We start from the raw sequence: 57,671 nt of genomic DNA on the forward strand, positions 1-57,671 counted from the left end.
AGAATAACCGAGGAAGGAATATAAAATGGTTGGCACGGTAATAAAGTCTGGTGAGCCGATAACGAAAGCGATAGCAAACTCTTCAATACTTTTTACTAAACAGAAAATAATTGACGCTAAAAAACTTGGTTTTAACATCGGCATATACACGTCTTTGAAAACGGTAAATTTAGATGCACCTAAGTCACGGCTGGCATCAATAAGATCTTGCGGAACAGAAGAAAAGCCCGCGGATAAAATCCGAATAGCATAAGGTAACGTGAGTACAACATGCCCAATAACAATGCCGATGAATGGATTGTTAATATTTAAATCCAATAACATACGGCTAAAGAATAGGGCAATAATCATGCCTGGAATAACCAATGGAATCAGTGTTAATAATTCTGCTAATTTTTTACCTCTAAACTCCATACGTCCAAATGCATAAGCTGTTGGGAGAGAGAGTAAAATAGTGATCAGAGAAACCGTAGGCGCAATGGTATAGCTATTAAACATTGCTTCAGGTAAAGAGGTGGTTTCCCATACAATTTTCCAACGCTCAAAAGATAATGATTGAGGAAAAATATCTGGATAACTCCACGGTTTAGCGGGATCTACCAATGACCATAAACCTGCCATTAAAAAGGGTAAGAACAACCAAATAAAATTAGCAAGAATAAAGAAAATTAAGGAAATACGTGCGATTAATCGACCATTTTTCGTTGTGATTTGTGCGGAACTACTCATTTAACCTCTCCACGTTTAACAGCTAATGGTTTAATCAATAATGATACTAGAATGGTGAAGAAGGCAGAGGTCAACATAATAGTTAATGCCATGACCGCACTTTGATTCCATTCTTCAAATTCATAGGCAGACATTTGCATTAAACGTGCCAAAGAATAGGTACTACGAGGGCCTGCAATACTATAAAAGGCGAAATCACCGAGTGCGCCGATAAATATTAAAATAAAGGAAACTTGTACCGCACCTAAGGTTAGTGGGAAGATAACATAACGAAAACGTTGCCAAGGACTCGAACCTAAATTAGCTGCCGCATCTAATAAATCAGTTTTCAGTGAATTGACCGCGCCACCAATAAGAATTAAAGCAAAAGGAATGTTTTTCCACATTTGTAAAATCACTACCCCCCAACCAAATTCATCATTTTGTAGGGTTTTTGGTTCGTCCCAAATGCCTAAATAAACAAATACTTCGTTAAGAATGCCGTGGTAAGAAATCATATTGACGAACAAAAAGGCGGCAACCAATCCCGGTACCAACATAGGTGCCCGCAAGATAGTGATGATCGTTACCTTGGCAGGCAATTTTTTACGCAACCACATAGCAATGGGATAAGCCACGATGATGGATAAAATCGCCCCTAATAAAGACACTTTTACGGAATAAATATACGAATTTTGAAATACAGGACTATTTAATACGGCTTGCCAATATTCCAAACTAAATTGGCTTTCTTCCCCGCCCATCCTGTATAAACCAAGGCTTTGAGAGACTACAATGTAGAACGTGGACCCCATTAAAAATAGGATCGTACCTAAACCACTGCATAGTAATAACCATGCTTTTACATCATTTTTGAGACTTTTCATTTTACGGACTCCAAGAATTTAATCGCATGGCGGGGAACCGTAAAGGAGAGTTTATCGCTCAAATTCGGGCATTTTGTTAGTTGCAGACGTAATTTTTTCTCTTCATCATTACGTTTAATGACTCCTTGCACTTCCGTGATATTGCCCATAAAAGCGGTGTTGATGATATCTACTGTAATTTGGTTTTCCGCTTCCGTTTGTGCATTTGGTAACAATTCAATGTCTTCCGGTCGAAAGCAAATATAAATTAGTTCTGATTCCGGTTTTTTTTCAGAAAATACGGTGAAATTGCCAAAAATAGAACTAACTACATAAAGATTGTCACCGATGTTTTTCACATTGGCTTCCGTGATATTGGCAATACCAATAAAATCTGCCACAAAGCGGTTTTTAGGATGATGATAAATATCTTGAGGAGACCCAATTTGCTCAATAGAACCTTTATTTAACACGATGATTTTATCTGACATGGTTAGAGCTTCAGCCTGATCGTGAGTCACATAAATACTAGTTAAATTATATTGTTTTGAGAGTTGTTTTATTTCAAAACGTACACTTTCGCGTAATTTGGCATCTAAGTTAGAAAGAGGTTCATCAAATAAAATAACATCTGGACGAGTTACCATAGCTCTAGCTAATGCGACACGTTGTTGTTGACCTCCAGAAAGCTCATTGGGTAATTTCAATTTATGAAATTCTAAATCCATTTGTTTCAATGCGAGATTTAAACGCTGTTTTTGTTCTTCAATATCAATTTTACGTTGCTTTAAACCATAGCAAATATTGTGAGATACGTTGAGGTGAGGGAAAAGGGCATAAGATTGGAAACACATGGCTGTATTGCGTTTTTCTGGAGGAACATTGTTAACATTTTTTCCTCCGATAAGGATTTCACCTTCATCAGCCACATGAAATCCAGCGATTAATTTTAATAAGGAGGTTTTACCACAGCCGCTTGGTCCTAATAAGGTGACAAACTCGCCTTCTTCAGCGGTAAAGGTAATATTATTGGCTGCGTAAAAGTCACCAAATTTTTTTGTAATATTTTTTATTTCTAACTTTGCCATTTTTACATCCTCATCAAACTTACATAGACAAGAATAAACATAAAAATAGTTAGCTGTTTTTTCAATGAACTTACAATATTTCTTATAAAAATGTGAGTTACATCACAATTCATTATTCTAGAAAAACAAAAAAACAGGGGTTTCCCCCTGCTTTTTATAGACATCCTTGTCAATTCACAATCCTTGTAACCTATTTGTCCTCCTTAGACTTCTTTTTCTTACAGCGACGAAATCCATTTTCTGCAAGACATTCATTAAATTTATCTAATTTTTTCTGGCGCTCTTCATCTGAATACGAAAGAAAATGTCTATTCTCCAAAGCACCAACCAATTTCCAATAAAAATCCTCTGTAGCATCAATGCCTGCTTTCTTTAGCATAATCATTGCTTGAATTGCACCATGCTCACGCAAAGTTTCTACATCATTAATACCTACTTTCTTCAAGGCTCTCTCATGTTTAATCGTTAAATTGGGTAAATCCTTTAATCGATTAGCTTTAGCCAATTCCTTATCAATCCGGTTGTTTTTTACTTGAATGATTGAAAGGTAAATTAAGTTTCTTAATGCTTTATTATCAGCTAAAATCCTTTCTGTCAACTGATAATAGTCTAACAAGATAAAGCGTTTATTGAAATCTATTGAAGTAAATTGAGTACATCCTAGATCTTCTAGTTTTTGCACTAACTCGTCTTCAGCCCGTAGATATAGCTTACCGTTTAGCCAAATCGCAAACATATCTATTTTCTTATAGAATATCCCATATCCGGTAAATAGATTTTTTGCTGAAACATCGCCTATTAGCTGATTTAGATGATTACATAGAACATCAATACTTGAAGAATCCTTAGTAGTCACACTACCCTCCTTGGTTATTTTTTATGATTATCACAGCCTTCAATGGCTTAGATGCGATTTATATCATAAAAAATTTCCATGTAACAAAATGAAAAATTCAGAATTGTGACAATGATCGTAAAAATCACTTAGTAGTTTAGTAAGAAAAAGAATCCTTACTTAAAGAAAGTACAAGATAGAGAGTAACTTCGAAATTTATGAAAAATTATTTTCAACATCAACATACAGCTCATTGTGAAAGTGGCGTTATATCCACCATGTTAAAGGCCTGCGGCATTCAATTCAATGAAGCCATGGTTTTTGGATTAGCTTCAGCTCTTACATTTGTTTATATTCCTCTTATAAAGATTAATGGAATGCCATTAATATCTTATAGAATGCCACCTAGAGCAATAATAAAAAACATATCAAAAATACTGGGAATAAAACTTAATTTACAAAAATTTAATTCTAAACAACAGGGAAAACAAGCCTTAGATAAAGCATTAACTGAAAATAAGCTAGTGGGATTGCAAACCTCTGTCTTTTGGTTACCTTATTTTCCACCTGAAATGAGATTTCACTTTAATGCACATAACTTAATAGTATATGGAAAAGAAAATGATGTATATCTAATTAGCGATCCTGTATTTGAAAATGTACAAAGATGTAATAGTGAAGATTTGCAACGAGCTAGATTTGCAAAAGGAGCGTTGGCAGCAAAGGGGTTAATGTACTATTTTGAAAACAAACCTAATATAGATAGTCTTAATCTATGCAATATAATAAAAAAATCGATTAAAAAAAATGCAAAACATATGTTATCCCCTATGTTTTTTATTGGTGTTAAAGGAATTCGTACAGTAGCAAAAACTATCGAAAAGATGGCTACCAGTAAAAAACCTGAAAAATATAATAGACTCTATCTTGGCCATATTGTACGCATGCAGGAAGAAATAGGTACAGGAGGAGCAGGATTCCGGTATATATATGCATATTTTCTTGAACAAAGTGCAATAATATGTAATGAACCTAAATTACAAAAAGCAAGCTTACAAATGACTGCTATTGGTGATATGTGGAGAGATTTTGCTTTACTCTGTGTAAAACAATGTAAAAAAAATGAAATACAAAAATATAAAGAAATTGCAACATATTTAATGTCAATTGCAGATAAAGAACAACAACTTTGGCAACAGCTACGTAATTTATGATTGAAATAAACCAATTATCCCATCAGTATTCTAATGCAATAAAACCTGCATTAACAAACATAAACTTTACTATTCAAAATTCATCTATCCTAGGACTTCTTGGACCTAATGGTGCTGGAAAAACAACATTAATGTCTCTGTTATCTGGATTGCAAAAAATTCAAAAAGGAGATATTTATATTGATGGTATTTCTTTTAAAAAACTAAGTAATAAAGAACTGCATAAAATATCACTTGTACCACAAGATTTTGCTTTCTATCCATTACTTACTGTATGGGAAAATTTAATATTTTTCTCATCTCTATATAATATAAAAGATAAAAAACAAATAATAAACATACTAAATAAAGTTAATTTAGAAGAACATAAAAATAAACTAGCAAAAAATTTATCAGGAGGATTAAAAAGAAGACTAAATTTTGCTATAGGATTAATAAACAATCCAAAAATAATATTCTTAGATGAAATTACAGTAGGAATAGATCCTGAATCAAGACAATTTATTTTAAAAACCGTATTAGAATTAAAAAATAATGGTGTAACAGTAATTTATACATCTCACTATTTACAAGAAATAGAACTATTATGTGATAAATTAGTAATTATAAACGAAGGTAATTTAGTTTATAAAGGTAATAAAGACGATATTTTAAAAGAAAATAAAACAATAGAAAGTTTTTACTTAGACTTATTAGATAAGGTATAAAAAGTGCTAATTTCATCTACAATAAAAGAATTCAGACTACTAAAACGTGATCTACATGGTGTTGCTGTTTTATTTATTATGCCAATATTATTTATGCTTATCATGTCAGCAGCATTAAGTAGTAATAATGAGCTTAATAATAAATCAGAAATAATATTACTTGGAGAAAACAATAATCTTAATAAAAATTTATTAGATCTATTAAATAAAGAAAAAATTAAAATAAAATTTGTTTTATTAGAGGAATTAAATAATTATCGTGAAAAATTACAACATGGTAAATTTGATTTACTTATAATTAATGAAAACACTGATAACACTACATTAAATGAAGATAAAAATTTACAATTATGGTTAAACCCAAGTATAGATAGAGCATGGTTGCTTGGTGTGAAAGGAATTTTACAAAAACATTATTCGCAATTGCGTATAAATACATACCTAAACAAAAATCATATTATTTTAGAAGGAAATAAACGTAAACAAATAAAAGAAATACAAAATAAAGTAAATAAACAATTAGATGAAAAATTCAATCAAATAAATTTATATTTAAAAAATGAAACATTACAGGAATTTTATATAAATCGCCAAGGAAGTGAAGTTAATAAACCAAACTCAGTACAACACAGTGTACCTGCTTGGCTAATTTTCGGCATGTTTTTCATAATGATTCCTCTTTCCAATGTTATGGCAATGGAACGACAAACCAACACCATAACACGCCTACGAATAGCTAGAGCATCTTCTTTTAGCCTGATTATGGCTAAATTAATACCTTATTTTTTTATAAATCAATTACAGTTCATCGGGATGATCGCATTAGGCTATTTCGTGCTACCCGCTCTTGATATGCCTACATTTTCACTCACCGGAAGCTATTATGCTTATGCTGTTTTATCCTGTACGATCAGTTTAGCAGCCTTGGGCTATGGGTTGTTAATTAGTGTAATAGCAAAAACAACCGAACAAGCTGTAGTACTTGGTGGTGGTGGGATTATTATCATGGCAGCAATAGGCGGTATTATGGTTCCAACTTATGTAATGCCTGAAATAATGCAAACTATTGCACAATTCTCACCGATGGGTTGGGCGTTAACCGGATTCCAAAATTTGTTATTAAATCAATATGATTTATCACAAATTCAACAACCACTTTATTTATTAAGTGGCTTCGGTATCATAACCCTCTCACTGGCAATGCTAATTTATCGCCGACAACTTCATACACAAACGAGATTTTAATGAGCTATATTTTTACTCTTGAACCACAAATACTTGAACAACAATTAAAAAAACTGATCATACAGGAAACTGAAAAAGACCAATTTTCGGCAGACGAAATAGACGATCATGAACCACTCTTTGGCCAAAATAGCCGAATTCAACTAGATTCATTAGACGCTCTACAAATAGTAGTAGCATTACAGGCTCATTTTAAAGTACGTCTACAGGGTGATCGGATGGTGCGTAAACATATGATGAATATTGCTGATTTAGCCAATTTTATACGCCACGAACATACAAAATAAATGAGTATCTATATTAACAGCACTATTGCTTTATTTGCTAAAGAGCAAAGCAAACGTTTAACGGAAATGTTGGGGGAAAGTAAAACTTTCCCTTATTTTGATGCATTTTCACAACCGCTATTATCGCTTTCATCACTTTATCAAAAATTAGATGCCTATTTATCTGCGTTGTTACAAAAAATGTCCTGGAATGCAGACGAGCTGTCAGAAATTCCTATTTTGTTAGGCTCAACGGGATATGTTATCAGCGATTGTGAATATCGTCTGCAACACAATCAACCATTGCCTAAACAATATGATCTCAGTGTGATAGCTCAAGAATTACAACAACGCTATCAATGTCCTGTCTTTAGTTTTGCTACATCCTGTACATCCTCAGCTCAAGCTATTATTTATGCCCATAAACTAATCAAAAATGGGCTCTATAAAAAAGCGATAGTCATAGGCTTTGAAAGTTTCAATCGATTAACCATGGAACATTTTCAAGCAATGAGTTTACTGCAAGTCAGTGGCCAATATATTCCTCTACAACAATCAAATGGCATTGTTTTAGGTGAAGGAATAGGCATTATTGCTTTAAGCAATCAACCTGATGATAGCAGCTACGAAATATTCGGAGCGGTAACCCATACCGATTATCATAATTTAACTAATAGTAATGAAAATGCCGTACAAACATTGCTTGATAAATGCCTTACTACAGCACACTTAAAAGCCAATCAGGTAACCGCAGTTAAAGTTCATGGTGTTGGCGGTCAATCTGATGCAATGGAACTCGATATCCTACAAAAATACTTTCCAGAGGCTCGAAAATTCATTATTAAATCACAAACCGGCCATACTCTCGGTGCAGCTGGCGCATTAGAAACAGCTTTACTATTAAATCAACCTTTGCCAGATGGTTATATCTTGAATTATTTTCTAGGTTTTGGTGGTGCTAATGTTGCTTGGATTATGCAAAAATCAAAATCTAATGATCTCTAACCAATTGCTCTAAACGGCCCCTTCATTTTCAGAGTTTTTCAAAAAACAACATGTAACTTATTGATTTTATTATAGTTAACATGAAAAATAGATTTTTTACTTTAATCCAGCAATCTAAGCTAAGATAAAGTAACATTCGAAAAATATACTGTGGATAAAACGTTAAAAAACACTGATAAAGCTTTGTATATCCACTAATAAAATCCATAAAAAATATTAACTGTGGATAAAACATAAAGTTATCCACAGCTTAAACAAGCTCAAAAAGTTATTTTCAGACAGTCAAAAAAATGACTTAAGATCTTGATAAAAAAGCTAAAAAGGATCTTTTCCACAATGGATCAAAAGCTAATAATAACAATAATAAGATCTTTATATATAAAAAGATCTTATTCTTACTAGCGAGGATCCTTCCGCATCCACTTATCGCCAATTGTTCTTTTAAGCAAAAGACTTTTTCAGGTAGAATGTGCGCCGTTTTTTTATGTCAGAATTAAACAGAGACAATAATGTTTTATACAGAAAATTATGATGTGATCGTCATTGGTGGCGGTCATGCCGGTACAGAAGCCGCATTGGCACCGGCCCGCATGGGATTAAAAACCCTTTTATTGACGCATAATGTCGATACCCTTGGACAAATGTCATGTAACCCAGCCATTGGCGGCATTGGTAAAGGCCATTTAGTGAGAGAAATTGATGCGATGGGCGGTCTTATGGCTCACGCAGCGGATAAAGCCGGTATTCAATTTCGTACTTTAAACAGCAGTAAAGGGCCTGCTGTACGTGCAACTCGTGCTCAAGCTGACCGTGTGTTATATCGTCAAGCGGTACGCATCGCACTTGAAAACCAACCAAATTTAGATATTTTCCAACAAGAAGTAACCGATATTTTAATTGAGCAAGATCGCGTTTGTGGTGTGGAAACCAAAATGGGACTTAAATTCCGTGCTAAATCGGTCATTTTAACTGCCGGTACTTTTTTAGCGGGTAAGATCCATATTGGTTTAGAACATTATGAAGGTGGTCGAGCAGGTGATCCGGCATCTATTACACTTTCTCATCGTTTAAGAGATCTCGGTTTGCGTGTAGATCGCTTAAAAACCGGTACGCCACCACGTATTGATGCGCGCACGATCAATTTCGATATATTGGCTAAACAACATGGTGATGCCGTATTACCTGTATTTTCTTTTATGGGATCAGTGGATGATCACCCTCAACAAATTCCTTGTTATATCACCCACACCAATGAACAAACTCATGAAGTGATCCGTAATAACTTGGATCGCAGTCCAATGTATACCGGTGTGATTGAAGGGATAGGTCCACGTTATTGTCCATCCATTGAAGATAAAGTGATGCGTTTTGCGGATCGTAATTCACATCAAATTTATTTAGAACCGGAAGGCTTAACCAGTAATGAAGTGTATCCAAACGGGATCTCTACCAGTTTACCATTTGACGTACAAATGGGCATTGTGAATTCCATGAAAGGTTTGGAAAAAGCTCGCATTATTAAACCTGGTTATGCGATTGAATATGATTATTTTGATCCACGTGACTTAAAACCAACGTTAGAAACTAAATCTATTTCGGGTTTATTCTTTGCGGGTCAAATTAATGGTACAACCGGTTATGAAGAAGCGGCAGCACAAGGTTTATTGGCAGGGATTAACGCTGGCCTTTACGTACAAGAGAAAGAGGCATGGTATCCACGCCGCGATCAATCCTATACCGGTGTATTGGTTGATGATCTCTGTACGCTTGGTACTAAAGAACCGTATCGCGTATTCACTTCTCGTGCGGAATACCGTTTGTTATTACGTGAAGATAATGCGGACATTCGTTTAACGCCAATTGCCCATAAATTAGGTTTGATTGATGAGGCTCGCTGGGCGCGCTTTAATCAAAAAATGGAAAATATTGAACAGGAACGTCAACGCTTACGCAGCATTTGGTTACATCCGCGTTCTGAATATTTAGAAGAAGCTAATAAAGTGCTTGGTAGCCCACTTGTGCGTGAAGCCAGCGGTGAAGATTTATTGCGCCGTCCAGAAATGACCTACGATATTTTAACTTCTTTAACGCCATACAAACCGGCAATGGAAGACCGAGAAGCCGTAGAACAAGTAGAAATTGCTATTAAGTATCAAGGTTATATCGATCATCAACAAGAAGAAATTGAAAAACAAAAACGCCACGAAAATACGGCAATCCCGGCTAACTTTGATTACAGCAAAGTTTCCGGTTTATCTAACGAAGTTCGTGCGAAGTTGGAACAACATCGCCCGGTTTCAATTGGCCAAGCGAGCCGGATTTCAGGTGTTACCCCTGCGGCAATTTCAATTATTCTGGTAAATTTGAAAAAACAAGGCATGCTAAAACGCGGCGAATAATGTTTAGAAATGAAAAGTGCAGTTAAAATAAACTGCACTTTTTTATTTTTATAACATATATAATAAAATCAAATAGTTACATGTTGTTTTTGCAAAAACTTAGAAAAAGGAAGGGACGTTATGCTGATATTGCAGGTGCTTTTTCCTGAAGTAACTTTTGGTAAATAGCTAGATCAATCTCCTTAAATACATTAAAGATCACGCTCATTTCAGGTTTTTTAGCCAAGAAATCTTGTACGGTTTGAACAGCTATTTCTGCTGCTTGTTGATTTGGAAAACGAAATTCACCAGTGCTGATGCAGCAAAAAGCGACCGATTTTAAACCGCTTGTTTTAGCAAGTTTTAAACATGAACGATAACAATCAGCCAGTAAAGTGCGGTCATTTTCACTGACGTTTTTATTAATAATTGGCCCAACTGTGTGTAGTACAAATTTAGACGGTAAATTAAACGCCGGCGTGATTTTTGCTTTGCCTGTAGCTTCTAATTCGTCTTGTGTATTTATTAATTCAAAACATGATCTACACCCCAAAAGTTAGACTAAACAACCAACTACCTAAGGTGCAGATTTTTTATGACTAAATACAATTTTCTTTTCAAACAACAAGTCATCGAATTTTATCTTCAAAATGGTAAAAATCGTTCACTTACCCGCAGGCATTTTCAACTTGCCGAAACAACATCAGAATGTTGGGTTAACCAATTTAATTATAATAGAATCAATAGGTTAGCATCGCTGGGTAAGAAGTGAAATTACTCACCTGAATTTAAACTTAACGTGATACAAGCTGTAACAAGGCTTGAAGGCACAAAACCAATTTTGCATTCTAACCAAGGATGGCAGTATCAAATGGTCGGTTATCAGGCGATTTTACGAGAGAATGGCATTCAACAGAGTATGTCAAGGAAGGTAAATTGTTTAGATAATAGTGCGATGGAAAGCTTCTTTGGACGATTAAAAACGGAATGTTATTACGGTAAATGATTTGAGACGTTCTAACAACTGGAAAAAACGATTCATGAGTACATTCGTTATTGCAACCATGAGCGCATTCAGGGGAAACTAAAAGGGCTGAGCTCTGTGAATTACAGAACTCAGTCCTTGAACTAAATCAGTCTAACTTTTGGGGGCAGATTATTTTACGGAGCTTTTTTATTTTTTATTGTGCGCTTTAAGCCATTTTTGCATTTGTTCAATTTCCGCTTGTTGTGCGTTAATAATATTCTCAGCAAGCTTACGCATCTCAGGATCTTTTCCGTATTTTAATTCAACTTCCGCCATTTTTACTGCGCCAATATGGTGTGGCAACATACCTGCTGCAAAAGCAACATCAGGATCTTTATATTGCGCAGCTGCCATCATGTCTTGATGCATTTGACTCATACCTTGCATTAATTCTTGTTGCATTGCAGAATCTGTCGACATTGGCATATTCATGTGTGCTTGATGCGGTTGTTCATTAGCTTGGGCATAAATTGAAACTGCAGCAGCGCTAAGTGTGATAAAAGTCATAAGTTTTTTCATGTTTTTCTCCTATGTGATAACTGAATGAGCACGAATCATAAACCTTGACCTAAGGTTAAAGTCAATATTTATTCCGAAAATTTTTGGTGAGGTGCTAAAATAAGACAATGTTTGATATGAGGGATATAATCATAAAGCAAAAGGACGATTAAAAACGGAATATTATTACGGTAAACTATTTGAGACGTTCAAATAACCGGAAAAACAATTCTCGAGTACATTCATTATTACAACCATGAGCGTATTCAGGGGAAACTAGAAGGACTCAGTCCTTGAACTAAATCAGTCTAACTTTTTGGGGGCAGATCATTCTCCTTATTTTTATTACTTCCCGAATAAACAAATGCCATTTAAAAATGGTGCGATAATAACCGCACCTTGTTTTAGTTAAATGTTATTAGTGGGATAAAGCTTGTTTCACTGCTACATCCAATCCTGCTGTTGGACGGTCAAGCAATTTTTCAAGGGTTTTGTCTTCTGAGAATAATGCACCGTTTGACGCATCCACATCCCATTGTGCAATTAAGCCTGCAAAGCCTTCATCTAATCCCGCTTGCACAAGTGCTGCAGCATAATCTGCTGCAGGAATATCCACGTAAGGGATATCTTTACCTGTTTGTTTGCTGATTTCTGCGGCAAGATCGGCTAATGTCCAGCTGGTTGATCCGGCAAGCTCGTAAGTTTGGTTTTCATGCCCTTCACTTAATGCAACGTTTACCGCTGCTTCAGCAAGTTCTGCACGAAGTACAGACGAAATTTTGCCGTTTTTTGCTGAACCGTAGAAAGCATTGTTTGCTAATGCCGCCGGAATTGAAGCCGTGTAGTTTTCGGTGTACCAACCATTGCGTAAAATAGTGTAAGTAATGTCTGAGGTTTTTAGTGCAGCTTCAGTTTCAACGTGCTCACCGGCAAGAGATTTCACTGTGTTGCCGTTGGTTGCACCGAGTAAGCTGGTATAGATAATATGTTTCACGCCGGCTTTTTTCGCTGATTTAATTACGTTGTTGTGTTGTACAAAACGCTGACCTATTTCATTACTTGATACTAAAATTAATGTATCTACACCTTGTAACGCTTCTACTTGTCCTTCTGTTTTTGAATAATCAAATTTGCGGGCTTCTACACCTGAAATTTTTTCTGGAGAGCGTACAAGCGCGATGACGTTTGCTTGTTTTGCTTTTAATAAGTCTAATGCGATTGCGCCAAATTGACCTGTTGCACCAGTAATTGCGATAGTTTTAGTTGTCATGATGTTTTCCTTCTCGTTAAGTTGAAATGATGTTTGAACATTTGATTGTTCGCTTGATGTGACGTATTATATTTCAATACTTACTTTTGAGAAGTACTTACATAAACGTAAGTTTTTGAGGTTTTTTTAAAATAATTTTTAACTTGTTGATTTTTAAGGAATTAAAAATGGAAAAAATTTTTGAGCGTGGCAATGTATTAGCTTCAGACTGTCCTTCTCGGCAAATTTTGAATCATTTAACCAGTCGTTGGGGGGGATTAGTATTAGTGAGTTTACATTCTGGCACAAAACGCTTTAGTGAACTTCGCCGAGCTATTGATGGTGTAAGCGAGCGAATGTTAACGAAAACTCTGCAAGAATTGGAAGCAGACGGGATGTTAATTCGTAAATCCTATAATACCGTGCCACCGCAAGTGGATTACACATTAACAGAATTTGGGGCTGAAGCTTCCAATAAGATGTTCGAATTGGTAGATTGGTTGGAAACGAATTTAGGGAATATTTTGGCAAGCCAGAATAAATAATCTTTCAAGGTAGGCATTTTCAAGTAGAATGGCGACAACAGACAAGATAGATAGAAAAATGAAAGCAAAACTCGAAAATTTACTGACTCAAGCAGAAATCCAATTAACAGATCTACAAAAAGATCAACTGATCCAGTTGGTACAATTACTCAATAAATGGAATAAAGCCTATAACTTAACCTCTGTACGTGATCCACAGGAAATGTTAGTGAAACATATCTTGGATAGTATTGTTGTTAGTCCTTATTTACAAGGGGAACGTTTTATTGATGTGGGAACCGGTCCAGGCTTGCCTGGCCTGCCTTTAGCCATTATTAACCCCACCAAGCAATTTGTCTTGTTAGATAGTTTAGGTAAGCGTATTAGCTTTATTCGAAATGCAGTACGTGAGTTAGGACTAACAAATGTAGAACCTATTCTTAGCCGTGTTGAAGAATACCAACCTGAACAAAAATTCGACGGTGTATTAAGTCGTGCATTCGCTTCGTTAAAAGATATGACGGATTGGTGTCATCATTTGCCAAAAGAAAATGGGTATTTTTATGCTTTGAAAGGCATTTATCACGAAGATGAAGTTCAAGAATTAGACAAAAAATTTGAAATTAAGGATGTAATAACTTTGAGCGTACCTGAACTTGTGGGGGAGCGGCATTTAATAGTGATCAAATAATCATCTAAAAATGTGATTTAGTTAACATTTTTTCGTTTTCGAATTTGAATCTACTCTTTAGCGGAGTATAATCGAGAAGTTTTTTTCTATATATATATATTATAGTATGTCTCAGGTTTTATACCAAGCCAAAAATAATTACATAAAAGCCTTGGCTATTGAAACCATTCTATTGATAGTTTTATTTTTAGGTTTAAGCGTTTGGCAATGGAAGGGTGCGATAGCGTTTTCTCTTGGTTTTTTGAGTATTTTATTGCCTTTTATTGCTTTTTTTTGCATTGTTTTCTGTTGGCAAAAACAGCTATCAACGAAGCTAACCTCATTTTATCTTGCTGAAGCGGTTAAGTTTCTATTCACTATTTTGTTGGTTATAGCCTTCTTTAAATGGTTTGAAATTACTAATTTTTTACTGTTTTTTAGCGGTTTTATGGTGGCATTAATATTGAATAATTTGCTTCCTTTTTTGTTTAGATAAAACAGCATCCATTTTATTATTTTTTATACAGGGTATTTATTATGTCAGGACAAACCTCGATTGAGTATATCCAGCACCATTTGACTTACCTAACCACAGGGGAAGGATTTTGGACCTTTAATTTAGATACATTTTTCTTTTCTATCGTTTGCGGTTTAGTTTTTATTGGTATTTTTTATAAAGTAGCTAAAAAAACGACAACTGGTGTTCCAGGAAAATTGCAGTGTGCTGTTGAAATGGCTGTAGAATGGATAGATGGTGTCGTTCGTGAAAACTATCATGGAAAACGAGGGGTTATTGCGCCGTTAGCATTAACTATCTTCGTTTGGGTGTTTATAATGAATGCAATTGACCTTGTACCTGTTGATTACATCCCTCAACTTTTTGCTTTAATTAGCGGAGATCATCATATTCCTGTACGTGCCGTGCCTACTACAGATATGAACATGACCTTCGCAATGTCTATTTCTGTATTTATTCTAATTCTATTTTATACCGTGAAATCTAAAGGTGTTACAGGATTGGTTAAAGAATATACGTTACATCCTTTTAATCATTGGGCTTTTATTCCCGTAAACTTACTATTAGAGTCTGTTACTTTAATTTCAAAACCAGTCTCTCTTGCTTTACGTTTGTTCGGTAATATGTATGCTGGTGAGTTGATTTTCATTCTTATCGCAGTGATGTATTCAGCTAATGCTTTCGTTGCTGCTATGGGAGTGCCATTGCATTTAGTTTGGGCTATATTCCATATTTTGGTTATAACGTTGCAAGCCTTTGTTTTCATGATGTTAACTGTTGTTTATCTCAGTATCGCTTATAACAAAGCCGAACATTAATTAACTTTTTTATTCACAAACCGGGCGAAAGCCTTAACTCAACTTGGAGAAATCTTATGGAAACTGTAATTAGTGCAACAATTATTGCATCTGCAATTATGCTTGCTTTTGCTGCTTTAGGTACTGCAATTGGCTTCGGTCTTTTAGGTGGTAAATACCTAGAATCTGCAGCTCGCCAACCTGAATTAGCTAACTCACTACTTACAAAAATGTTTATCGTTGCAGGTCTATTGGATGCGATTGCTATGATTGCAGTTGGTATCGGCTTGTACTTTGCATTTGCAAACCCATTTGCCTCATTATTAGGTTAATAAACAACAAACAGCCTATTAAAGAAGGGGGTATGTTGTGAATATTAATGCAACATTAATTGGCCAAACTATAGCATTTATCATCTTTGTATGGTTTTGCGTTAAATATGTATGGCCACCAATTATTAAAGCAATTGAGGAACGTCAGGGCCAAATTGCAAATGCCTTGGCATCAGCTGAAGCAGCAAGAAAAGAGCAAGCCGATAATAAGGTTCTTGCTGAACAGGAAATTTCTAAAGCAAAAGTTCAAGCTCAAGAAATTTTAGATGCTGCCAATAAACGTCGTAATGAAGTTTTGGATGAAGTTAAAGCTGAGGCTGAAGAACTGAAAGCAAAAATTATTGCTCAAGGTTATGCCGAAGTAGAAGCTGAACGTAAACGTGTTCAAGAAGAATTACGTCTTAAAGTGGCTTCATTGGCCGTGGCTGGTGCTGAGAAAATTGTGGGTCGTTCTATTGATGAAGCGGCAAACAATGACATTATTGATAAATTAGTTGCAGAGTTATAAGAGGCTTAGCTTATGTCAGAATTAACTACAATAGCTCGCCCTTATGCAAAAGCTGCATTCGACTTTGCCATAGAACAAAGTGCGATCGAAAAGTGGACTGAAATGTTAGGTTTTGCTGCAGCCGTAGCTGAAAATGAAACTGTAAAAGCTTACTTAAGTAGTTCTCTTTCTGCACAGAAATTAGCTGACACAGTAATTTCTATTTGTGGCGAACAATTGGATCAATATGGGCAAAATCTTATTCGGTTAATGGCTGAAAATAAGCGTTTGAGTGCTATTCCTGCTGTGTTTGAAGAATTTAAGCATTATGCAGAAGAACACCAAGCTATTGCAGAAGTTGAAGTAACTTCTGCACAACCATTGAGTGCAAAACAAATCGAAAAAATTGCAGTGGCAATGGAAAAAAGATTAGCTCGCAAAGTGAAATTAAATTGCAATGTAGATAGCGCATTGATTGCTGGTGTCGTTATTCGTACAGAAGATTTTGTGATTGACGGAAGTAGTCGTGGGCAGCTTACTCGTCTCGCAAATGAGTTGCAATTATAAGAGGAATACAAGATGCAACTAAATTCGACTGAAATTAGTGAATTGATTAAAAAACGCATAGCTCAATTCGATGTGGTGAGCGAAGCCCGTAATACCGGAACAATCGTTTCTGTTAGTGATGGGATTATCCGTATCCACGGCTTAAGTGATGTAATGCAAGGTGAAATGATCTCCTTACCAGGCAATCGTTATGCGATGGCTCTTAACCTTGAACGTGACTCTGTGGGTGCGGTAGTAATGGGCCCTTATGCAGATTTAGCTGAAGGTATGGAAGTACAATGTACAGGTCGTATCCTTGAAGTGCCAGTTGGTCGTGGTTTATTAGGCCGAGTAGTCAACACCCTTGGCCAGCCAATTGATGGTAAAGGTGAAATTGAAAACGATGGGTTTTCTCCTGTTGAAGTTATTGCTCCTGGGGTTATTGATCGTAAATCTGTTGATCAGCCAGTACAAACTGGTTATAAAGCGGTCGACTCCATGGTCCCAATTGGTCGTGGGCAACGCGAATTAATTATCGGTGACCGTCAAACAGGTAAAACAGCATTAGCAATTGATGCAATCATTAACCAACGTGATTCAGGTATAAAATGTATCTATGTAGCGATTGGCCAAAAGGCTTCAACTATCGCAAACGTAGTACGTAAGTTGGAAGAACATGGAGCTCTCGCAAACACTATCATAGTGGCTGCATCAGCATCTGAATCTGCTGCATTACAATATTTAGCGCCTTATGCTGGTTGTGCAATGGGTGAATATTTCCGTGATCGCGGTGAAGATGCGTTAATCGTTTACGATGACTTGTCAAAACAAGCCGTTGCTTATCGTCAAATTTCATTATTATTACGTCGTCCACCAGGTCGTGAAGCATATCCAGGTGACGTATTCTATTTACACTCACGTTTACTTGAACGTGCTGCACGTGTAAATGAAGAATACGTAGAAAGATTTACTCAAGGTGCAGTAAAAGGAAAAACTGGTTCTTTAACCGCTCTTCCAATTATTGAAACTCAAGCGGGTGACGTTTCTGCATTCGTTCCAACCAACGTAATTTCTATTACTGATGGTCAGATCTTCTTAGAATCCAACTTGTTTAACTCAGGTATTCGTCCGGCGGTAAACCCAGGTATTTCGGTATCTCGTGTAGGTGGTGCGGCGCAAACTAAAGTAGTTAAAAAATTAGCTGGTGGTATTCGTACCGCATTAGCGCAATATCGTGAATTAGCAGCGTTTGCCCAATTTGCATCTGATCTTGATGATGCAACCCGTAAACAGCTTTCTCACGGTGAAAAAGTAACTGAATTATTGAAGCAAAAACAATATGCACCGTTAAGTGTCGGTGAGCAAGCAGTCTTACTTTTCGCTGTTGAATTTGGTTATCTTGAAGATGTGGAATTGCAAAAAATTGCAAGTTTTGAGTCTGCGCTTTTAGATTATGTTCATCGTAATCATGGTGAATTTATAGCTGACTTAACCAAAACCGGTAATTACAATGATGAAATCAAAAACACATTGAAAACCATTTTGGATAATTTCAAAGCTAATAGCGCGTGGTAATAAGCTCAACGGAGAAATAAGATGGCAGGTGCAAAAGAGATAAAAACCAAAATTGCCAGTGTCCAGAGTACACAAAAAATTACGAAGGCAATGGAAATGGTGGCGACCTCGAAAATGCGTAAAACGCAGGATCGTATGGCGGCGTCTCGTCCGTATTCTGAAACAATACGTAATGTTATCAGCCACGTAGCGAAAGCAAGTATCGGTTATAAACATCCATTTTTAATCGAACGTGAAGTAAAAAAAGTGGGTATTTTAGTTGTTTCTACTGACCGTGGAATGTGTGGCGGTTTGAATATTAACTTGTTCAAAACCGTCATGACGGAAATTAAACAATGGAAAAATAAAGGCGTAAATGTTGAATTGGGTCTAATTGGTTCAAAAGGCATTAACTTTTTTCGTTCATTGGGATTATCCGTACGTGGACAACATTCTGGTTTAGGTGATAATCCAACATTGGAAGAATTGATTGGTGTAGCAACAGGAATGTTTGATGCTTATAAAAATGGTGAAGTAGATGCTATTTATATTGCATACAACAAATTTGTAAATACCATGTCGCAAACACCAAACTTCCAACAATTGGTTCCGTTACCTGCACTAGAAACCGATAACTTAAATGAAAGACAAAGTGCTTGGGATTACCTTTATGAGCCAGATCCAAAAGTTTTATTGGATAGTTTATTGACTCGTTATTTGGAATCTCAGGTATATCAATCCGTGGTGGATAATCTTGCTTCTGAACAGGCTGCGCGTATGGTTGCGATGAAAGCTGCAACCGATAATGCGGGTAACTTAATTAATGACTTGCAATTAGTTTATAACAAAGCTCGTCAAGCAAGTATTACAAATGAATTAAATGAAATTGTAGCCGGTGCGGCAGCAATTTAAGGAAAAGAGGAACGGTAATGGCAACAGGTAAAATAGTTCAAATCATCGGTGCGGTGATTGACGTTGAATTTCCACAAGATGCAGTACCAAAAGTTTATGATGCATTAAAAGTTGAATCAGGCTTAACCCTTGAAGTTCAACAACAATTAGGCGGTGGTGTGGTTCGTTGTATCGCACTCGGTACGTCTGACGGTTTAAAACGTGGCTTAAAAGTTGAAAATACTGGTAATCCTATTCAAGTACCGGTAGGAACTAAAACCTTAGGCCGTATTATGAACGTACTAGGTGAACCAATTGATGAGCGTGGAGAAATTGGCGCAGAAGAAAATTGGTCTATTCATCGTGCAGCACCAAGCTATGAAGAGCAATCAAATAGTACCGAGTTATTAGAAACAGGTATTAAGGTTATCGATTTAATCTGTCCATTTGCTAAGGGTGGTAAAGTTGGTTTATTCGGTGGTGCAGGTGTAGGTAAAACCGTAAATATGATGGAATTGATCCGTAATATTGCGATTGAGCACTCTGGTTACTCTGTATTTGCTGGTGTAGGTGAACGTACTCGTGAAGGTAACGACTTCTACCATGAAATGACAGAATCTAACGTGTTAGATAAAGTATCCTTAGTTTACGGTCAGATGAATGAGCCACCAGGTAACCGTCTTCGTGTTGCATTAACTGGTTTAACCATGGCTGAAAAATTCCGTGACGAAGGTCGTGATGTATTATTCTTCGTGGATAATATTTATCGTTATACCCTTGCTGGTACAGAAGTATCTGCGTTATTAGGTCGTATGCCATCAGCGGTAGGTTACCAACCAACATTAGCTGAAGAAATGGGGGTATTGCAAGAACGTATCACATCAACCAAAACCGGTTCTATTACCTCCGTTCAAGCGGTATACGTACCAGCGGATGACTTAACTGACCCATCTCCGGCAACAACCTTTGCTCACTTAGACTCAACTGTTGTATTAAGCCGCCAAATTGCGTCTTTAGGTATTTATCCTGCAGTTGACCCATTGGATTCTACTTCACGTCAATTAGATCCATTAGTAGTTGGTCAAGAGCACTATGATGTTGCTCGTGGCGTACAAGGTATCCTACAACGCTATAAAGAGCTCAAAGATATCATTGCTATTCTTGGTATGGATGAATTGTCTGAAGATGACAAACTTGTGGTGGCTCGTGCACGTAAAATTGAACGTTTCTTATCACAGCCATTCTTCGTTGCCGAAGTGTTTACCGGTTCTCCTGGTAAATATGTGTCATTAAAAGACACTATTCGCGGTTTCAAAGGTATCTTAGACGGTGAATACGACCATATTCCAGAACAAGCGTTCTACATGGTAGGTTCAATCGAAGAAGTGCTAGAAAAAGCCAAAAATATGTAATCACTTCAAGTCATTGAAGGAGAACAAAAATGGCAACATTAAAACTCGTTATAGTGAGTGCGGAGCAGAAAATCTTCTCGGGTGAGGTTAAACAACTTCAAGCTACAGGTGTAGAAGGTGAGCTTGGAATTTTACCAGGTCATACGCCGTTATTAACGGCAATTAAACCTGGTATTGTGAAACTGACTTTGGAAGATGGTACGGAAGAAGTTATTTATGTTTCCGGTGGTTTCTTAGAAGTACAACCAACAGTTGTTACTGTACTTGCCGATGTGGCAATCCGCGGTACGGAACTTGATTCTAATCGAATTTTAGAAGCAAAACGCCGAGCTGAAGAAAATATTGTGGCTCACGTTGCTGATGCGGATCATGAACTTCTTGTGGCTAAACTGTCCAAGGAACTGGCAAAACTTCGTGCTTACGAACTTACTGAAAAATTAGTTAAAAACAAACGCTAATTAGCTTTTGTTAAATAGCGGTTAATTTTCGCGGCTAATCTCCCAAAGATTAGCCGCTTTTTATATACATCAAAATAGATTGTTGTTTTCAAGGATAAAATAATAGATTCGGTAAATTAGCATTTTTTACTAATGAAGAGATAATGTGACATATTTGTTTTTAATATTGATACCAATGGGAATAATTTTACTAATTATTGGTATTAGAAACACCATTCGTTTAGCCAATACAGAATTGTTATATGAAATGTCTTGTACAAATGAGGATGGAGCTTTTTTCTTGAGTAAGGAAAAATATGGGCTATATAGCAATAAAAAAGACCGCGTTTCGGCGGCCTAAGATTTAAATATTTAAATTGATGGCATCATCAATAAAGTATTGATTCATTTCAAAGGCCGGTTTGGCACCTTTATCTTTACTAATAATCTTAGCGGGCACACCGGCTGCGGTGGCATATTCAGGAACTGGTTGCAAAACTACAGAATTTGCACCGATTTTGGCATATTTTCCCACTTCAATATTACCAAGAATTTTTGCTCCAGCACCAATCATCACTCCTTCTCGTACTTTCGGATGGCGATCGCCAGATTCCTTACCGGTACCACCCAAGGTAACACCCTGTAAAATAGATACATCATTTCCTATTACTGAAGTTTCGCCTACAACAATACCCGTGGCATGGTCAAACATAATGCCATGGCCGATCTGAGCCGCTGGATGAATATCGACATCAAAAGCTACAGAAATCTGGTTTTGTAAATAAAGCGCTAAAGAGCGACGGTTTTGTTTCCATAGGAAATGCGTAATTCGATAACTTTGCAATGCATGAAAACCTTTTAAATAGAGCAATGGTGTTGACCATAAATCAACGGCCGGATCACGTTGACGTACTGCTCGAATATCACAAGCGGCACATTCAATGATACTTGGTTGTGCCTGGTAAGCCTCTTCAATAATTTCCCGTAAGGCAATTGCCGGCATAATGGCATTAGCTAACTTATTAGCCAAAATATAGCTGAGCGCACTACCTAAATTTTGGTGTTTTAAAATAGTGGAATGAAAAAAACTAGCCAACATAGGCTCGTTGCTTGCTAATTGTTGTGCTTCATGACGAATATCTTTCCAAACTTCCAAAGCCATGCTCATTCTCCTTTTTGTTCCCTTCCGAGTAAGGTTAAAACAACCTCTTGTGCACTTTTTCCACAAAATAGCATTTGATAAATTTGCTCGCTAATTGGCATTTCGACACCTTGTCGTTGAGCTAATAAATAGGCTTCTTTAGTGTTATAAAATCCTTCCACAATTTGCCCTATTTCATCCATTGCCGCCTGTGCGGAAACACCCTGTCCTAGCATTAAACCGAAACGGCGGTTACGTGATTGGTTATCTGTACAAGTTAATACTAAATCACCCAATCCGGACATGCCCATAAAGGTTGTTGGATTTGCGCCCATAACAACTCCTAGTCGACTGATTTCGGCGATACCTCGTGTAATCAATGCCGTACGTGCGTTTGCTCCGAATCCCATTCCGTCGGAAATACCGGCACCAATAGCGATCACATTTTTAATAGCCCCACCCAATTGCACTCCAACCATATCATGATTGAGATAAACCCTGAAATTTTTACTGCAATGGATGCGTTGCTGTAACTGTTGGGCAAATTGCTGATCCGCAGAAGCTAGAGTAATTGCTGTCGGCAAGCCTTGTGCCAATTCTTTGGCAAAGGTTGGACCGGATAATACGGCGAGTGGGTAGGTTGTACCTAAGATCTCTTCGACTACATTTTGTAGTAAGCGTCCGCTATTGCGTTCCAAACCTTTGGTTGCCCAAACTAATCTGTGATGAGGTTGTAAATATGGCTTAATGGCCAATAAGGTTTCATTAAAAGCATGACTTGGAACAACAATTAAAATATCTTGGGAGGCCTGAATAGTTTTAGCTAAATCGGATTCTAAATGTAATTTCTCAGGAAAATCGATACCGGCCAAAAAACGACGATTTTGACGTTCCTGCTGCATTTGCTCTATATGGGCCGCATTATGACTCCATAGATGCACTGGTGAACCATTACGACTAAAAGAAATTGCCAAAGCAGTACCATAAGAACCGCTACCGAGAATGCTGATTGGATTCATAGTTTTCAGATAAATAAAAGGCAGACGCGATGTCTGCCTGTTGTTGGATTAGTGTTTTACTTCCTCTTCCTGCGGTGCATTTTCGGCTGCAGCTTGCTGTTGATTCATATATTCAATAAACAAGGCATCGAAATTAACCGGAGAAAGATTCAGTGCTGGGAAGGTACCACGGTTGACTAGGCTTGAAATCAATTCACGCGCATAAGGGAAAAGCATGCCTGGACATTGAGAAGTGAGGCAGTGAGCCATTTGCACTTCTTCCAAACCACTAATAGTGAATACGCCGCATTGTTTCACTTCACAAATGAAAGCAACATCACCGGAGTCTTCCATAGTGGTTTCAACAGAAATATTCAATGTCACTTCATAAAGATCATCACCCACCTGTACGGATTCGGTGCTTAGATCAAAGCCGAGTTTTGGTTTCCATTCTTGATGGAAAATATGTGGTAAATTCGGCGCTTCAAAAGACACATCTTTCACGTAAATACGTTGAATTTGTAAAACAGCTTGTTGTTCTTCGGTTGTAGCTTGATTTTGTTCGCTCATCGTAAATTCCTATTTATGTTTTTTTACTAAAGGTAAGTTAGCTCCGGCCCAGGCGGCAAGTCCGTCTTTTAATACGTAAACCTGAGTAAAGCCCTGTTTAGCCAATGATTCGGCACTATTGTTGGAAAGTGTACCGTTAACATCCACCACAATCAGCGGTTTTTCTTTGTGATGTTCGATTTTTCCGACATTTTGGCTTTTGATATCGGCCGGAATTAAATTGATACTGCCGATAATATGGCCGCGTTGAAATTCATCTAAAGAGCGTAAATCAACGACTAACGCTTCTTTATCATTCATTAGCGTGATAGCTTCGGCGTTTGAAATGGTTTTATATTTTTGAGTGGCGCCTTTTACTAAGCTGAGAATCGTCATTACGAAAACGGCAATCCAAGCCACGGTTAATAAAGTGTGTTTTTGGGCAAATTCAATTGCCTCAGGCATAAATTCTTGCATTTGACTCTCTGTCTTTTAGGTAAAACGTTAACAAAATGAAGGCCTAAGTATACCTGTAGTTAGGCTATCTTTCAAAAAGATTCTGGCTATTTGATTGTCTTATCAGCAAATTTTCCCAAGAAAATCGATTTTTAAATCATTTGTAATAAAATCAAATAGTTACATCATGTTTTTGCAAAAACTTTATTAATGGATAGGGCGTTTGCTTGGGCGGTAGGTATGCCAAATTAAAAAAATGCCGCACCAAATAACTCGGTGCGGCAGGTGTGATTAGGATAAGCGGCCGTTTTCGATGTTGATCACTTGGTCGCAAATGGCCAGAGTGGAACGGCGATGGCTTACTAAAATAATGAGTTTTTCGCTTTTTACCTGTTGCAAAGATTGCAAGATCATTGCTTCGTTTAAGCTATCCAGATTACTGGTTGGCTCATCTAACAAAATAATCGGTGCATTGTGCAAAAATGCACGGGCAATACCGATACGCTGTTTTTCACCATCGGATAAATTATCCCCCAACTCGCTCATTTTAGTTTGATAACCTTGCGGCAGACTGGCGATAAATTGATGAATTGATGCTAATTTTGCCGCCTCAACGATTTCTTCAAAGCTGGCATCACGTTTGGCTAAACGGATATTTTCTTCGATGCTTTCGTTGAAAATATAGCTTTGTTGGGTAATGTAAGCTGTATGTTGGCGTAAACTCACAGTATTAATCTGTTCAAGTGGTATACCATTAATACTGATTTGCCCTTGTTGTGGCGAATAAAAGCGCATTAATAATTTCAATAATGTACTTTTTCCACTACCGCTACGGCCATGAATCCCTAAAATTTGACCTTTTTGAAGAGATAAATTAATTCCGCTTAAAATTTGTTCAGAACCATAAGCAAAACTTAAATTACTTACTTCAAGACGATTAACATCGTTTAAATTAACGCCGTTTTGTACATCCGTTAATAGCGGTTTTTCCGCTAATAAATCAAGTACCCGTTCACCGCTTGCTAGAGTTTGTAACAAGTTGCTTGAGAGGTTACTTAAAGCAATCACCGGCCCATAGCTGGACATCAGCAAAATTTGCGCAGCCAACAGTACGGCGAAGTCGATTTGACCCTGCCAATATAGCGTAAGACCGCAGATCAGCATGAAAATGTTAAATAAGGATACGGCAATTTCTGTGTAAACCCTAACCTTGGCTTCTTGGCCTTTAATGCGTTCAAAGGCGGCATCAATTTGTTGACTACGTTCAAGAATTTCCGTTTGGCGAGGTTGTTCATAACCGAATAATTGAATTTCCTTCATCCCGCGGATACTGTCTAAGAAAAAGTCATTCATTTCCCCTACCAATTGACGGTAAAGACGGCCGTCTTCACGCGCCATGCGCGTGGTAATCATCGGTAAGAACAGGCCAATACAAAGATAAGCAGCAGCTGCAATTAAGGCAAAATAAACAGAAAAGTGGCCGAATACTACCAATAGAATCAGACTGGTTAAAAAGGCAATCAAGATTGGTGCAATGGTATGGGCATAGAAGACTTCCAACAATTCAATATCATTGGTAATCAATGACACCAGCTCCCCGGCCTGTTTATTTTGCAATTTATCAAATGCCAAGCGGCGTAAGGCACTAAACACTTTATCGCGTAGTAATGCCAATAATTTAAAGGCAATATAGTGCCCCGACATTTGTTCTAAATAACGTAAAACACCACGTGCAACCGCTAATACGACTAAGGCTGTGAGAATTTGTGAAAGCCCTAAATGGGTTGGAAAATCGAGTAAATTCGCTAATCCGGAAGCACCCAATGCCATAATAAAAATTGCGGCTAAGAAACCCAAGGTGCCCATAATCACAGTAAAGGCCATTATATGCGCTAGTGGTGCAACTAACTTAAGCAATTGCGCCATCACCAAAAATCCGTTTTTACGCATGGTTCACCTCTCTGATTTGTTCTAGGGATTTTTGTTGGTTAAACATTTGGGCATATTGTCCCTCTGCTGCTAACAGTTGGGCGTGATCCCCCTGTTCTAGCAAACGGCCTTTATCCAATAAATAAATTTGTTCAGCATGCACTGCATTGGCTAATCGATGGGAGATGAGCACGATCGTTTTATTAGCTTTCAGTTGTTGAATCATCTTCAAAATAATTTCTTCGCTTTCTATATCGATATTGCTGGTGGCTTCATCAAAAATATACATCTGGGCATCATGCAAGAGTGCTCGGGCAAGAGCCAATCGTTGGATTTGTCCACCAGATAGATTGCTACCGCGGCTTTGTAATAACATATCTAAACCACCATTTTGGCGTACGAAATCAGCCAAATTAACCTGTTCTAATACTTGATAGATTTGTTGTTCATCCGCTTGCGGATTGGCCATTAGCATATTTTCTCGCAGACTACCTTTAAAAACGTAGGATGAGTGACTTACTAGTGACACTTTGCGATAGAAATCATGGCGTTCCAATTGGTCGATAGATTGACCGTTAAACAGAATTTTGCCCTGCTGTGGTCGATAAAATCCCATTAAAAGTGCTGCCAAGGTTGATTTTCCGCAACCGCTTTTACCCACAAAAACCGTTAATTGGTTTGGCTTAATGGTGAGTGAGAGATTATCAATTGCTTTTTTCTCTTCGTTATAGGCGAATTGCAGCTGACGAACTTCCACTTCCATATGATAATTTTGCAGTAAATCCATGGTGTTTTTGGGATTATCAATAGGGGTATCAAGCAAGGTGAAGATTTTATCGGAAGCCGCTTTACCGTTCATTGCAACGTGGAAGAATGAACCTAAAAGTCGTAACGGAATAAAGAATTCTGAAGACAACAAGATAAATAGAATTACTGCAAAGACACCAATTTGTCCCGCCTGGAATTGCAATAGTGCGGTTAAAATACCGATTGCTGCACCACCGTATGCTAATAAATCCATAATAGAAACGGAATTGAGTTGCATGGTGAGTACTTTCATGGTGATTTTGCGGAATTGTTCAGCTTCAATATCCATTTGTTTTGCTTTATAGGCGTCATCTCGATAAATTTTTAAGGTCACCAAACCCTGTAAATTATCTAAAAAGCTACTCCCCAAACCAACATAAATTGACCAATATTTAGCCAATAATTTTTTTGCAATCTTATTCACTGCGATAATTGAAAAAGGAATTAAAGGTACACAGATGAGCAAAATTAACGAAGTTTTTAGGCTAAAGAAGACCAAGAAGGCAAACAGAGTCAATGGCGCCAATAGACTATAAAATAATTGTGGTAAATAGCGGCCAAAATAAATTTCTAATTGCTCCACCCCTTCAGAGGCAACCTGAATAATGGAAGCCGTAGGTTGTTGCTGTACTTGTGCTAAGGGCATTGCTGCCAATTTTTGATAAATCAAAGAACGCAATTGATGTTTGACATTAGTGGCAGCAAAATAAGATGTACGTACTGCTTTTTTCCCTGCAAAAACGCGCAAGCCGAGCGCAAGGAGCAGTAACACAATCCACGCAGCCGTGGCAAAACCGCCAAGTTCTTTTTGGTAAGCTGCCTGTAACAGGTAAGCAAACCCTACTGCACTAACGATAGCGCCGAGCAAAGCCAGCCAATTCCATAATACGGTACGCATAATCCATCGTTTACTGTCAGGAACGATGTTGATTAAACGCTTATCAATCATCATAAATTCATTCTCCTAGGTTATTTTTTAAATCCTGTTGATTATAAAAAATAATTTCCTATAATCCCAGGAAATTGAGAATTGTTTTTGTTAATATTCTCATTATGGAAATAGAAGTTTTCTATATGTGTGATTTTTATTTTAAAAATCAATTAATTAAATCTACTTATTTTACAGTTAACCGGAGCTTTTAATGCGGGATTTTAAATTTAATTTATTATCTGCTTCTTTACTTTTAACCTTTAGTTCATTGGCTGTTGCCGATGATAGTCAATTGGAACAAATCAATGTTTCTGCCGAGGTGCAATCCGCAGAGAATAGTACACCGCCGAAATTGGCCGAAACAGTGAAAAGCGCTAAAACCTTAGAAAAACAACAAGTGCAGGATACGAAGGATTTGGTTCGTTATGATCCTGGGGTAACTGTCGTTGAGGCTGGCCGTTTTGGTTCCAGCGGATTTGCCATTCGTGGGGTGGAAGAAAATCGAGTTGCGATTCAAATTGATGGCCTAGCCCAGGCTGAAACAATTTCTTCCCAAGGGTTTAAGGAGCTTTTTGAAGGTTATGGTAATTTTAATAATACCCGTAATAGCGCTGAAATTGAGACCTTAAAACAGGTCACCTTGCGTAAGGGGGCTGATTCTCTTAAAGCTGGTAGTGGTGCCTTAGGTGGCTCAGTAAGTTTTGAAACTAAGGATGCGCGAGATTACCTATTGGAGAAGAATTATTATGCTTCTTATAAAAGAGGTTATAACTCGGCGGATAATCAACACCTTAACACACTAACCCTTGCCGGCCGTTATAAAATGTTTGATGCAATTGTGGTTGGGACAACCCGCCGAGGTCATGAGCAGGAAAATTATGGCTATAGTGGTTATGATGAGCGTATTCAAGGTAAAACCCGTGAGAAAGCGGATCCATATCGTCGCAAATTAGATAGTCTGTTGGCTAAGGTTGCTTTTCAACCAGCAGAAAACCATCGTTTTTCGGTAATGGCGGATATTTATAAATTGGATTCCAAAGGGCATGATTTTTCTTATACTTTGAAGCCAAATACTCAGTATATGACCTATGATGAGCAGGAATTGCGCCATACTCACGATTCTGTGGAACGTAAAAACTTTGCTTTTAGCTATGAAAACTTTACTCAAACCCCGCTGTGGGATACGCTAAAAATCACCTATTCTCAACAAAAAATAACCAGCCGAGCCCGTACCGATGATTACTGTGACGGTAATGAAAAATGTCCATTTTCAACGAATCCGCTAGGGCTTCACTATAATCAGAATAACCAATTGGTTGGTAGTGATAATCAACCGGTAAGCTACCTAAACCGCGCAGAACAACGACTTCCAAATTCCGAAGAGATCGTTAATTTACCAACTCAACCTTATGATGGTTCGGAAAATAAAATTTATAAATGGCAACGGGTAGATTGGGATAATTTACCGGCCGGTTATACGTATGTGTACAAGGGATGTGAAACAGATTTCAGTCGCTGGACTAATCGTCCATCGGTTGGTGACACCACCCCTTGTGAGGCAACTTTAACCAAAATCGGTTCAACAATTCCTGCAGCCAGAACTTTGACCTTAAATGGTCAAACTTATGATTTATTAGGAAAAGATAGTGGTTTGATCAGTGATGAACAGATTGTCCGTACTAATACATCGAATGTCTTAAGTTGTGACGGGATTAATTGTGATAAGGGAAGCATTCAAGGTTTTCAACAGAATGGCACGCCAATTGATATTCCTTTTGAAGTGATTGAGCGTAACGGCCAAAAATTAGCGAAAACAGCAGCTCAATCCGGAGATAGTTTGACTGCGCCAATTTTTTTAGTCCCGAATAAACAGGGCTATCAATCCAATCTTTGGACTCAGCGAGATCTCACTTCCAAAACCAAGCAGCTTAATTTGGATTTAACCAAACATTTGCAATTTCTTAAGTTAGAGCATGATTTGTCCTATGGCGGTCTATGGTCTGAAATGACCAAGTCGATGACTAATATTTCCGGAGATACTCCGTTCAATGTGAAATGGTGGGCGCTTTACCCATCCAGTTGTGAAACCTTTTTGGAAGGAAAAAATCTTAATCCGGATAGACATAGTACGTTATGTGACAATCGCAATATTTATTCCTTCCTGATTCCGGTGAAAACTAAGAGTGGTGCAATTTATTTTATCGATGATATTCGCGTTACCGATAAAGTCGCCTTCCAACTAGGTTATCGTTATGATCGGGTTAGCTATCATCCTGAATATATTCCGGGTGTAACACCGAAAATTCCAGATGATATGGTGACTAATCTTTATGTGGCAGAGCCTTATTTTGATCCACTAAATCTGACGGATCCGGATAATTTGGCTAAGAAACAGGCTAATGCAGAAGCTAATATTCAACAGATTGCACAAAAGAAAAAATTCTCAGCCTCTTCCTATTCTTTCGGGGCAACTTTAGATCCATTGAATTGGTTTAGAGTGCAAATGAAATATGGTAAGGCTTTCCGTGCGCCAACTTCCGATGAAATTTACTTTACTTTCAAACATCCGGACTTTTCTATTTTGCCAAATAAGGATTTAAGACCGGAAACTGCGAAAACCAAAGAATTGTCGTTTACGCTACATCAACCGGAAATTGGACAGTTTACCGGATCGGTATTTGAAACCCGTTATCGTGATTTTATCGATTTATCCTATAAAGGTTTATATGGTTTGCAAGGCCATTCCAAATTGCGTCCATTCAATGTTTACCAAAACGTCAATCGACCGAATGCCAAGGTTTATGGCTTTGAATTACAAACTAATTTGCAGTTAGGCTATTTTGCTAAAGTATTGCAGGGCTTTAACTTCAGTTATAAATATATTTATCAAAAAGGTCGAATGGATGGCGATATTCCAATGAATGCGATTCAACCAAGAACAGCGGTTTACGGCATAGGTTATGCACATCCTGAGGATAAATTCGGTTTTGATCTTTACCTAACTCATGTTGCCGCGAAGGATGCTGAAGATACCTATAATATGTATTACAAAGAAGAGGGTAAGTCTGATACATATATTAAATGGCGCAGTAATTCCTATACAACGGTTGACTTGTTAGGATATTTCAAACCAATCAAAAATCTGACGCTACGTGCAGGTGTGTATAATTTAACCAATCGTAAATATATGACTTGGGATTCGGCCCGTTCAATTCGGCCTTTCGGTACTAGTAATATGATTGATCAGGAAAGCGGTGCGGGTATCAATCGTTTTTATGCATCCGGTCGTAATTATCGAATGTCGGTACAATTTGAGTTTTAAGCATTGAAAAAAGGGAAACCGAAGTCGGTTTCCCTTTTCGTTGCCTATTATTAAACGCCCTATCAAAAATCAAAGTTTTTACTAAAACGGTATGTAAGTTATTGATTTTAATGGTGTTTGTTTAAAAAATCAAATTTATGCCTTTAATAGCTCGGCAGCGGCGCCAACCACAACGGCTACGGCTTTTTCTTCCGTTGCCTTCATTGTGCTTTCGTTCGGGATTTCCTGTTGGGTGCGATTAACAATTACACCTGCCACCATACCAGCACGTAAACCGAGGGCATTACACATAGTAAATAGAGTGGCTGATTCCATTTCGTAATTCATTACATTGAGTTCCTGCCACTGTTTCAGTAAACCTTGGTAATCGCGATATACTTTACCACTATAAGTATCATAGCGCTCTTGGCCTGGGTAGAAGGTGTCAGAAGATGCCGTAATACCGACAAATGGGGTGATCCCTTGCGCTTTTGCTGCATTGAATAATGCGGTAGTACAGTCGAAATTGGCTACGGCCGGATATTCGATTGGAGCAAAGTGGCGGCTGGCACCATCCAGACGCACTGCACCGGTAGTGACTAGGATATCGCCGACATTAATATGTGGCTGAATCGCACCAGTGGTGCCGATGCGTAGGAATGTACGTACGCCGAGTTGTGCCAATTCTTCCACACAGATAGAGGTGGATGGTCCACCGATTCCGGTAGAGCACACCACAACCGGTTGGCCATTAAGATAGCCAAGCCAGGACGTATATTCGCGGGTGCTGGCTAAAAATTCTGGATTGTCCAGCCGTTTGGCGATACGTTCACTACGTGCCGGATCACCCGGGACGATGGCTAATGTGGCCCCTTTGAGTTGGGCTTTGGTAAGATTTAAGTGGAATACATCAGACATAGCGTTCTCCTATTTCGTTTGTTTTCGCAAGTAAGCAGCCATTGCGTGCTATTTTTTCAACGCGCCTAAAATGCCGCGCATAATTTGTTTAGTAACTTCGTTGCGAATATTGCGGCCGACCGATTTAGCCACGCTATTCACAATTTGTTCTGTTGGGCTGAGTTTATCACCGCGTTTCTGAGTGCCGAAGATCATACGGCTAAGACTACCGAAAAAGCCGCTTTCTTCCTGTGCTTGAGCTTGTTCTGCCTGTTTTTGCTGTACTGCGGCCAAATCCGCTTGGGCATTTAAAACTTCAAAGGCTGATTCATTATCCACATATTCTTTATAAAAAGCATATAACTCATCATCTTTTACCCATGCTTGACGTTGTTCTTCGGTAATTGGTGGGAGCTGACTTTTTGGCGGATAAATATACGCCGTTTCAACCGGTGTTGGCATTCCTTTTTCATCTAGGAAGGATACTAATGCCTGCCCCACGCCAAGGGTGGAAATCGTTTCTACCACGTTGACTTTAGGATTAGAACGGAAGGTTTCCGCGGCGGACTTAACTGCTTTTTGGTCACGTGGTGTGAATGCCCGTAGTGCGTGTTGTACACGGTTACCCAATTGACCCAATACGGTGTCCGGTAAATCGAGCGGATTTTGTGTGACGAAGTAAATGCCGACACCTTTTGAACGGATTAAGCGCACAACCTGTTCCACCTTATCGACTAATACGCTTGGTGCTCCATCGAATAGCAAGTGAGCTTCATCGAAGAACATTACAAAATTCGGTTTCTCGGGATCTCCCACCTCAGGTAATTGTTCGAAGAGTTCTGACATTAACCAAAGCAGGAAGGCGCTGTACATTCTTGGTGAATTAATCAGTTTTTCAGAATTTAATACATTGATCACGCCGCGGCCATCACGGGTTTGCAACCAATCCTGTAGGTTTAAAGCGGGTTCACCGAATAAATTCGCTGCACCTTCATTTTCTAAGGTGAGCAATGCCCGTTGAATTGCACCAACACTAGCGGCGGAAACATTACCATATTCAACTTGGAAGGTTTTGGCATTTTCTGCCACAAATTTCAGCATGGCACGTAAGTCTTTTAAATCAATCAGTAATAATCCCTGATCGTCAGCCACTCTAAAGACTAAGTTGAGTAATCCTTCTTGGGTGGCATTTAAATTGAGTAAACGGGAAAGTAACAATGGCCCCATTTCGGAAATAGTCGTGCGTAATGGAATGCCGGTTTCACCGAAAACATCCCAAAATGATACAGGATAGCCACTTAAGTAGCTTTCACCACCTAAATCGAATTTTTCGATCCGTTCAGCAATTTTGCCGCTAAAGGAGCCGGCTCTAACTAAACCCGATAAATCACCCTTTACATCCACTAAAAAGACGGGGACACCATCGTCGCTAAATGCTTCCGCCATTTTGCGTAAGGTAACGGTTTTGCCGGTACCTGTCGCTCCAGCGATCAGACCATGACGATTGGCCATTTTGCTATTAATACCAAGGGTTTGGCCATCCTCGGTACAGGCTAGACTGTATTGCATAAGAGTTCCTTTATAATCATAGGATAAATGGCCGCATAATATGTAAAAAAGCTGATGCGGTCAAAATCTTTGACTTTTCGGGTATAATCACCCTCCTTAAAAGTAAGGAAGGCAAATATGGCAGCAGCAAAAATCTTAATTATAAAAATTGGTCAGGTGGAAACTTTAACTTTCGCCGATGGTTCTCAGTACGCAAGCGCTATTCGCAAACAACCGGTTTCCATGGTCAAAATTCATTCGCTTGGCGCCGAGGGGAATGATGTTGGTTTGAAGGCACATCATGGCGGTGTGGATAAAGCGCTGTTTTTTATGTCCGATGTTTCCTTTCCTGCATTGAATACTTTATTAGGCGAGTCCTTTGATTTTTACGGTACGGCAATTTATGGTGAGAATTTTGTGGTGTCATCATTAAATGAAGATAATGTTTGCATAGGTGACCGTTATCAAATTGGCTCAACTTTATTGGAAGTGTCACAACCGCGTAAACCCTGTGAACGCCTTTCGAAAAATACGGCGAATGAGCAAACCCGCGATGTCGTTTATCAATCCGGCTGGTCTGGTTGGTATGTGCGTGTTGTGGAAGAGGGTGAGATTCATCAAGGTGATCCCCTTATCTTAATAAGTCGCCCGCATCCTGATTGGACAATCCGTCGTTTAAATCGTCAACTATCTGCACCTAGTTCCATGGCTGAATTAGAACAAGCGTTAGATATTGATGTATTGGCTGCTGCGTTTAAACGCTCGCTGGCGTCTCAATTAAGCAAATTACAACAAAAACAGGCGGTGACCAATGCAGCTTAATCCAGCTGAGCGTTGCCCTTGTCAATCGACATTGTCTTATCGGGATTGTTGTGGGCGTTTCCATGGCGGGGCACAGTTACCGCAGCATGCCGAACAATTAATGCGTTCCCGCTATACGGCATTTGTGTTAAAAAATATTCCCTATATTGTACAAACCACTGTGCCAAGCCAACAGATTTTGCTGGATGTTGCAGCGTTACAAGCTTGGGCGGATGAAACCCAATGGCTCGGATTGGAAATTATAGCAACAAAGGATTTAGATAAAGTTCATGCCTTGGTGGAGTTTAAAGCCTTTTTCCAAGATGAAGAGGGGCAACAGGAGCATCATGAACGCTCTATTTTTGTAAAAATCGATGGTCGTTGGTATTTTGTCGATCCAACGGTGGCATTACCGGCCAATAAACAGCCTTGTATTTGCGGTTCAGGCAAAAAATTTAAACATTGCTGCGGAGGTTTGTTGTGATGAAATGTGGCGCTTTTCTGAGGTTATTTTGGCAGCGTTTTCAGGAAAATAAATTAACCCAGGCCGCGGGTTCGCTGACTTATAGCACAATGCTGGCGATAGTGCCGTTGATTATGGTGGTATTTTCTATCTTCTCAGCATTTCCAGTTTTCAATGAGGTGACCGGAGTATTAAAGGAATTTATTTTTACCAATTTCGCTCCTTCCGCTAGTGATGTGGTAGGCCAATATATTGATGAATTCGTCAATAATTCCAAGCAAATGAGTGCGATTGGTATTGTTAGTTTAATTGTAGTGGCGTTGCTACTAATTCATTCCATTGACAATACCCTGAATGGAATTTGGCAGGATACCAGTAGCCGGCCGATTTTTACTTCCTTTGCTATTTATTGGTTGATTCTTACCTTAGGCCCACTACTTATTGGCACCAGTTTTGCGGCCAGTACCTATGTTAAATCTGTCTTTGAACAATCTGAAAACCTTTCTTTGGGGTTGAAATTATTGAGCTTTGTGCCATTTCTTTCGACTTGGTTTATTTTTACGCTGATTTATATGGTTGTGCCAAATAAAAAGGTAAGCATCAAACATTCTGCCGCCGGTGCATTAATCGCAGCTATTTTTTTCACGCTAGGGAAAAAGGCTTTTGCTTGGTATATCGCGACCTTTCCATCCTACCAATTAATTTATGGCGCAATGGCTACTTTGCCGATTATGTTGTTGTGGATTCAACTGAGTTGGACAGTTGTATTATTGGGAGCGCAATTGGCTGCAGTGTTATCGGAAGTGCATACAAGTATACAAAAAGAGGATAAATAATGATTGCTTTGATTCAGCGAGTGAGCACGGCAAAAGTTGAGGTTGAGGGTGAAGTTGTTGGCCAAATCGGGCGGGGACTATTAGTGCTGCTTGGGGTGGAAAAAGAGGATGATCGTGTAAAGGCGGATAAATTAGCGGAAAAAGTATTGAATTACCGTATCTTTAGCGATGAAAACGACAAAATGAATTTAAATGTTCAGCAAATTGGCGGCGAACTTTTGGTGGTATCACAGTTTACTCTGGCCGCTGATACGCAAAAAGGTTTGCGTCCAAGTTTTTCTAAAGGCGCAGCACCTGATTTAGCTGATGAGTTGTATCAATATTTTTCACAAAAATGTGCGCAGAGTATTCGGGTGGCTAATGGGCGTTTTGCCGCAGATATGCAAGTCAGTCTTACCAATGATGGGCCAGTTACGTTTTGGTTAAACGTATAAGCAATAGTATTGCGAGCGAAAGTCGCATATTGGCACCAAGAGAGCTATTTAAACGCCCTCTCAAAAATCGGAGTTTTTCCTAAAAATAGGTCTAAGTCATTGATTTTATTAGGATTGGTTTAAAATTATTTGCGTAGCCGCACTTCTGCCACTTCGTGATTGGCGCTTTTTCGTAAAATGAGATTCGCTCGTTCACGGGTTGGCAAAATGTTCTGGTTGAGATTGAGGCCGTTAATTTCATCCCAAATTCGGCTGGCAGTGGCAATCGCCTCCTCTTCGGAAAGGTTGGCGTAGTGTTTAAAATAGGAATTTGGATTACTGAAGGCACTTTGCCGGAATTTTAAGAACCGTTTGATATACCATTCTTTTAGTAAATATTCTTCCGCATCAACATAAATTGAAAAGTCGACAAAATCCGATACGAAGGTTTGGTTGGCTTTACTAGCTCCGGTTTGCAATACATTTAAACCTTCTAAAATTAAAATGTCGGGTTGATCTACGATATCAAATTGATTCGGTACAATGTCGTAGGTCAGGTGGGAATAAATGGGTGCTTTTACTGCATGTTTACCGGATTTGATATCTGCCAGGAAGCGAATTAATTTGGCTGTGTCGTAGGAAACCGGGAAGCCTTTCTTTTGTAATAGATTTTCTTGTTGTAATTTAGCTAACGGATATAAAAAACCATCGGTAGTGATGAGATCAACCTTACGCTCAAGCGGCCAATGGGAGAGCAATGATTGCAAAATCCGCGCTGAGGTACTTTTGCCCACCGAAACACTACCGGCAATGCTGATTATGTAAGGCATGGTTGGACTATTTGAACCTAAAAAGCGATTGAGTACGGTCTGCCGACGTAGATTTTCTTCTATATAGTAGTTGATTAGCCGGGTGAGTGGCAGGTAAATCGTGCGTACTTCATCTAACGAGAGTTCTTCATTAAATCCAAGCAGTGGTTTGAGATCCTGTTCGGTGAGTTTAAGTGGCACCGATTTACGTAAATCGGCCCATTGATCTCGGGTAAAGGTAAGAAAAGGCGTAAGTTGGTCGATAATTTCCACGATAAAGACCGATGTTGTGAATAAAATTTGCGCAAAATATACCTTATAAATCACTTTTTTACATTGTTTTTTCTAAATATTGCCGAGTTTTACAGCAACTTTGCGGCTTTTTGCTTGCAATTTAGCCGAATAATCAAAAAATGGATTTTTTTTCTAAAAAAAACTTGTCAGCTAACATTTTTTACATATAATACGCACCACTTGCTTACGAGACGCCGACTTAGCTCAGTAGGTAGAGCAACTGACTTGTAATCAGTAGGTCATCAGTTCGATTCCGATAGTCGGCACCATTCTCATCGTAAACAAGCATTCATTTAGTGTGGAGGGGTTCCCGAGCGGCCAAAGGGGGCAGACTGTAAATCTGTTGGCTCAGCCTTCGAAGGTTCGAATCCTTCTCCCTCCACCATCTTTTAGATGAATTCTGAATGGGACAGATGAATTTAGGACTGCGGGCATCGTATAATGGCTATTACCTTAGCCTTCCAAGCTAATGATGCGGGTTCGATTCCCGCTGCCCGCTCCAAGCGCTGATATAGCTCAGTTGGTAGAGCGCACCCTTGGTAAGGGTGAGGTCGGCAGTTCGAATCTGCCTATCAGCACCAGCCTTCTATTCTCTTTCCTTTTATTTAATCTCAACTGAATTTATTGGTTAATGTGGTTTATTGCCCACCGATAACCGTGTCTATTTAGAGGGACTCTTTAAATGTCTAAAGAAAAATTTGAACGTACAAAACCGCACGTTAACGTGGGTACAATCGGCCACGTTGACCACGGTAAAACAACCTTAACAGCAGCAATCACCACCGTTTTAGCAAAACACTACGGCGGTGCAGCTCGTGCATTCGACCAAATCGATAACGCGCCAGAAGAAAAAGCGCGTGGTATCACCATCAACACTTCTCACGTTGAATACGATACTCCAACCCGTCACTACGCACACGTTGACTGTCCGGGACACGCCGACTATGTAAAAAACATGATTACCGGTGCGGCACAAATGGACGGCGCTATCTTAGTAGTAGCAGCAACCGATGGTCCTATGCCACAAACTCGTGAGCACATCCTTTTAGGCCGCCAAGTAGGCGTACCTTACATCATCGTATTCTTAAACAAATGCGATATGGTGGATGACGAAGAATTATTAGAATTAGTTGAAATGGAAGTTCGTGAACTTCTTTCTCAATATGACTTCCCAGGTGACGATACTCCAATCGTACGTGGTTCTGCATTACAAGCATTAAATGGCGTTGCAGAATGGGAAGAAAAAATCCTTGAATTAGCAAACCACTTAGACACTTACATCCCAGAACCAGAACGTGCGATTGACCAACCGTTCCTTCTTCCAATCGAAGACGTATTCTCAATCTCCGGTCGTGGTACAGTAGTAACCGGTCGTGTTGAGCGTGGTATCATCCGTACTGGTGATGAAGTTGAAATCGTTGGTATCAAACCAACAGCGAAAACAACCGTTACCGGTGTTGAAATGTTCCGTAAATTACTTGACGAAGGTCGTGCAGGTGAAAACATCGGTGCATTGTTGCGTGGTACAAAACGTGAAGAAATCGAACGTGGTCAAGTATTGGCTAAACCGGGTTCAATTACTCCGCACACTGATTTCGAATCTGAAGTGTACGTATTATCTAAAGATGAAGGTGGTCGTCATACTCCATTCTTCAAAGGTTACCGTCCACAATTCTATTTCCGTACAACTGACGTAACCGGTACTATCGAGTTACCAGAAGGCGTAGAAATGGTAATGCCAGGCGATAACATCAAAATGACAGTATCCCTAATCCACCCAATCGCGATGGACCAAGGTTTACGTTTCGCAATCCGTGAAGGTGGCCGTACAGTAGGTGCTGGCGTTGTTGCGAAAATCATCAAATAATTGATGTTAAGCAATTAGCAGAAGGCGTATCGTAAGATACGCCTTTTTATTTGCCTTCTAAACGCCCCCTCGAAAATAAAAGTTTTTGCTAAATTGATAGCTAAGTCATTGATTTTATTAGATATAGATTAAAAATCAGTTTCGTTGACAATTTCTTCCATCGGACTTTAAGTCGTTTTTTGTTATGATAGGGCAGATATTTAGCTCGAGGTTTATTATGCAGCAACTTCCCTTCAATGCATTCGTTTCCGATTTAGACGGTACTTTACTCAATCGCCATCACCGCATCGGTGAGTTCACTATTGATACATTAAATAAATTGGAACAGAAAGGTGTTGATATTATTTTGGCAACCGGTCGAAACCATACCGATGTTCAATCAATCCTACAAAAAATCGGCAGTGAAAAGGCTCTTATGATTACTTCAAATGGCGCTCGGGTGCGTGATTTGCAGGGGAATTTAATTTACAGCAATAGTTTGCCTGAGGCCTTGGCACGGGAAATTTATCAAACCCCTTTTGATCGCAGTAAGGTTTGCCTTAATACTTATCAAGATGAAGGTTGGTTTATTAATGTTGAAGTGCCGGAATTAGCTAAATATCATCAGGACTCAGGTTTGATGTATCAGGTGGTGGACTTTAACCGCCATCATGCCCGTGATATGGAGAAGATCTTTTTTATCGCTAGAAATCCAAAGGACTTATTACCGGTTGAAGAGTATTTACGCGCCAATTATAGCGATTGTACATCGATAGTTTATTCTGCTGTAACCTGTCTAGAAGTGATGAATAAAGGCGTATCCAAAGGTGATGCATTGGCCCATGTGTTGCAGGATAAGCCTTATGGTTTACAAAATTGCATTGCTTTTGGGGATGGCATGAATGATCTAGAAATGCTCTCCCGTGTTGGGAAAGGCTGTATTATGCAAGATGCTGATGCGCGTTTAAAAGAGGCTTGTCCACATTTAGAACAAATTGGTTCACATCAAGATGAAGCGGTGGCGACTTATGCCCGCGAGATCTTTGGAGTGTAATGCTTTGTTGCAGTCATTATTGTTGATTAGTTTGGGAGCTGCGCTCGGTGCCTGTTGTCGCTGGAGTTTGGGGCTATGGCTCAATACTTGGTTCAGCGGACTGGCATTTGGCACATTAATAGCTAACTGGTTAGGTTGTTTTCTAATTGGTATTTTAACCGCTACTTTTTGGCAATATTCTCACTTTAGTCAGGACTGGAAACTCTTTTTGGTGACTGGTTTTTTAGGTGCGCTGACGACCTTTTCTTCCTTCTCTGCAGAAGTTATAGAGTTGCTTTTTAAAGGCGATTGGCTGAATGGTGGTTTAGTCATTTGTCTGCATCTATTTGGTTGCTTAGGATGCACCGTTCTAGGCATTTATTGTTATCGCCTGATTAGTCTGGGTTTCCGATAAGATCACTAAACTCTTCGCTGTAAAAGCCATGAGATAGCATATAGCGCCAGATCTTTTGTTTTTCCTTTATACTTGCTGGTTGTTGATAATTCGGAAATTTTTTAGCCAGTACCTGCTCGGCAAATTGTGCCCAGTCAATTTCTGATTCGTCCATTACTTCATCGACAAGGTCTTCTTGCACGCCTTTTAATTGCCGCAATTCCTGTCTTATGCGTTGGGCTCCGTAACCACGTTGTGCCCGGCTATATAGATAGCTGGCGGCAAAGCGTTTGTCATTCTGCCAATTTTTTTGTTGGGCTGTAGCTAATGCTTGCTCGATTTCTGTTTCGGTAAAGGCTTTCTCCTGCATTTTATTACGGATTTCAAATTCGCTGTAATCACGACGGGAAAGTAAATTAATCAGATAATTAAGGGCTAATGAAGACATATGGATTCCTTGGGGTGAAAAAAGTGCGGTATGAAACCGCACTTTGTATCTTATTCTTCGTTAGAAAGGATTTCATCGCTTTCATTTTGATCGATATCAGCCATGAGCGCCTGTTCAGGGTTTTCCATTAATAGGGAACGTAATTTCGTTTCCAATTCTTGGGCCTTTTCAGGATGTTCGTTAAGCCATTTAATAGCATTAGTTTTTCCTTGACCAATTTTATCGTCGTTGTAGGAGAACCAAGCACCGGATTTATTCACTAATTTGTGTTTCACACCAAGTTCGATGAGCTCTCCCATTTTGGAAATACCTTCACCGTAAAGAATTTGGAAATCGACTTGACGGAATGGTGCAGCTAATTTGTTTTTCACTACTTTCACTCGGGTTTCATTACCGATAATTTCTTCGCCATCTTTTACCGAACCGACTCGGCGGATATCTAAGCGAACGGAGGAATAGAATTTTAATGCATTACCACCAGTAGTTGTTTCTGGATTACCAAACATCACACCAATTTTCATTCGAATTTGGTTGATAAAGACGACTAAACAGTTGGCATTTTTAATTTGACCGGTGAGTTTACGTAATGCCTGTGACATTAAGCGGGCTTGTAGTCCCATATGGGAATCACCCATCTCACCTTCGATTTCAGCTTTTGGAGTTAAGGCGGCAACAGAGTCAACAATAATTACATCAACTGCACCTGAACGAACCAAGGCATCACAAATTTCCAGTGCTTGTTCGCCATTATCTGGTTGGGAAACCAATAATTCTTTTACATCTACACCAAGTTTGGCCGCATAAATAGGATCCAATGCATGTTCTGCATCAATAAATGCACAAGTTTTGCCTGCTTTTTGTGCTTGTGCGATAACCGATAAGGTGAGTGTTGTTTTTCCAGAGGATTCAGGTCCAAAAATTTCAACGATACGTCCCATTGGTAAGCCACCAATACCTAATGCCATATCCAAACCAAGAGAACCAGTAGACACGGACTCTACGTCAAGGGCCTGAGTATCACCCAATTTCATAATTGAGCCTTTACCAAATTGTTTTTCGATCTGACCGAGAGCCGCAGCGAGAGCTTTTTGTTTTTCGTCTTGAGTAGCCATATTAGAACCTTTTTAAGTAGATTAACTTTTCGAAGAGAATTTTATCTGTATTGATGTACAGTATCAAGAAAAATTTAAGATCTTGAACAAAAAATGTGAAGAGATTCGCGAAATCGCCTGTTAATAAGGCGATTAGCTGTTTAAATATTGTTGTAAATTGGATAATCTACGTTCCGCTTCAGCGACGCCACTATCATATACAGCCTGTATATTAATCCAATTTTTTTCTAAGCGACTAATATTGAGTGGTTCCGGTGGGCGGATGATAAACGCTTTTCCTTGTTGCTCCAGTTTACGTAGTTGGGTGATTTGTTGATTATAAATTTGATGACGCTGCTGTAATTTGGCTGCTAGTTGGGGATAACGACGATAGCATAATTTGATTGGCCAGGCAGACATCGGTTTTTTTTGATAATCCAAATCCCGGGTGAGTACTACGACCAGTTTTTGACAACCCAAGGATTGTGCATATTGAAAAGGAATACTATTAGCTATTCCACCATCCAAATAGTATTGGCCTTGCCATTCCACCATTTTAGAGACGAAGGGCATGGCTGAAGTCGCACGAAATAGCTCCATTTGTTGAAACACATCATGGATTTTAAAATATTCCGCTTCTCCACTATTTACATTGGTGGCGGACAGATAGAAGTTACATTGGGATTGATTAAAAGTTTCTTGATCGAAGGGATCTAAATGGGAGGGCAACTCATAAAAAGAAAAGTCTTTATTGACGATATTACCTGTGGTTAACAGGCTATATAGTCCCATATAGCGTCGATCATTTAAGAAACGCTTATTGTAACGGAGCACCCGCATTAATTGTTTTGATGGAAGATTAACCCCAAATAACGCACCCGCGGAAACACCAACTATCGTTGGAAATAGGATTTGTTGTCGAATAAATACATCTAGTACACCGGCCGTAAACATTGCCCGCATGCCACCACCTTCAAGTACCAATGCGTTCATTATGCCCCTCCTTGCTCATCGATGTGTTTGAGTGCTTCAATATCAATTTGAAATACTTCAGCATATTTTGCTAACTTTTGTTCGGAGAGTTTTTGAAATATTGTTGGACGGAAATGACGCTTAATTTGCCATTGCCAAAAGCCAGTTGCCTGGGCTAGCCCTATTAGGTCAAAGCGGTAATAATACATGTAATAGAAGAGGGGGGATTTTTCACCACATTTTACCAATTCTAGGGCATTCCGAGTCAATTGTTTCAACTCCTCTACTGCCTGTTCAGTGGCAAACTCTTCTGCTGCCCAACCATTTGAGGTGGCGCTTTGGTATTGTCCGTTAGCTGTGGCATAAATTACTTTCTTCTGACCACGAAAGATTTTGCTGTCATCTTGAGGGACTTGCTTAATTTCCATCAACAACCTCTAATAGCATAAAGCAGGAGGAAAAACGGCCACTTTCTGGAATATAGCAGAGTACTTTTTGCCCTGCTTGTAATGGGTAGGCTGCTAGGAATTCCTGCAGGATAATATAGATTGATGCCGAACCGGTGTTACCTTTACTTTCTAAATTGGTAAACCATTTTTCCTGAGGGATCTCGAAATTAATATTTTTTAACCCTTCAAGCAATTTGTCACGGAAAAACCCAGAAGAATAATGCGGTAGGAAATAATCGATATTTTCCGCTTTTAAATTGTATTTATTAATTAAGCGCAATAAGGCGTTTTCTACAGTACAACGTACGATATTTTCATTAAGTAATTTTACATCCTGTTTTACAGCCATCATGCTTTGCTTATCGCATTCCTGTTTGCTGACATTTTTCCAACCAATAAATTTATTATCTAGGATTTCAGCACCAGCATACATGCAAACCGGCATTTCATTTGCATAGGAAATTAAATCAATCCAATGGATTTTAAAACTTAGGCCATATTTATTAGGCTTATTGCTTAATTGCACGGCTCCAGCACCATCGGAGAGCATCCAACGTAGAAAATCCTTGGAAAAACCGATTTCTGGCTTTGCATCTTCTAATTGTCGTTGTTCTATTTCCGCTTGGAAATGTTCACCACGCATGACTGCAGAAGCTGTTTCCGAGGCAACAGCAATTGCGCTTAGATGCTCGCCGGTTCGCACTGAATTATAGGCATGTTTCATCGCAGCCATACCCGCAATACAAACCCCGGCAGCGGTGAGTATCTCATAAGGTGGTGCATTTGGAATTAAACCATGCACCATAACGCCTTGTCCCGGCATAATTTGATCCGGGTAGGAGGTTCCGCAAGCAAGACAGCTTACTTCATTCACATCCATTCCTTGCGCAATTAGTCCTTTGATAGCTTCCACCGCTAATTCGGTACTACTATGAGTGGCTTCGCGAGTTTGCGGGTCAATGGCGTAGTGGCGGGTTTTAATAGCATTGGAGCGTAAAATCATTTTGCGCACCCGAGAAGGTGTGCCGCCGACCATTCCTAAAACCTGTTCCATTTGCTCATTGCTTACAGGTGCATTGGGTAGGAAAGCAGCAATACGATTTATATAAACATTGGTTAAGGCAGACAAATTTATTCCCCTGAAGGTTCGGCAAAATAACGTTTTTGTGCAGATAGTTTTTCTTTTAATAGTGGTTTTAACAGACGTTTAATCAAAGCAGATAAAGGTACCACAGTGAGTATCAGTATAATTAAAAAGGCAATATAAAAATAGAGTACGATACGGCGCAATAACGGGGAGATATTCCCACATTTTATTAATAGTTTTCCCCACAAATAAAAACTGCGATGTCCTACTTTCTCACTCATCATTAATTTTTCATCGATCTTCACCGCTCCCATATGGCTAAATAGTGTTTTATCCAGAGGTTGAGAGTTTTCAAGGGTATTGGCCAGTTTCTTTCCGAAACGTTGCATATCCGTCAATTCGCTTTCACTGATACCAGCACTAGGCAGCCAGGAAAAATAGCGTTTTTGACCACTGAGCATCCATGCCGGGGTAGTAATAAAGCTAGCCCAGTCGTTGGATTGATCGGTTTTTACTACATTAGCGATAAGTCGAGCATCTAAATTGTTTAGCATTCGTTTCATTTTTTCTTGTGCCATGAGCCACATATTACGACAACCTATGAGGGTAATCACAGGTGTATCCTTTAAACATCTGGCTTGAGGTGATTGTAAGAATGCGGTGATCGGTTGTGCCGGGGAAAGAAACCATACGCTATAGGCGATGATTACCAAATCATATTTTTCCCGTATTGGTGTTATTGGTTCGATAGGGGCTGGTTTAAGATGTACAGATTCAGGAAATTGATTAAAAAAATGCATAAATTTCCACGGAAACGGATAATCCTGTTGTGGTTTGATTCGGCATTGTTCTATTTCAATGTTTGAATGCGTTCTTAGTGGTACTAAAAAATTTTCTACCAATGAATCCAGTTGACCTGTTTGTGAATAAGAAATAACGAGAATATGTTTGGTTGCCATAATGATATGAATTAAAGCCGCATTTTTATGAAAAATGCGGCGTAAGATTAACTTAAAAAATAACGATAGGCTTTACTGTCACTAACATCTTGGTAAACATAGCCCAATTGTTTTAGTGCCTGTTCAAATTCTTGCGGATCGCCCTGTTCCAATTGGAAAGCAGCAAGAATATTGCCGTAATCTGCACCATGAGCACGATAATGGAATAATGAAATATTCCAACGTTTACCCAAGATTTCCAAGAATTTTAGCAAAGCGCCTTTTTGTTCTGGAAATTCAAAGCTATAAAGTCGTTCATGGTGATTGGAAACTCGCCCACCCATTAAATAACGCACGTGAGTTTTCGCAATATCATCATTGGACATATCTTCTACATCAAAACCATTTTTCGTTAAATCAGTGATAATTTCCGCTTTTTCAGCTTCATTAGCCGTGCGCACACCAACAAAAATACAGGCCTTTTGATTATCTGCATAACGATAACTAAATTCTGTTACTGCACGGTTACCAATAACATGAGCAAATTTTAAGAAACTACCCGGTTGTTCCGGCATAGTTACCGCCAATAAAGCTTCACGGTTTTCACCAATTTCACAACGTTCCGATACGTAACGCAATGTATGGAAGTTGAGGTTGGCGCCAGATAAAATTGCAGCCATATTTTTGCCTTCCAGATTGTTTTGTTTTACGTATTTCTTCAAACCGGCTAATCCTAAGGCGCCAGATGGTTCTGCGACAGCACGCACGTTTTCGAATAAATCTTTCATTGCTGCACAAACTTCATCGCTGTCTACTAGCACCATACCGTCTAAATATTTTTGACATAAACGGAATGTTTCGTCACCAATACGTTTTACCGCTACACCATCAGCGAATAAGCCAACATGTGCTAGATCTGTAGGTTCACCTTTTTCTAAGGCTGCATTCAAACAGGCTGAATCTTTGGACTCGACACCAATGACTTTAATTTCCGGCATAAATTGTTTGAGCAAAATCGCTACACCAGCGGCGAGACCACCGCCTCCGACTTGCACAAATACATAATCCAAATCAGCCACTTGTTGTAACATTTCCATCGCCAATGTGCCTTGACCAGCAATGACCAATGGATGATCAAACGGCGGAATAAATGTCATATGTTTAGATTTTGAAAGTTCAATGGCTTTGGCTTTGGCTTCATCAAAATTGGCCCCGTGTAACAGCACTTCGCCACCAAAACCACGAACGGCATCCACTTTAATGCTCGGTGTATTCTGTGGCATAACAATTAATGCTCTTAAGCCAAGCTGTTTGGCGGATAAAGCAACACCTTGAGCATGGTTACCCGCAGAAGCGGCAATGACACCTGCCTGTTTTTGTTCATCAGAAAGGCTAGAAATCATCGCATAAGCACCACGCAGCTTAAAGCTATTTACTGGCTGACGGTCTTCACGCTTAATCCAAATATTGTTATGTAGGCGATCAGATAATTTTCCCATTTTTTGTAGCGGGGTTACGGTAGCGGCTTCATATACTCTGGAGCCAAGTTTGACAATCGCGTTAATGTAATCCGATTGAGATGGTTGAGGATTGGTGAGTAGGTTTTTCATGATATTTGTTGTTTATGATGAAGTGCGAGTAATTTTTTTGTTTTATTCCCCTCTCTCATATAAGAGAGGGGTAACCAGGTATTATTTTAAAAGTGTTTTATCACGAACGGCACCTTTATCCGCAGAAGTTGCAAAGTGACCAAATACTTTTAAGGCAAAGGATACTTCACGCTCACGGTTAGCAGGTTGCCAGCCTTTGGCATCTTGCTCGGTACGGCGTTTTGCTAATTCTTCATCGCTAATTTTAAGATTAATCGCGCGATTTGGAATATCGATTTCGATAATATCGTCATCATGTACTAAACCGATAGCTCCACCAGAAGCTGCTTCAGGTGAGGCGTGACCGATAGATAAACCGGATGTACCACCAGAGAATCGACCATCTGTTAATAAGGCACATTTCTTGCCTAAGCCCATCGATTTTAAGTAGCTGGTTGGATACAACATTTCTTGCATACCAGGACCGCCTTTGGGACCCTCGTAGCGGATTACCACCACATGGCCTTCTTTAACTTTGCCACCTAAAATACCGGCTACCGCATCTTCTTGGCTTTCAAATACGATAGCACGGCCTGTGAATTTCCAGATAGACTCATCCACGCCCGCAGTTTTTACGATACAGCCGTCTTTAGCGATGTTACCGAACAATACCGCTAAACCACCTTCTTGAGAAATCGCATTTTCTTTATTACGGATACAGCCACTTACACGGTCATCATCTACGCGATCCCAACGGCAATCTTGTGAGAAGGCTTGCGTGGTACGAATACCAGCAGGGCCTGCACGGAAAAATTTATGTAATTCTTCGTCTTTGTTACGAATGATATCGTATTGATTTAATTGTTCTTCCAGCGTTGTTCCCAACACAGTTTTGGTGTTGCGATGAATTAAACCTGCACGATCTAATTCACCCAATAAGCCCATAATGCCACCTGCACGATGTACATCTTCCATGTGGTATTTATTGGTGTTTGGGGCGATTTTGCTTAAGCAAGGCACAACACGGGATAAACGGTCAATATCCGCCATTTTGAAATCTACACCAGCTTCTTGAGCTGCCGCTAATAAGTGTAAAACAGTGTTACTTGAACCGCCCATCGCGATATCTAAGCTCATAGCGTTTTCAAAGGCTTCAAAGGTACCGATTGAACGCGGCAATACGCTTTCATCATCTTGTTCATAATAGCGTTTGCAAAGCTCAACAATTTGACGACCAGCTTTTAAAAATAATTCTTTGCGGTCAGCATGGGTTGCCAACATCGAGCCATTGCCCGGTAAAGATAAACCTAAGGCTTCGGTTAAGCAGTTCATTGAGTTAGCGGTGAACATCCCTGAGCAAGAACCACAGGTTGGGCAAGCGCTGCGCTCAATGGCATCAACATCTTTATCGCTGACATTCACATCAGCGCTTTGGATCATGGCATCAATTAAGTCTAATTTAATGAGCTGGTCGGAAAGTTTGGTTTTTCCCGCTTCCATCGGACCGCCTGAAACGAAGATGGTTGGAATGTTCAAACGCATTGCCGCCATCAACATTCCTGGGGTGATTTTGTCACAGTTGGAAATACACACCATTGCATCAGCACAGTGAGCATTAACCATATATTCTACGCTGTCTGCGATTAAATCACGGCTTGGTAAGGAATAAAGCATCCCACCGTGCCCCATCGCGATACCGTCATCCACCGCAATGGTATTAAATTCTTTTGCCACGCCGCCGGCTTTTTCAATTTCAGCCGCGACTAGTTGCCCCATATCTTTTAAATGAACATGCCCTGGTACGAATTGGGTGAATGAGTTCACCACTGCAATAATCGGTTTACCAAAGTCATTTTCTTTCATCCCTGTTGCACGCCATAAGGCCCGTGCACCTGCCATATTACGACCTTGAGTACTGGTCGCTGAACGTAGTTTTGGCATTGTTATAAATTCTCCGAGTAGATCTATTGTTAAGGTTTTGTCTATTTCCCGACATGTATCGATGTCAGAACTTTTCTGTAAATAACAACGTCATTCTGGTCGGTACATTCGAATGTAGCATGAGGAGGATTAACTACTTCATTATTTTTTATATGAAAAGGTCGCTGAAGTAGCGTTTTTCCCTTAAGGTTGGCACAAACTAAATAAGATGTAACATATTCAACTTCATCAGTACCCGATATGCTACTGATGCTCAAATGTTTTCTAGGTGAATCAAAACCGGCAAGCCTGGATAAATCTTTTTTAGAAAGGCGTTGTTTTATGATGGTTTCATAATCCTTAGGATAAACCCCATAATCCATAGCGCGGATTTCATCCATCGTTAGTGCTTTATTGCCACTTGATGAGCATCCGATTAACGCTGTGCAACTTAGAAATGCAAATAAAATGCTTTTTTTCATCCGTTTTCCTTTTTCGATTTATTATTTAATCTCCATTACATCCGGCAATTTCGCTAACTGATTCACCAATAGATCAAAAGTGCGTTCAGATCCTACTGAGATTTTTAACTGCACTTGGGTCTTCATTAATGCCATTTCTAGATGAGTCACGGTGAAGCCACGTAAGCGAATAACACGTAATATGCGTTCGAGTACTTCGGGACGATGTTGCGCGATCAATTCAAAGGTATATTGGTTCATCTTAAATCTCCTCCAGCATATCGGCATTACATGCACCCGGTGGTACCAACGGCCATACACATTCCTCCGGTGGAATGCATACTTGTAATAAATAGGCTGTTTCGCTATTTAATAAGCGATTAAGTGCTGCGTCCACCTCATCAGCACGTTCAATGCGTTCAGCCGGAATATCAAAGGCTTTAGCCAACATCACGAAATCAGGGTTATCTTCTAAAATAGTTTCAGAACGGCGTTTGTTCCAGAAAAGATCTTGCCATTGACGCACCATCCCAAGGCGTTGGTTATCTAATATCAAAATTTTCACAGGCAATTTACCGCGTTTGATTGAGCCTAATTCTTGAATATTCATCATCAATGAGCCATCACCGGTGACTAAAATCACATCATCTTGCGGGCGAGCTTTTTTCGCGCCTACCGCTGCAGGTAAACCAAATCCCATGGTGCCGAAACCCGCGGAGGTGATATAGTTTTCTGGTGCGAAATGGCGCATATGTTGTGCAGACCACATTTGATGCTGGCCAACATCGGTACAAATCACCGCATTTTGAGGTTTACGCTGTGAAAGTGTGTTGAGCAATGACCAAGGGTCAATCGGTCGATTGCCTGCATTGTCGATATAAGTGAAATCGAGTTTGGCCTTTAACGCTTGGATGTGTGCGCGCCAATCATTAATTGCTAGCGGTATACTTAAAGCCTCTAAAGCTTGAATTAAATCACCTTGAAGCTCAACATCGGCTGCGCGAAGTTTGTTGATTTCCGCCGCATCAATATCACAATGAATCACTTTCGCATGTGGTGCAAAACTGTCTAATTTACCTGTCACACGATCATCAAAACGTGCGCCACATACTAACAATAGATCACATTCCTGTACGGCAATATTTGCCGCTCTGGTACCGTGCATACCAATCATGCCCATATAAACGGGGTCGGTTGGATCAATTGAGCCTAAACCTTTCAAGGTAGAAACAGATGGCATTTGAGTTATTTTTAGGAATTGTCTGACAGCTTGCACGGCTTTTGCCATGCCTACGCCACCACCAACATAAAGTACCGGTTTTTTAGCTTGTGCCAATAAGGTTTTGGCCTCTGCTAATTTGGTTTCTGCCAGTACAGGCGGTTTGATGGTTGGTTTAACAATCGGTTTGATATGCTCAGGTACTTCGCCGACTTGGATATTGCGTGGAAGGTCGATTAATACTGGTCCTGGGCGACCACTTTGGGCGATTTGAAAGGCCGAGGCAATAATTTCCGGTAGTTCTTCAATGGATTGCACTATGTAACTGTGCTTAGTGCAAGCAAGGGATAAGCCTAAAACGTCGGCTTCTTGGAATGCGTCGGTACCGATGAGCGGGGCGGCCACTTGGCCGGTAAAGGCAACAACTGGCACTGAATCGGCAAAAGCGTCTCCCAAACCTGTGACTAAGTTTGTCGCGCCGGGGCCAGAGGTTGCTACACATACGCCCACTTTGCCTGTGGAACGTGCATAACCAATGGCGGCTATCGCCGCACCTTGCTCATTGCGGCAAAGGAGATGGTCAAGACCTGAGTCATAAATTGCATCGTAGGTTGGCATAATTGCCCCGCCGGGATAGCCGAAAAGATCGGTAACGCCGTGCGCTTTTAAACATTCGATAATCAGTTGTGCGCCTGTCATGCTGGAATCCTGTGTTTGCTTTTTAGAGTTGTGAAGTGGCGCATTGTATCGGAATTTTGTCTATTTGGTTAGGCCTTCCCGTGAAAAGCATAAAAAAAGCACGATAATTAGGTTATCGTGCTTGGTAAACTTAAATATGGTTTAGAAACCGGCCTGTTTTTCTAATTGTTCCACTAATGCATCATCTAAGCCAAGTGCTTTGGCTAGTTCGGCTAAGAAAACAATTTCTTTACGGGAAAGTTCTTGGCAAACCAAACGAGCGGCTAAATACAGGTTGGCGGCTAAGGCCGTATCATTTCCCGCCAATTGGGCAATTTCCTGTACGCTGATTGGATTTTGTACTTCTTGTTCCAACCATTCTGCCAGTTGCGGGTTCTCACCGGCTTCTTTGGCGATAATTTGTTGTTCTTCGACGCTGATGTCGCCATCGGAAGCTGCTGCGGCGATCATGGTGCGCAGAATTAGCGCGCCGGCATCGGCTTGTTGCTCGGAATTAAGCACATCAAATTGATTTTGCTCGATTGTTGGTTGGCTTTGTTGGCCTTGTTGGTATTTTTGATATGCTTGATAGGCCAGATTTCCTAATACAGCCAAGCTACCGAGCTTGGCCAAGCCGGCACCCCCACTACGGCCTAAAATCATCGATAACAGGCCGGTAAGCGCTGCACCACCGCCCACTTTGGTAATGGTGTCAAGGGTTTGGTTACCGGTCTGTAATTTATTTGCAGAGGTTTTCGCAATGTCTAAAACCTGATTTAAGATGTTATTAAAGTTCATAAAGAGTCCTTTTGTGGGGAAAAATCAAATGCAGCGAGTAGACAACATGGATTGAAAAAAATTCAAATTTTCTGTGGCAATTTATTGACTGAACGCAATAATCCTCTATATTAAGAGCCTTTTTTGTTTAAAAGGATCCTTTTTATGGCAAGTTCAACTCAAAAACGCGAAACCTTCTCGGGACGTCGTGCGTTTATTATGGCGGCCATCGGCTCTGCAGTAGGTTTGGGAAACATTTGGCGTTTCCCTTATACCACTTATGAAAACGGTGGCGGCGCATTTATTATTCCTTATCTTATCGCGTTATTAACAGCGGGTATTCCATTACTGTTTTTGGATTACGCAATTGGTCACCGTCACCGTGGTGGTGCTCCGCTTTCTTACCGTCGTTTTAGCCCGCATTTTGAAATATTCGGCTGGTGGCAGGTGATGGTCAATGTGATCATCGGTTTGTATTATGCAGTCGTGCTTGGTTGGGCAGCTAGTTATACCTACTTCTCATTCTCTGCGGCTTGGGGTTCCCAACCAATTGATTTCTTCCTGCACGAATTCCTCAAAATGGGTGATATCAATAATGGTGTGAGTTTTGAATTCGTTAGTATGATCACCGGCCCATTAATTGCCGTATGGTTGATTGCCTTAGGTGTATTATCGCTCGGGATTCAAAAAGGGATTTCCAAATCAGCGGATATTTTAATGCCGGTGTTGGTTGTGATGTTTGTGGCTTTGGTTATTTATTCCCTCTTCCTACCGGGTGCGGCAAAAGGTTTGGATGCATTGTTTACGCCAAACTGGGCGAAATTGTCAGATCCGAGCGTATGGATTGCGGCCTACGGACAAATTTTCTTCTCCCTTTCTATTTGCTTCGGGATTATGGTGACCTACGCATCTTACCTGAAAAAAGACTCTGATCTTACCGGTTCCGGCTTGGTTGTTGGTTTTGCCAACTCCAGTTTTGAAGTCTTGGCCGGTATCGGGGTTTTTGCGGCCTTAGGTTTCATGGCAGCAGCGCAGGGCGTGGAAGTGAGTGAAGTGGCGAAAGGCGGTATCGGTTTAGCTTTCTTTGCGTTCCCGACCATTATTAACGAAGCACCATTTGGCCAAGTGTTAGGCGTGTTGTTCTTCGGTTCCTTGACCTTTGCGGCATTAACTTCATTCATCTCAGTAATTGAAGTTATTATTTCTGCGGTGCAGGACAAACTGCGTGTGCGTCGTGCCAAAGTGACCTTCATTGTTGGCTTACCGATGATGCTGGTTTCTGTAATTTTATTCGGGACTACCACCGGCTTACCGATGCTGGATGTTTTAGATAAATTCGTAAACTACTTCGGTATCGTAGCAGTTGCATTTGCGGCATTGGTAGCGATTGTAGCCAACGAAAAATTGGGCTTATTGGGAGCACATTTAAACCAAACGTCCTCTTTCAAAGTCGGTTTCTTCTGGCGTTTATGCATTATTTTAACCACCGGTATTTTGGCCTTCATGTTACTTACTGAAGGAGCGAAAGTATTTAACGAAGGTTATGAGGGCTATCCGAGCTGGTTTGTGAATACCTTCGGTTGGGGTATGGCATTAGCCTTAGTGGTGGCATCCTTTGTGTTGTCCCGCTTAAAATGGAAAAACGATGTGAAACTCACCGTTGACAGCGCCCTTGAAGAGCGTAAAGGAGAATAAGATGAATAGCAGCGCAATTATTATGATGATTATCGCCTTGGTGGTGATTTGGGGCGGTTTGTTATTTGCCTTAATTCGTTTACCAAAAGAAGACTAATTCCTGCCATTGAACGCGCGTGTTTAACGCGCGTTTTTTTACCCCCAAAGAATCTCCCCAACGCCCCTATTAAAATGAAAGTTTTCTTTAAAATACAAGCTAAGTCATTGATTTTATTGATAATGCTTTAAAAATTGACTTTGAATGCCTGGTTTTTGAATTGAACTCTAATAAAATCAATGACTTATGCTTTATTTTGGCAAAAACATTATTTTTCGCAGGGGCGTTTGGCTGAGGAGATGGCAAGGCAAAAAAAATCGCCCACGAGGGGCGATTTTTTAGTTGGTATGCTTATTTACCAAAGTTTTTATCTAATAACACAATCGGTTTATTGTCGTTGGTGACACGTTTTTTCAATTGTGTAGTGACTCTGGCGTGGAATTCAGCATTTTTGCGTTTTGTACTGCTCGCCGCAATATGCTGTTTTTGACCTTGCACTTTGCTGTGATCATTCGCGCTTTGAACGCCCGCATTGACCGGACGGGTTTCTTTTTTAACGCTAACATCCACTGCAGCATCGGCTTTAACACCCGCGATTGTGCCGTTATTCCAATCGTTTTTAGCACTTTCCTGCCATTTGTCGGCAATTGGTAGGGTTAATTTACCGCTACCACTGGCGGATAGATTCACTGAGGTTTCATTGATGTTATCGTTTAAACCTTGGCTGAGGCTATTGCCACCAATATTGCCGCTAACTTTGTCGGCCTGGATAGTGGAGCCAATATAGTTAGCATTGCCGTTGGCGTTAATTTGCGCATTTTCTGCGGTCAATGTGGTGGCGTTATGGGTTTCATTACGCACATTTTCCACTTTGAGGTGAGCACTGCCGGCGGCTGGTTGCCATTGTTGATCGGCAATTTTACCGCTTAAATTCAATCCCAAATCAACGTTGGTTTTATTCACCTTATTCGCTTCAGCTTGCAGATTGAGATTACCGTTGCCGGCATCTAAAGTCAGATTGTCGGCTTTGCTGCTGACTGCGTTTAGATCAATGCCTTGGTTTGCCTGTACTTTCACGTTCTTGCCGTTTAGTTGGGCATTTTCATGGGTAAGGCTATTGCCGGTTTCCACTTTAAGATTGCCGTTAATACCCAAATTGCTGACATTTGCACCGATAGCTACGCCGGCACCGACATTCACCGCGACATTATCGGCATGGCTTTGTGCTCCATCCACTCGAATATTGTTACCTGCGAGGGTAAGGTTTTCGGCAGCATTCACTTGAGTGCCAGTGAGTTGGACATTGCCTTCACTTTGAATGTGAACGTTTTTACCATCGATATGTTGGTGATTGGCATCCACTTTATTGCTGTTTTGGCCGTTGGCGCTGACATTTACATTAATGCTTGGTACCGCAGTGCCGGCTGCCGGTACCACAAAAGCACCTACTTCTGCCGATGCATTAAAACCGCCACCACGTTGGCTTTGACGGTTATCCGCGGTATTGAGAACCGCACCTTGACGGGCGTTGATATCGATATCGCCGCTGGCTTGTAAATCGCTTTGACTATGTAATTTGTCGGTGCTGATGCGAATGTTATCAGCCTGAATTTTACCGCTTTGGGCTTTTTCGCTGTGGTTGTTGCCTTGTTGATAAGAAGCGCCAACACCTACAGTGAGAGTGGCGCTGTTGAAGTCTTTTGTGGAAGCGGAAACATTTAAATTCGCACCGGCTTTCATTTCGTTGCTGGTTTCGTTGTTGATAACCGCGTTGAGTTTATGTTCCTGGGAATTTAATACGACATCACCGGCGGCTTGATATTGTGTGGCTGCATCATTGATTTGTTGTGCATTCACTTGAATATTTTTACCCGCTTGCAATTGGCTTGCGTTGTGTTGGGTGCCTTGAGCGCTGCTATGACCGCCATTGGCTGCAATACCGACATTCACATTAAAGGCTTTATCTTTGTTTACGCCTGCACTTGCACTGATATCTACATGCACGTTTTGCGCAAAGCTATCATGGCTATTTTGTGAAGCTTGGTGGTTTACTTGTTGGGCGTTTTCTTCAATATTGTGTCCCGCGGAAAGTTGGCTACCTTGATGGGTAATGGTTTTACCGGTTAGGCGGATATCTTCGGCAGCATTTAATTGACTACCTTGGGTTTCTTGGGTGAGTTCCGATTTAGCTTGGTGATCAACGGTTAGCCCTGCTTTAGCGGTAACGCTGGTCGTGTTGGCTGTCAGCGTGAGACCAAGGTGGGCGGAATCATTATTGCTGTTATGAATATTACTACCGGTTTGGCCAAGGGTGCGAATATGCTCAGCATTGATATTAATTGAACCTTCTTTCGCGTTAACCTGACTGCTGCGTACGGTGACTTCGGAGGCATTTAGGTTGACATCCGCACCACTAACATTGGCTGCACTATAACTGTGTTGGTCTTGTTGAGATTGTTTTTTATAAACATCTAACAAACTGAATTTGACCGTAGCAGAAGCGCTTGGATCGGCTTTATCCGGTGTAACAGCGCTTTGGATTTTGCCATTCAAGTTGCCATTACTATTATTGAGGGTTAGTGAATGGTTGAAATGATCATGTTTGGCATCCGCTTGTAAACTTTGGAAAGTTAATCCTAAGTTAAAGCCGGCGCTACTGCTGTGTTGCTGATGCGAATTAGCTGCACCGGCAATTTCGATACCGCTCTTCGCCGCAATTTCCAATAACCCGGCCGATTGCACATTAGAACCGATGATTTTTACGGATTTATCGGAGGATAACGCAAGGTTGGTTTCTGAAGCCAGTGTTGAACCTTTAGCTGTAGAGGTATGTTGATAGTTTTCGCTACGGGCTTTCGTAATATTGAAAATAGTGCCTTGGCGACTGCTTTCTCGTTGGGTTTCGGTGGCCTGTACACTATCGATAACAAGTTTACCTTGATTGCCTTGGACGATGCCTTCACCTTGAGAAACTACACGGGAGCCGGAAATTTGTACGCCGTTTTGGGCATCTAATACGGTTTTACCCTGAACGGTAAAGTCTGCACCATGTACGGTTTCGCTAGTGTGTCCGGAACCTAAGGTTTTTGCACCGGCCAAGCCACCCCAGAATTTTTGGTCATCATCTAGGTTATAGCTTTCACTAGTTTTTTCCGCAGTGAATTTTAGGGCGCCGGTATTTTTCGCGATTAAGTCGCCATCGACTTGGCCAACTACGCCGGCTAATTGCATATCACCTTTACTGCCAAGGATCAGATTTTCTTTCACTTTGAGTTCGGTGGCATCGTAGTGTTGGTTTTTGCTTTCTTGGCTACTTGTGCCGGTGGCTAATTTCGCTGTTTCATTTCTAAAATCGGCTTGAGCATTTTGCTGATCCAAGGATTTTACACCGCGCATTTGTATGCCTTGTTCACCGTAAATTGCACCATTGGTTAGGCTAATTACAGCACCTTCGGCAGTGACTTTACCTTTATTAGCAACGATATTGAGTTGTTCGGTTTGGATATTGGTACGGTGGGCGCTCTCTTGTTGATGAGAGTCTTGTTCGTTGCGATACCAAGAACCTTTATTTTGATGTTTACGATGGGTCGTGATTTGTGTGGTTTTTTCAC

General features: G+C 39.8%; 56 protein-coding genes, 4 tRNA genes and 2 pseudogenes (2 of these 62 running past the window's edge). 33 read left to right on the top strand and 29 right to left on the bottom strand.

Going from position 1 to position 57,671, the window contains the following annotated elements:
- From CKV74_RS03010 to CKV74_RS03025, 4 genes are all read right to left on the bottom strand, one after another.
- On the bottom strand, window positions 1–729 hold the 5' portion of the coding sequence (locus tag CKV74_RS03010) for an ABC transporter permease (RefSeq protein ID WP_095176722.1). It extends 123 nt beyond the left edge of the window; the window shows 729 of its 852 coding nt (coding positions 1–729); its start codon is at window positions 727–729; its stop codon lies off the left edge, out of view.
- Window positions 726–1,595 (bottom strand): ABC transporter permease, encoded by an 870-nt coding sequence (locus CKV74_RS03015; protein WP_039847805.1) that lies wholly within the window; start codon window positions 1,593–1,595, stop codon window positions 726–728. Before CKV74_RS03015 ends, CKV74_RS03010 begins: the two co-directional genes overlap by 4 nt.
- A complete protein-coding gene (locus CKV74_RS03020) occupies window positions 1,592–2,662 on the bottom strand; it encodes an ABC transporter ATP-binding protein (RefSeq protein WP_095176723.1) in 1,071 nt (356 codons plus the stop codon). The genes CKV74_RS03015 and CKV74_RS03020 overlap by 4 nt, the downstream gene beginning before the upstream one ends.
- Before the next feature lie 190 nt (window positions 2,663–2,852).
- Window positions 2,853–3,518: a TfoX/Sxy family DNA transformation protein gene (locus CKV74_RS03025; protein ID WP_095176724.1), complete on the bottom strand. Its 666-nt coding sequence runs from the start codon at window positions 3,516–3,518 to the stop codon at window positions 2,853–2,855.
- Between the two features lie 197 nt (window positions 3,519–3,715).
- On the opposite strand from CKV74_RS03025, the gene CKV74_RS03030 reads away from it, so the two are divergent.
- The 6 genes from CKV74_RS03030 (at window position 3,716) to mnmG (ending at window position 10,333) form a co-directional block, all read left to right on the top strand.
- Window positions 3,716–4,711, top strand: a complete 996-nt coding sequence (locus CKV74_RS03030; RefSeq protein WP_095176725.1) for a BtrH-related acyltransferase DarH — start codon at window positions 3,716–3,718, stop codon at window positions 4,709–4,711.
- On the top strand, window positions 4,708–5,418 hold the full coding sequence (locus CKV74_RS03035; protein ID WP_007242498.1) for an ABC transporter ATP-binding protein: 711 nt from the start codon (window positions 4,708–4,710) through the stop codon (window positions 5,416–5,418). The genes CKV74_RS03030 and CKV74_RS03035 overlap by 4 nt, the downstream gene beginning before the upstream one ends.
- Before the next feature lie 3 nt (window positions 5,419–5,421).
- Window positions 5,422–6,663 (top strand): ABC transporter permease, encoded by a 1,242-nt coding sequence (locus tag CKV74_RS03040; protein ID WP_095176726.1) that lies wholly within the window; start codon window positions 5,422–5,424, stop codon window positions 6,661–6,663.
- A complete protein-coding gene (locus tag CKV74_RS03045) occupies window positions 6,663–6,950 on the top strand; it encodes an acyl carrier protein (RefSeq protein WP_007242393.1) in 288 nt (95 codons plus the stop codon). Before CKV74_RS03040 ends, CKV74_RS03045 begins: the two co-directional genes overlap by 1 nt.
- Window positions 6,951–7,934 carry a beta-ketoacyl synthase N-terminal-like domain-containing protein gene (locus CKV74_RS03050; protein WP_007242454.1) on the top strand — a complete coding sequence of 328 codons (984 nt, stop codon included), beginning with the start codon at window positions 6,951–6,953 and terminating at the stop codon, window positions 7,932–7,934.
- 509 nt (window positions 7,935–8,443) lie between these two features.
- Window positions 8,444–10,333: a tRNA uridine-5-carboxymethylaminomethyl(34) synthesis enzyme MnmG gene (gene mnmG / locus CKV74_RS03055; protein WP_007242482.1), complete on the top strand. Its 1,890-nt coding sequence runs from the start codon at window positions 8,444–8,446 to the stop codon at window positions 10,331–10,333.
- A gap of 118 nt (window positions 10,334–10,451) precedes the next feature.
- Here mnmG and CKV74_RS03060 read toward each other — a convergent pair whose 3' ends face one another.
- Entirely contained in the window at window positions 10,452–10,865 is a 414-nt protein-coding gene (locus CKV74_RS03060) for a macro domain-containing protein (RefSeq protein ID WP_007242373.1), read from the bottom strand.
- Window positions 10,866–11,117: 252 nt separating this feature from the next.
- Between CKV74_RS03060 and CKV74_RS10650 the strand changes: the two are divergent.
- Window positions 11,118–11,444: pseudogene (locus tag CKV74_RS10650) on the top strand (transposase); the annotation flags it as partial.
- Window positions 11,445–11,486: 42 nt separating this feature from the next.
- Here CKV74_RS10650 and copM read toward each other — a convergent pair.
- Complete coding sequence (copM, locus tag CKV74_RS03070) at window positions 11,487–11,858, bottom strand: CopM family metallochaperone (protein WP_095176727.1); 372 nt, start codon at window positions 11,856–11,858, stop codon at window positions 11,487–11,489.
- Window positions 11,859–12,000: 142 nt separating this feature from the next.
- Between copM and CKV74_RS03075 the strand changes: the two are divergent.
- Window positions 12,001–12,134, top strand: a pseudogene (locus tag CKV74_RS03075) (IS3 family transposase); the annotation flags it as partial.
- A 121-nt stretch (window positions 12,135–12,255) separates the two neighbouring features.
- Here CKV74_RS03075 and CKV74_RS03080 read toward each other — a convergent pair.
- Window positions 12,256–13,107, bottom strand: coding sequence for an SDR family oxidoreductase (locus CKV74_RS03080; RefSeq protein WP_007242389.1), 852 nt, complete (start codon window positions 13,105–13,107; stop codon window positions 12,256–12,258).
- Window positions 13,108–13,274: 167 nt separating this feature from the next.
- Between CKV74_RS03080 and CKV74_RS03085 the strand changes: the two genes are divergently transcribed.
- The 11 genes from CKV74_RS03085 to CKV74_RS03135 all read left to right on the top strand — a co-directional run bounded on the left by CKV74_RS03085 (window position 13,275) and on the right by CKV74_RS03135 (window position 21,274).
- Complete coding sequence (locus tag CKV74_RS03085; RefSeq protein WP_007242356.1) at window positions 13,275–13,631, top strand: winged helix-turn-helix transcriptional regulator; 357 nt, start codon at window positions 13,275–13,277, stop codon at window positions 13,629–13,631.
- Between the two features lie 58 nt (window positions 13,632–13,689).
- Complete coding sequence (gene rsmG, locus CKV74_RS03090; protein WP_039847806.1) at window positions 13,690–14,301, top strand: 16S rRNA (guanine(527)-N(7))-methyltransferase RsmG; 612 nt, start codon at window positions 13,690–13,692, stop codon at window positions 14,299–14,301.
- A gap of 106 nt (window positions 14,302–14,407) precedes the next feature.
- A complete protein-coding gene (locus tag CKV74_RS03095; RefSeq protein WP_095176728.1) occupies window positions 14,408–14,776 on the top strand; it encodes an ATP synthase subunit I in 369 nt (122 codons plus the stop codon).
- Window positions 14,777–14,817: 41 nt separating this feature from the next.
- Entirely contained in the window at window positions 14,818–15,615 is a 798-nt protein-coding gene (gene atpB / locus CKV74_RS03100; RefSeq protein WP_095176729.1) for a F0F1 ATP synthase subunit A, read from the top strand.
- A 56-nt stretch (window positions 15,616–15,671) separates the two neighbouring features.
- On the top strand, window positions 15,672–15,926 hold the full coding sequence (gene atpE, locus CKV74_RS03105) for a F0F1 ATP synthase subunit C (RefSeq protein ID WP_005699353.1): 255 nt from the start codon (window positions 15,672–15,674) through the stop codon (window positions 15,924–15,926).
- A 37-nt stretch (window positions 15,927–15,963) separates the two neighbouring features.
- Window positions 15,964–16,434 carry a F0F1 ATP synthase subunit B gene (atpF, locus tag CKV74_RS03110; protein WP_007242441.1) on the top strand — a complete coding sequence of 157 codons (471 nt, stop codon included), beginning with the start codon at window positions 15,964–15,966 and terminating at the stop codon, window positions 16,432–16,434.
- Between the two features lie 12 nt (window positions 16,435–16,446).
- On the top strand, window positions 16,447–16,980 hold the full coding sequence (atpH, locus tag CKV74_RS03115) for a F0F1 ATP synthase subunit delta (RefSeq protein ID WP_007242380.1): 534 nt from the start codon (window positions 16,447–16,449) through the stop codon (window positions 16,978–16,980).
- Window positions 16,981–16,992: 12 nt separating this feature from the next.
- On the top strand, window positions 16,993–18,534 hold the full coding sequence (gene atpA, locus CKV74_RS03120; protein ID WP_007242450.1) for a F0F1 ATP synthase subunit alpha: 1,542 nt from the start codon (window positions 16,993–16,995) through the stop codon (window positions 18,532–18,534).
- Between the two features lie 21 nt (window positions 18,535–18,555).
- Complete coding sequence (gene atpG / locus CKV74_RS03125; protein ID WP_095176730.1) at window positions 18,556–19,425, top strand: F0F1 ATP synthase subunit gamma; 870 nt, start codon at window positions 18,556–18,558, stop codon at window positions 19,423–19,425.
- Between the two features lie 17 nt (window positions 19,426–19,442).
- Window positions 19,443–20,816, top strand: coding sequence for a F0F1 ATP synthase subunit beta (gene atpD / locus CKV74_RS03130; RefSeq protein WP_007242485.1), 1,374 nt, complete (start codon window positions 19,443–19,445; stop codon window positions 20,814–20,816).
- Between the two features lie 29 nt (window positions 20,817–20,845).
- Window positions 20,846–21,274: a F0F1 ATP synthase subunit epsilon gene (locus CKV74_RS03135; RefSeq protein ID WP_007242412.1), complete on the top strand. Its 429-nt coding sequence runs from the start codon at window positions 20,846–20,848 to the stop codon at window positions 21,272–21,274.
- 343 nt (window positions 21,275–21,617) lie between these two features.
- On the opposite strand, the gene cysE is transcribed toward CKV74_RS03135, so the two are convergent.
- The 6 genes from cysE to CKV74_RS03165 all read right to left on the bottom strand — a co-directional run bounded on the left by cysE (window position 21,618) and on the right by CKV74_RS03165 (window position 28,085).
- On the bottom strand, window positions 21,618–22,415 hold the full coding sequence (gene cysE, locus CKV74_RS03140; protein ID WP_007242493.1) for a serine O-acetyltransferase: 798 nt from the start codon (window positions 22,413–22,415) through the stop codon (window positions 21,618–21,620).
- A 2-nt stretch (window positions 22,416–22,417) separates the two neighbouring features.
- Complete coding sequence (gene gpsA / locus CKV74_RS03145) at window positions 22,418–23,413, bottom strand: NAD(P)H-dependent glycerol-3-phosphate dehydrogenase (protein ID WP_007242333.1); 996 nt, start codon at window positions 23,411–23,413, stop codon at window positions 22,418–22,420.
- A 48-nt stretch (window positions 23,414–23,461) separates the two neighbouring features.
- The gene (secB, locus tag CKV74_RS03150) at window positions 23,462–23,962 is read right to left on the bottom strand and encodes a protein-export chaperone SecB (RefSeq protein ID WP_007242472.1); all 501 of its coding nucleotides are present in this window, start codon (window positions 23,960–23,962) and stop codon (window positions 23,462–23,464) included.
- 9 nt (window positions 23,963–23,971) lie between these two features.
- Window positions 23,972–24,418 carry a rhodanese-like domain-containing protein gene (locus CKV74_RS03155; RefSeq protein WP_095176731.1) on the bottom strand — a complete coding sequence of 149 codons (447 nt, stop codon included), beginning with the start codon at window positions 24,416–24,418 and terminating at the stop codon, window positions 23,972–23,974.
- 270 nt (window positions 24,419–24,688) lie between these two features.
- Window positions 24,689–26,347, bottom strand: a complete 1,659-nt coding sequence (gene cydC, locus CKV74_RS03160) for a thiol reductant ABC exporter subunit CydC (protein ID WP_007242499.1) — start codon at window positions 26,345–26,347, stop codon at window positions 24,689–24,691.
- Window positions 26,340–28,085, bottom strand: a complete 1,746-nt coding sequence (locus CKV74_RS03165; protein ID WP_095176732.1) for an ABC transporter ATP-binding protein/permease — start codon at window positions 28,083–28,085, stop codon at window positions 26,340–26,342. Before CKV74_RS03165 ends, cydC begins: the two co-directional genes overlap by 8 nt.
- Before the next feature lie 190 nt (window positions 28,086–28,275).
- Here CKV74_RS03165 and CKV74_RS03170 point away from each other — a divergent pair, with 190 nt between their 5' ends.
- A complete protein-coding gene (locus CKV74_RS03170; RefSeq protein WP_095176733.1) occupies window positions 28,276–31,386 on the top strand; it encodes a TonB-dependent hemoglobin/transferrin/lactoferrin family receptor in 3,111 nt (1,036 codons plus the stop codon).
- Window positions 31,387–31,521: 135 nt separating this feature from the next.
- Here the strand turns inward: CKV74_RS03170 and udp are convergent, their stop codons facing one another.
- Both udp and CKV74_RS03180 read right to left on the bottom strand, forming a co-directional pair.
- Window positions 31,522–32,283, bottom strand: a complete 762-nt coding sequence (gene udp / locus CKV74_RS03175) for a uridine phosphorylase (RefSeq protein WP_007242328.1) — start codon at window positions 32,281–32,283, stop codon at window positions 31,522–31,524.
- A 48-nt stretch (window positions 32,284–32,331) separates the two neighbouring features.
- A complete protein-coding gene (locus CKV74_RS03180; protein ID WP_007242474.1) occupies window positions 32,332–33,831 on the bottom strand; it encodes a helicase HerA-like C-terminal domain-containing protein in 1,500 nt (499 codons plus the stop codon).
- Between the two features lie 117 nt (window positions 33,832–33,948).
- Between CKV74_RS03180 and CKV74_RS03185 the strand changes: the two genes are divergently transcribed.
- From CKV74_RS03185 to dtd, 4 genes are read left to right on the top strand one after another with little or no spacing between them, the layout of a single operon-like run.
- Window positions 33,949–34,632, top strand: coding sequence for an MOSC domain-containing protein (locus CKV74_RS03185; RefSeq protein WP_007242284.1), 684 nt, complete (start codon window positions 33,949–33,951; stop codon window positions 34,630–34,632).
- Window positions 34,622–35,095, top strand: coding sequence for a YchJ family protein (locus CKV74_RS03190; protein WP_007242439.1), 474 nt, complete (start codon window positions 34,622–34,624; stop codon window positions 35,093–35,095). The genes CKV74_RS03185 and CKV74_RS03190 overlap by 11 nt, the downstream gene beginning before the upstream one ends.
- Window positions 35,095–35,910, top strand: coding sequence for a virulence factor BrkB family protein (locus tag CKV74_RS03195; protein WP_007242336.1), 816 nt, complete (start codon window positions 35,095–35,097; stop codon window positions 35,908–35,910). Before CKV74_RS03190 ends, CKV74_RS03195 begins: the two co-directional genes overlap by 1 nt.
- Window positions 35,910–36,344, top strand: coding sequence for a D-aminoacyl-tRNA deacylase (gene dtd / locus CKV74_RS03200; protein ID WP_007242308.1), 435 nt, complete (start codon window positions 35,910–35,912; stop codon window positions 36,342–36,344). The genes CKV74_RS03195 and dtd overlap by 1 nt, the downstream gene beginning before the upstream one ends.
- A 125-nt stretch (window positions 36,345–36,469) precedes the next feature.
- Here the strand turns inward: dtd and coaA are convergent, their stop codons facing one another.
- Window positions 36,470–37,405, bottom strand: coding sequence for a type I pantothenate kinase (gene coaA, locus CKV74_RS03205; protein WP_039847820.1), 936 nt, complete (start codon window positions 37,403–37,405; stop codon window positions 36,470–36,472).
- A gap of 214 nt (window positions 37,406–37,619) precedes the next feature.
- On the opposite strand from coaA, the gene CKV74_RS03210 reads away from it, so the two are divergent.
- From CKV74_RS03210 to crcB, 7 genes are all read left to right on the top strand, one after another.
- A tRNA-Thr gene (locus tag CKV74_RS03210) sits at window positions 37,620–37,695 on the top strand.
- A 31-nt stretch (window positions 37,696–37,726) separates the two neighbouring features.
- A tRNA-Tyr gene (locus CKV74_RS03215) sits at window positions 37,727–37,811 on the top strand.
- A 42-nt stretch (window positions 37,812–37,853) separates the two neighbouring features.
- Window positions 37,854–37,928: transfer RNA gene (locus CKV74_RS03220), tRNA-Gly, on the top strand.
- A gap of 3 nt (window positions 37,929–37,931) precedes the next feature.
- Window positions 37,932–38,007: transfer RNA gene (locus CKV74_RS03225), tRNA-Thr, on the top strand.
- A 101-nt stretch (window positions 38,008–38,108) separates the two neighbouring features.
- Window positions 38,109–39,293, top strand: a complete 1,185-nt coding sequence (tuf, locus tag CKV74_RS03230) for an elongation factor Tu (protein ID WP_005635637.1) — start codon at window positions 38,109–38,111, stop codon at window positions 39,291–39,293.
- 217 nt (window positions 39,294–39,510) lie between these two features.
- Window positions 39,511–40,326, top strand: a complete 816-nt coding sequence (locus tag CKV74_RS03235) for a Cof-type HAD-IIB family hydrolase (RefSeq protein WP_007242495.1) — start codon at window positions 39,511–39,513, stop codon at window positions 40,324–40,326.
- 7 nt (window positions 40,327–40,333) lie between these two features.
- A complete protein-coding gene (gene crcB, locus CKV74_RS03240; protein ID WP_094188643.1) occupies window positions 40,334–40,720 on the top strand; it encodes a fluoride efflux transporter CrcB in 387 nt (128 codons plus the stop codon).
- On the opposite strand, the gene recX is transcribed toward crcB, so the two are convergent.
- From recX to CKV74_RS03300, 12 genes are all read right to left on the bottom strand, one after another.
- Complete coding sequence (recX, locus tag CKV74_RS03245) at window positions 40,701–41,147, bottom strand: recombination regulator RecX (RefSeq protein ID WP_095176734.1); 447 nt, start codon at window positions 41,145–41,147, stop codon at window positions 40,701–40,703. The two genes, crcB and recX, sit on opposite strands and share 20 nt — an antisense overlap.
- A gap of 50 nt (window positions 41,148–41,197) precedes the next feature.
- Window positions 41,198–42,259: a recombinase RecA gene (recA, locus tag CKV74_RS03250; protein WP_007242279.1), complete on the bottom strand. Its 1,062-nt coding sequence runs from the start codon at window positions 42,257–42,259 to the stop codon at window positions 41,198–41,200.
- A 132-nt stretch (window positions 42,260–42,391) separates the two neighbouring features.
- Complete coding sequence (locus tag CKV74_RS03255; protein WP_408607450.1) at window positions 42,392–43,231, bottom strand: patatin-like phospholipase family protein; 840 nt, start codon at window positions 43,229–43,231, stop codon at window positions 42,392–42,394.
- Entirely contained in the window at window positions 43,231–43,638 is a 408-nt protein-coding gene (locus tag CKV74_RS03260; protein ID WP_007242352.1) for a DarG family dialkylresorcinol biosynthesis protein, read from the bottom strand. Before CKV74_RS03260 ends, CKV74_RS03255 begins: the two co-directional genes overlap by 1 nt.
- Window positions 43,628–44,788, bottom strand: coding sequence for a beta-ketoacyl-ACP synthase III (locus tag CKV74_RS03265; RefSeq protein ID WP_007242273.1), 1,161 nt, complete (start codon window positions 44,786–44,788; stop codon window positions 43,628–43,630). Before CKV74_RS03265 ends, CKV74_RS03260 begins: the two co-directional genes overlap by 11 nt.
- A gap of 2 nt (window positions 44,789–44,790) precedes the next feature.
- Complete coding sequence (locus tag CKV74_RS03270; protein ID WP_039847821.1) at window positions 44,791–45,705, bottom strand: hypothetical protein; 915 nt, start codon at window positions 45,703–45,705, stop codon at window positions 44,791–44,793.
- A gap of 47 nt (window positions 45,706–45,752) precedes the next feature.
- Complete coding sequence (gene ilvA / locus CKV74_RS03275) at window positions 45,753–47,294, bottom strand: threonine ammonia-lyase, biosynthetic (protein WP_095176736.1); 1,542 nt, start codon at window positions 47,292–47,294, stop codon at window positions 45,753–45,755.
- An 81-nt stretch (window positions 47,295–47,375) separates the two neighbouring features.
- Window positions 47,376–49,214, bottom strand: coding sequence for a dihydroxy-acid dehydratase (gene ilvD / locus CKV74_RS03280; RefSeq protein WP_007242372.1), 1,839 nt, complete (start codon window positions 49,212–49,214; stop codon window positions 47,376–47,378).
- Window positions 49,215–49,255: 41 nt separating this feature from the next.
- On the bottom strand, window positions 49,256–49,675 hold the full coding sequence (locus tag CKV74_RS03285) for a hypothetical protein (protein WP_095176737.1): 420 nt from the start codon (window positions 49,673–49,675) through the stop codon (window positions 49,256–49,258).
- 21 nt (window positions 49,676–49,696) lie between these two features.
- Window positions 49,697–49,915 (bottom strand): acetolactate synthase 2 small subunit, encoded by a 219-nt coding sequence (gene ilvM / locus CKV74_RS03290; RefSeq protein ID WP_007242301.1) that lies wholly within the window; start codon window positions 49,913–49,915, stop codon window positions 49,697–49,699.
- 1 nt (window position 49,916) lies between these two features.
- Entirely contained in the window at window positions 49,917–51,572 is a 1,656-nt protein-coding gene (gene ilvG, locus CKV74_RS03295; protein WP_007242390.1) for an acetolactate synthase 2 catalytic subunit, read from the bottom strand.
- A gap of 141 nt (window positions 51,573–51,713) precedes the next feature.
- A complete protein-coding gene (locus tag CKV74_RS03300; RefSeq protein ID WP_007242285.1) occupies window positions 51,714–52,349 on the bottom strand; it encodes a tellurite resistance TerB family protein in 636 nt (211 codons plus the stop codon).
- Window positions 52,350–52,484: 135 nt separating this feature from the next.
- Between CKV74_RS03300 and CKV74_RS03305 the strand changes: the two genes are divergently transcribed.
- Entirely contained in the window at window positions 52,485–54,023 is a 1,539-nt protein-coding gene (locus CKV74_RS03305; RefSeq protein ID WP_390884464.1) for a sodium-dependent transporter, read from the top strand.
- A gap of 1 nt (window position 54,024) precedes the next feature.
- Window positions 54,025–54,120 (top strand): methionine/alanine import family NSS transporter small subunit, encoded by a 96-nt coding sequence (locus tag CKV74_RS03310; protein ID WP_039847807.1) that lies wholly within the window; start codon window positions 54,025–54,027, stop codon window positions 54,118–54,120.
- A 291-nt stretch (window positions 54,121–54,411) separates the two neighbouring features.
- On the opposite strand, the gene CKV74_RS03315 is transcribed toward CKV74_RS03310, so the two are convergent.
- Window positions 54,412–57,671: the 3' portion of a two-partner secretion domain-containing protein gene (locus CKV74_RS03315; protein WP_007242396.1), read on the bottom strand. It continues 1,057 nt past the right edge of the window; the window shows 3,260 of its 4,317 coding nt (coding positions 1,058–4,317); its start codon lies off the right edge, out of view; the stop codon is at window positions 54,412–54,414.

It is taken from the genome of Haemophilus pittmaniae (assembly GCF_900186995.1).
Classification (GTDB): Bacteria; Pseudomonadota; Gammaproteobacteria; order Enterobacterales; family Pasteurellaceae; genus Haemophilus_D; species Haemophilus_D pittmaniae.

Coding starts and splice junctions, on each gene's coding strand:
- CKV74_RS03260 (WP_007242352.1), bottom strand. CDS start 43,638: ATGGAAATTAAGCAAGTCCCTCAAGATGACAGCAAAATCTTTCGTGGT.
- tuf (WP_005635637.1), top strand. CDS start 38,109: ATGTCTAAAGAAAAATTTGAACGTACAAAACCGCACGTTAACGTGGGT.
- CKV74_RS03045 (WP_007242393.1), top strand. CDS start 6,663: ATGAGCTATATTTTTACTCTTGAACCACAAATACTTGAACAACAATTA.
- CKV74_RS03030 (WP_095176725.1), top strand. CDS start 3,716: ATGAAAAATTATTTTCAACATCAACATACAGCTCATTGTGAAAGTGGC.
- udp (WP_007242328.1), bottom strand. CDS start 32,283: ATGTCTGATGTATTCCACTTAAATCTTACCAAAGCCCAACTCAAAGGG.
- CKV74_RS03015 (WP_039847805.1), bottom strand. CDS start 1,595: ATGAAAAGTCTCAAAAATGATGTAAAAGCATGGTTATTACTATGCAGT.
- recX (WP_095176734.1), bottom strand. CDS start 41,147: ATGTCTTCATTAGCCCTTAATTATCTGATTAATTTACTTTCCCGTCGT.
- rsmG (WP_039847806.1), top strand. CDS start 13,690: ATGAAAGCAAAACTCGAAAATTTACTGACTCAAGCAGAAATCCAATTA.
- CKV74_RS03185 (WP_007242284.1), top strand. CDS start 33,949: ATGGCAGCAGCAAAAATCTTAATTATAAAAATTGGTCAGGTGGAAACT.
- atpH (WP_007242380.1), top strand. CDS start 16,447: ATGTCAGAATTAACTACAATAGCTCGCCCTTATGCAAAAGCTGCATTC.
- CKV74_RS03170 (WP_095176733.1), top strand. CDS start 28,276: ATGCGGGATTTTAAATTTAATTTATTATCTGCTTCTTTACTTTTAACC.
- CKV74_RS03035 (WP_007242498.1), top strand. CDS start 4,708: ATGATTGAAATAAACCAATTATCCCATCAGTATTCTAATGCAATAAAA.
- CKV74_RS03085 (WP_007242356.1), top strand. CDS start 13,275: ATGGAAAAAATTTTTGAGCGTGGCAATGTATTAGCTTCAGACTGTCCT.
- CKV74_RS03050 (WP_007242454.1), top strand. CDS start 6,951: ATGAGTATCTATATTAACAGCACTATTGCTTTATTTGCTAAAGAGCAA.
- copM (WP_095176727.1), bottom strand. CDS start 11,858: ATGAAAAAACTTATGACTTTTATCACACTTAGCGCTGCTGCAGTTTCA.
- CKV74_RS03080 (WP_007242389.1), bottom strand. CDS start 13,107: ATGACAACTAAAACTATCGCAATTACTGGTGCAACAGGTCAATTTGGC.
- atpD (WP_007242485.1), top strand. CDS start 19,443: ATGGCAACAGGTAAAATAGTTCAAATCATCGGTGCGGTGATTGACGTT.
- cydC (WP_007242499.1), bottom strand. CDS start 26,347: ATGCGTAAAAACGGATTTTTGGTGATGGCGCAATTGCTTAAGTTAGTT.
- ilvG (WP_007242390.1), bottom strand. CDS start 51,572: ATGACAGGCGCACAACTGATTATCGAATGTTTAAAAGCGCACGGCGTT.
- CKV74_RS03270 (WP_039847821.1), bottom strand. CDS start 45,705: ATGGCAACCAAACATATTCTCGTTATTTCTTATTCACAAACAGGTCAA.
- ilvM (WP_007242301.1), bottom strand. CDS start 49,915: ATGAACCAATATACCTTTGAATTGATCGCGCAACATCGTCCCGAAGTA.
- dtd (WP_007242308.1), top strand. CDS start 35,910: ATGATTGCTTTGATTCAGCGAGTGAGCACGGCAAAAGTTGAGGTTGAG.
- CKV74_RS03255 (WP_408607450.1), bottom strand. CDS start 43,231: ATGAACGCATTGGTACTTGAAGGTGGTGGCATGCGGGCAATGTTTACG.
- CKV74_RS03095 (WP_095176728.1), top strand. CDS start 14,408: ATGTCTCAGGTTTTATACCAAGCCAAAAATAATTACATAAAAGCCTTG.
- CKV74_RS03165 (WP_095176732.1), bottom strand. CDS start 28,085: ATGATGATTGATAAGCGTTTAATCAACATCGTTCCTGACAGTAAACGA.
- CKV74_RS03285 (WP_095176737.1), bottom strand. CDS start 49,675: ATGAAAAAAAGCATTTTATTTGCATTTCTAAGTTGCACAGCGTTAATC.
- atpA (WP_007242450.1), top strand. CDS start 16,993: ATGCAACTAAATTCGACTGAAATTAGTGAATTGATTAAAAAACGCATA.
- CKV74_RS03195 (WP_007242336.1), top strand. CDS start 35,095: ATGAAATGTGGCGCTTTTCTGAGGTTATTTTGGCAGCGTTTTCAGGAA.
- secB (WP_007242472.1), bottom strand. CDS start 23,962: ATGAGCGAACAAAATCAAGCTACAACCGAAGAACAACAAGCTGTTTTA.
- CKV74_RS03190 (WP_007242439.1), top strand. CDS start 34,622: ATGCAGCTTAATCCAGCTGAGCGTTGCCCTTGTCAATCGACATTGTCT.
- CKV74_RS03155 (WP_095176731.1), bottom strand. CDS start 24,418: ATGCAAGAATTTATGCCTGAGGCAATTGAATTTGCCCAAAAACACACT.
- mnmG (WP_007242482.1), top strand. CDS start 8,444: ATGTTTTATACAGAAAATTATGATGTGATCGTCATTGGTGGCGGTCAT.
- CKV74_RS03300 (WP_007242285.1), bottom strand. CDS start 52,349: ATGAACTTTAATAACATCTTAAATCAGGTTTTAGACATTGCGAAAACC.
- CKV74_RS03135 (WP_007242412.1), top strand. CDS start 20,846: ATGGCAACATTAAAACTCGTTATAGTGAGTGCGGAGCAGAAAATCTTC.
- gpsA (WP_007242333.1), bottom strand. CDS start 23,413: ATGAATCCAATCAGCATTCTCGGTAGCGGTTCTTATGGTACTGCTTTG.
- recA (WP_007242279.1), bottom strand. CDS start 42,259: ATGGCTACTCAAGACGAAAAACAAAAAGCTCTCGCTGCGGCTCTCGGT.
- ilvA (WP_095176736.1), bottom strand. CDS start 47,294: ATGAAAAACCTACTCACCAATCCTCAACCATCTCAATCGGATTACATT.
- CKV74_RS03235 (WP_007242495.1), top strand. CDS start 39,511: ATGCAGCAACTTCCCTTCAATGCATTCGTTTCCGATTTAGACGGTACT.
- atpE (WP_005699353.1), top strand. CDS start 15,672: ATGGAAACTGTAATTAGTGCAACAATTATTGCATCTGCAATTATGCTT.
- ilvD (WP_007242372.1), bottom strand. CDS start 49,214: ATGCCAAAACTACGTTCAGCGACCAGTACTCAAGGTCGTAATATGGCA.
- CKV74_RS03020 (WP_095176723.1), bottom strand. CDS start 2,662: ATGGCAAAGTTAGAAATAAAAAATATTACAAAAAAATTTGGTGACTTT.
- cysE (WP_007242493.1), bottom strand. CDS start 22,415: ATGGCTTTGGAAGTTTGGAAAGATATTCGTCATGAAGCACAACAATTA.
- atpG (WP_095176730.1), top strand. CDS start 18,556: ATGGCAGGTGCAAAAGAGATAAAAACCAAAATTGCCAGTGTCCAGAGT.
- CKV74_RS03310 (WP_039847807.1), top strand. CDS start 54,025: ATGAATAGCAGCGCAATTATTATGATGATTATCGCCTTGGTGGTGATT.
- atpB (WP_095176729.1), top strand. CDS start 14,818: ATGTCAGGACAAACCTCGATTGAGTATATCCAGCACCATTTGACTTAC.
- CKV74_RS03180 (WP_007242474.1), bottom strand. CDS start 33,831: ATGCAATACAGTCTAGCCTGTACCGAGGATGGCCAAACCCTTGGTATT.